Below are 53842 nucleotides of genomic sequence, written 5' to 3'. Positions count from 1 at the left end.
AGCCGCTGGAGGTGGCCCAGCTCGGCGTCGGTCAGCTCGATGTCGTCCTGACGGTCGTCGTGAAGGTCGTCAGCGGTGTCGTCCCAGTTCATCGGCTCAGGCCTTGCTCAGCGTGCGGAGCGCGGCGCGCAGCAGCGCGCCGACGTCGGGCTGGTCGCCGGCCTCGGACGCGACGGCCTCGACCGCCTTCTCCGACTCCTTGGCCGACCAGCCGAGGCCGACCAGTCCCTGTTGGACCTGGTCGCGCCAGGCCTCCGTGGCCGGGGCCACGGACGCCGGGTGGTGGACCCCGACGGGCGGGCCGATGCGGTCCTTGAGCTCGAGGATGATGCGCTGGGCGCCCTTCTGCCCGATGCCGGGCACCCGGGTCAGCGCCTTGACGTCCTCGGTGGTCACGGCACGGCGCACCTCGTCGGGGCTCATCACCGCGACGATGGCCTGGGCGACCTTGGGCCCGACGCCCGAGGCGGTCTGGACGATCTCGAAGACCTGCTTCTCGTCGTCGTCGAGGAACCCGAAGATCGTCAGGCTGTCCTCGCGGACGACCATGGACGTGGGCAGCGTCGCGGAACGCCCGACGCGCAGCGTCGCCAGCGTGCCGGGGGTGCACATCAGCTCGAGCCCCACGCCGCCGACCTCGAGGACGGCGCTGGACAGGGTGACGGCGGCGACCTCGCCGCGGACGAAGGCGATCATCGGGTCCTCACGTGGGTGGTGTCCGGGCGGGCGGGGCGCCGCGCGGCTCGCTGGGGCGCGCGCTGCGCCCTGGCCTGGGCCGCGGCGGCCTCGAGCCGGGTGGTGGCCGAGCCCCGCCAGACGTGGGTGATGGCCAGCGCGAGCGCGTCGGCGGCGTCGGCCGGCTTGGGCAGCTCGGTCAGGCGCAGGATGCGCACCACCATGGCGCCCACCTGCGCCTTGTCGGCGCGGCCGTTGCCGGACACGGCGGCCTTGACCTCGCTGGGGGTGTGCATCGCGATGGGCAGGCCGCGGCGGGCGGCGACGACGAGCGCGATGCCGCTGGCCTGCGCGGTGCCCATGATGGTGCTGGAGTCGGAGCGGGCGAAGACCCGCTCCACGGCGACGGCGTCGGGCCGGTGCTCCTCGATCCAGGCGTCCAGGCCCTTCTCGATGGTGACCAGCCGCTCGGCGATCGGCAGCGAGGAGCTGGTGCGCACCACCCCGACGTCGACCAGCGTCAGCGGCCGGCCGACGCTGCCGTCGACCACCCCGACGCCGCAGCGGGTCAGGCCGGGGTCGATGCCGAGCACGCGCACGCAGCTCCCCTTCCGGCCGTCGATCCGGCCACGTCGTCCGAACATGTGTTCGTGCGACCACGCTAACCCGCCGCGGCCGCGCGTCGTCGTACGACACGCGGCACGGCCCCTCCCTCGCCGGGCGCTGGCGTCGATGGCCGCTGTAACGCCGGGTTAGGAGGTGTACCCCCCATGATCTGTCCTAGTGGGTACAGCACCTAACCCGGCGTTACAGCAGGAGGTCACGGGCGCCGCCGGAGGACGCGGTAGGACGCGAGGTCGTCGGTGGCGGTGCCGAAGCGGGCGCAGGTGTCGGCGTACTCGCGCGCGGCTCGGGCGAGGGCCGCACGACGACCGGCGAAGAGGTCGACGGAGGTGAGCCGGCTCATGCCGAGCTTGAAGCCGGTCAGGAAGTCCTGGCGCGCCTTCTCCTTGACGAGCACAGCGCTCGGGACGATGCCGGACGGATTGTCGGGGTCGTACTTGAGGGCGCCGTCGGCCTCGAAGAGGTGGCGATGCACCGCGACGTCGGCGAAGGCGGTCGTGTGGCCGTCGCTGAGGCCGAGCTGCAGCTCGGGGCGGCCGATGCCGAGCTCGAGGACGAAGTCGCGCACGAGCGACTCGAGGTAGGACTCGGCCAGCGGGTCGGCGTGCTCGATGCACCAGCGCATGCACCTGCTGTGCGGCCAGTCCTTCATGCGGGCGAGCCCGGCGCGGAGCTGCGAACGGCCGACTCCCCGGCGCATCGCGGCGTCGCACGCCGCCAGTCCGTGGGCTCGGCCGTGCTCTCGCACCATGTCGAGCGCCGTGCGGGGCAGATCGAGCACACGCAGGCCGTCGACCTCGACGACGTCCTCGGGGAGGTACGGCGCGAGGTGGTGCTTGACGCCGGCGCGGACCGCATCGCCGTGCACCTTCGGCCGACTCACGTGCACCAGCGAGGTGCGCGGGTCGGGCGCGCCCATCCTCAGGGCGATCGCCGCCGAGTCGTGGCTGAACGCGTAGCCCGTCGCCGTCAGGCACAGCTGCGCGGCTCGCATGCGCAGGAGCGGTCGGGACCGGAACGGGTCGAGACCCTCCCACGCCTCGCGGTCGACGTACACGCCGTGGCGCAGCCGAACGAGGTGGCCGCGGCGCACCAGGCCGCGGACGTCGTTGGTGTCGAGCCCGGCCGCGTGCAGCTGGCGCCTGGCGATGAGGCCGTGCTGTGACTGCATGAGGGCGATGGTCGGGAGGTACATGGCGACCGAGCATCGGCAGCCCGTCCGACGGCGAGGCGCCGCGCGGGGCAATGCCTGTGGACAACGGGGCGCTCGGGCGGCATGGGGACGCCCGGTGGCGCGCCGGGGTCGGCTGTAACGCCGGGTTAGGTGCTGTACCCACCTGGATATATCCGGGTGGGTACAGCCGCTAACCCGGCGTTACAGCGGGTGGGGCGGGGCGGGCTCAGGCGTCGGCGCTGTCGAGCTCGGCCATCACGTCGGCGGGGATGTCGACGTTGGTGAAGACGTCCTGCACGTCGTCGAGGTCCTCCAGCGCGTCGACGAGGCGCAGCACCTTGGCCGCGCCCTCGGCGTCGACGGGGATCTCCAGGCTCGGGACGAACTCCACGTCGGCGGAGTCGTAGTCGATGCCGGCGTCCTGCAGCGCCGTGCGGACCGCGACGACGTCGGTGGCCTCGCTCTGCACCTGGAACGCCTCGTCGAGGTCGTTGACCTCCTCCGCGCCCGCGTCGAGGGTCGCCTCGAGCACGTCGTCCTCGCTCACCTCACGGTCGTCCTGCGACTTCGGCACCATCACGACGCCCTTGCGGGCGAACAGGCGCGATACCGAGCCGGGGTCAGCCATGGTGCCGCCGTTGCGGGTGACCGCGGTGCGGACCTCCATCGCGGCGCGGTTCTTGTTGTCGGTGAGGCACTCGACGAGGAACGCGACGCCCTGCGGGCCGTAGACCTCGTAGGAGATGCCCTGGTAGTCGACGCCACCGGACTCGGCGCCCGAGCCGCGCTTGACCGCGGAGTCGATGTTCTTGTTGGGGACCGAGCTCTTCTTCGCCTTCTGGATGGCGTCGTAGAGGGTCGGGTTGCCGGCGGGGTCGCCGCCGCCCTGCTTCGCCGCGACCTCGATGTTCTTGATCAGCTTGGCGAAGAGCTTGCCGCGCTTGGCGTCGATCGCGGCCTTCTTGTGCTTGGTCGTTGCCCACTTGGAGTGGCCTGACATGAGTCCCTCTATCCGTCGCTCGAGCCTGGACGGTCGTCAGGCCGAGCGCACCAGGTCCACGAACATGCCGTGGACCCGGCCGTCGCCGCCGACCTCTGGGTGGAACGAGGTCGCCATCAGGGGGCCTTGACGGACCGCGACGATCCTACCCGCGGCCGGCCCCTCCTCCACGCGCCCCAGCACCTCGACGTCCTCGTCGACCGCCTCGACCCACGGCGCGCGGATGAAGATCGCCCGCACCGGATCGGCCAGGCCGTCGAGGTGGAGGTCCTCCTCGAAGGAGTCGACCTGACGGCCGAAGGCGTTGCGGCGCACGGTGATGTGCAGCCCGCCGACGGTCTCCTGGCCCGTGGCCCCGTCCTCGATGCGGTCGGCGAGCATGATCATCCCGGCGCAGGTCCCGAAGGCGGGCAGCCCGCCGCGCACGGCGTCGCGCAGCGGCTCCAGCAGCTCGAAGATCCGCGCGAGCTTGACCATCGTCGTGGACTCCCCGCCCGGGATCACCAGGCCGTCGCAGGCGGCGAGCTCGGCCCGACGGCGTACGGCGACCGGGTCCGCGCCCGCGGCCCGCAGCACCTCGAGGTGCTCGCGCACATCGCCCTGCAGGGCCAGCACGCCGATGGTCGGGTCCACGACCGCGATCCTAGGGCGCCGCGCGACCGTAGGCTCGCGACATGAGGCTCCCCCGCCCGCACCGGTCCCGCGTCGTCCGGCTCCGCGCCGTCCTCGTGCCCGTCCTCGCGCCCGTCGTCGCGCTGGCACTCGTCGGCGCGCCGGCGACCACGACGACTGCGGCGGCGCGGGTCGACGTCCGCGAGCGACCCACGGTCCGGACCGTGGACGGGTGGCCGACGGCCTCGCCCTCGAGCCTCGACCTGCGCGGGCGGGCGATCAGGCGCGGCGCGGCCGAGGCCCGGCGGCTCGGCTCGACCTGCTTCGCGGTCGTGCGGGACGGCCGCGTCGCCGGGCAGTGGAGCTGGCGGCTGCCGCGCGACCAGCCCCGCGAGGTCTTCTCGATCACCAAGTCGGTCACGAGCACGCTCGTGGGGATCGCGGTCCGCGACGGCGACCTGCGCCTCGACGACCCGGTGTCGACCTACGTCCCCCAGTGGCGCGGCACCGCCTCGGAGTCGGTGACCGTGCGCAACCTGCTCTCCAACGACAGCGGGCGCTTCTGGTCGCTGCAGTCGGACTACGCCGACCTGGTCAGCGCGCCCGACCGCACCCGGTACGCCGTCTCGCTCCCCCAGCAGCACGCGCCCGGCACCGCCTGGGCCTACAACAACGCCGCGATCCAGGTGCTGGAGCGGGTGCTGCGCCGGGCGACCGGGATGTCGGTGGCGAGGTTCGCCCGCACCCGCCTCTTCGCGCCCCTCGGCATGACGCACTCGCACCTGACCACCGACCGCTCCGGCGCCACGGCCGTGTTCTACGGCATGCAGACCACCTGCCTCGACCTCGCCCGGCTCGGCCGCCTCCAGCTCGGCAAGGGCACGAGCGCCGGCGAGCGCATCCTCGACGCCGGCTACGTCAGGCGCGCCACCGGGCGCTCCTCCACCGTCCACAACGCCGCCTACGGCTACCTGTGGTGGCTCAACCGTGCCGGAGCGCTGCGCGGGGCCACCGACGTCGTCGACGCGCAGGGCCAGCCCGTCCACCCGGTGACCGGCCAGCTCGCGCCGTACGTCGGCGAGGACGTCTTCGCCGCCCTCGGCCTCGGCGGCCAGGTGCTGCTCGTCGACCCGGCGACGCGCACCATGGTCGTCCGGCTGGGGCCGCCGGCCCAGCCCGGCGAGCGGGCCTATGGCTTCGCCGACGCCGCGCGCGTGCTGGAGCGCGCCGTCCGCTGAGGCCGTGACGGCGTCGGCCCGGTGCGGCACACTCGCCCCATGGGCGGCGGGTGGGAGCAGCTTCCGGAGGCGCGGGTCCCCGCGCCCCTGCTGCCGCACGTCACGTCGATGTACGGCTACGCGGCGACCGGCCTCGCGCCGGGCGTGCACCGCGGGCTCCCCTCGGCCGGGCTCACGCTGGTGCTGAGCCTCGACGAGCCGCTGCGCACCGCGCCCTCGGCCGAGGACTGGGACGCCGGGGTGCGTGACGCGCAGTGGGTCAGCCTCGGCGGGCTGCACACCCGTCCGGCCATGGTCGAGCAGCCCGGCCGGTGGGCCGGGGTCCAGCTGACGCTCGACCCCGTGGGCGTGCGGCGGCTGCTGGGCGTCCCCGCGGCCGAGCTGCCCGTGGGCAGCTGGGACGCGCGCGACCTGTTCGGCGACGAGGTCGACCGGGTGGTCGAGGAGATGCACGGCGCTCCCGACTGGCACGGGAGGTATGCCGCGGTCGCCGGGTTCCTGCTGCGCCGGACCCGCCGCACGCAGCGCGGCGCCGAGGCGCGCGGCCCGTCCGCGGAGGTCCGCGAGGCGTGGCGGCTGCTCACCCGGCGGCGCCACCTCGCGGTGGCCGACGTGGCGGACGCCGTCGGCTACAGCCGCCGGCGGCTCAACCAGCTGATCACGGCCGAGACGGGCCACGGCCCCAAGACCGTGCAGCGGCTGGCCCGTTTCGACGCCGCCCGGCGCGCGGTGGTCGCGGCCGGGGCGTCGGGCTCCTCCCTCGCCCAGGTCGCTGCCAGCACCGGCTACTACGACCAGTCGCACCTCGTGCGCGACTTCCGCGAGTTCGCAGGGCTCGGCCCGTCGGCGTGGCTCGCCGCGGAGTTCCCAAATGTCCAAGGCGCACCACCCGGGGTCGCGGCAGCATCGTCGCCATGAGCCAACAGCACCCACCCACCGTGTGGCCCGCCCTGCAGGCCCACGACCCCGATGTCGTCATCCGCGCCCTCGTCGCCCTCGGGTTCGAGGAGACCGCGGCCTACCGCGACGAGGCGGGCGTCGTCCAGCACGCCCAGCTCGACTGGCCCGAGGGAGGCGGCGTGATGCTCGGCTGCCACAAGCCGGACGGCCCGTTCACGCAGCAGCCCGGCACCAGCGCGGCGTACGTCGTCGCGACGGACGTCGACGCCGTGCACCGGCGCGCCGTCGAGGCCGGCCTCGAGCCCAGCGAGGTCGTCGAGCAGGACTACGGCAGCCGCGAGTTCCGGGTCACCGACGCCGAGGGCAACCAGTGGTCGTTCGGCACCTACACCGGCGAGCCGCGGCGAGGCTGAGCCCGCCGCGGACCGGCGTCACCAGCCGCGCTCGGCCAGGCGGTGCGGCTGCGGGATCTCGTCGACGTTGATGCCGACCATCGCCTCGCCGAGCCCGCGGGAGACCTTGGCGACGACGTCGGGGTCGTCGTGGAAGGTCGTGGCCTTGACGATCGCCTCGGCACGCTGGGCCGGGTTGCCGGACTTGAAGATGCCCGAGCCCACGAACACGCCCTCGGCACCGAGCTGCATCATCATCGCCGCGTCGGCCGGGGTGGCGATGCCGCCGGCGGTGAAGAGCACGACCGGCAGCTTGCCCGCGGCGGCGACCTCCTTGACCAGGTCGTAGGGCGCCTGCAGCTCCTTGGCCGCGACGTAGAGCTCGTCCTCGCTCATGCCGTGCAGCCGGCGCAGCTCCCCGCCGATCGTGCGCATGTGCATGACCGCGTTGGACACGTCGCCGGTGCCCGCCTCGCCCTTGGAGCGGATCATCGCCGCGCCCTCGGTGATCCGGCGCAGCGCCTCGCCCAGGTTGGTCGCCCCGCACACGAACGGGACGGTGAACTGCCACTTGTCGATGTGGTTGGCGTAGTCGGCCGGGGTCAGCACCTCGGACTCGTCGATGTAGTCGACACCGAGCGACTGCAGCACCTGCGCCTCGGCGAAGTGGCCGATGCGGGCTTTGGCCATCACCGGGATCGAGACGGTCTCGATGATGGAGTCGATCATGTCGGGGTCGCTCATCCGCGACACGCCGCCCTGGGCGCGGATGTCGGCCGGCACGCGCTCGAGCGCCATCACGGCGACGGCGCCGGCGTCCTCGGCGATCCTCGCCTGCTCGGCGGTGACGACGTCCATGATGACGCCGCCCTTGAGCATCTCGGCCATGCCGCGCTTGACGCGACTCGTGCCGTGCTCGATGGGGGTCTCGGACGAGGCGCCGGGAGTCGCCGCAGAAGTGTGCTCAGCCATGCCTGGATCGTAGTGCCGTGCCACCCGGACGGGGGCATCGGCGTGCGACCCGGGTCACACCGCTCAGCTCTGGGAGGCCGCCCGCTCGAGGGCCTGGCGGCGCACCACCCAGATGCGCTGGGCGACCGTCACCGAGCTCAGCGCGCCGAGCAGCGCGAGGCCCCAGGCGAGCACCAGCGGCTGGTCGCTCAGCTGGGCCGCGATGGCGGCGATGCCCAGGACCACGAGCCGGTCGGCCCGCTCCATGATGCCCACCCGCGCGGTGAAGCCGAGCGACTCGGCCTTGGCCCGGGCGTAGGAGGTCGAGACCCCCGTGACGAGGCAGAAGAGAGCCATGGCGGCTCCGAACATGGAGTCACCGGGGCCGGCGAAGTAGAGGATCACCGCGCCGAAGACCACGGCGTCGGCGATCCGGTCGAGCGTCGAGTCGAGGAACGCGCCGAACACGCTCACGCGCTGGCTCATGCGGGCCATCGTGCCGTCGAGCAGGTCGAACAGCGCGAAGACCGTCACGCTCAGCGCGGCGACGACGAGCTCGCCGCGCGGCGCGAACCAGAGTGCGGCGGTGCAGGTCGCGATGGTGCCGACCAGCGTGACCGCGTCGGGGCTCACCCCCAGGCGCAGCAGGAGGCGGGCGACCGGCGAGATGATCGCGGTGACGAGGCCGCGGATGTGTTCGAGCATGGTGGGCCGCAGGCTACCGGGCGAGGAGGGCGGCGCGGACGTCCGCCACCGCGGCAGGCGCTCCCGTCACCGTCCAGTCGACCCCTGCGGCGCGTACGACGACCGCGTCCCCGCCCGCGCCGCGGATGATCGCCGCGCCGGGCAGCCGGTCCCACACCGCGACGGAGTGCTGGAAGAGCACGTCCCACTGGCCGGACGCGATGGCGACCATGTCCATCGTCCCGGAGCCGAACATCCGCAGGGTGCCGACCTGCCCGAGCGCCCGGGTGAACGCCTCCCCCACCTCGCTGCCGAAGTAGGGCGGGTGCAGGTAGCTCGCCGCGCACCGCGCCTCGGGCGGGGTGTCCGGGAGCGCGGCGAGGGGCGTGCCGTCGCAGGTGCTCGGCAGGGCCGGACCGCCGACCCAGGTGCGGAGCGTGGCGGCGTGGTGGACCGCGCCGAGCAGCACGTCGTCCTCGTCGTGCAGGGCGATCGCGGAGCACCACCAGTCGCTGCCGCGGGAGAAGTTGTAGGTGCCGTCGACGGGGTCGATGACCCAGGTCCGGCCCGACGTGCCCGCTCGCGAGGTGCCCTCCTCCCCCACGATCGCGTCGTCGGGACGCTCGGCGGCGAGCTGCTGCACGATCAGCCGCTCGGCTGCGGTGTCGGCCTGGGTCACGATGTCGGACCCGCTGGTCTTGCGCTCGACGTCGAGGCCCTCGGCGCGGATGCGGGCGGCGAGCAGCGCCGCCTCTCGGACCAGGTCGGCGGCGAGGGTGGCGTCGGCGCGCAGTCGGGAGGTCACCCGGCCGACCCTACCCAGCGGTGCGGGGTGCCCTCAGGCCCCCGGCCAGGCGTCCGCGAGCAGCGTCCGGGTGTCCTCGAGCAGCTGGGGCAGCATCTTGGTGCCGCCGACGACGGTGATGAAGTTGGCGTCGCCGGTCCACCGGGGCACCACGTGCTGGTGCAGGTGCTCCGACAGCGAGCCGCCCGCCGAGCGGCCCAGGTTGAGCCCGACGTTGAACGAGTCGGGCCGGCTCACCGCGCGCAGGGTGCGGAGCGCTTGCTGCGTCAGCGTCATCAGCTCGGTCGCCTCCTCCGTCGTGAGGTCGGTGAGGTCGGCGACGTGGCGGTAGGGCAGCACCATCAGGTGGCCGGGGTTGTAGGGGTGCAGGTTGAGCACGACGTACGTCGACTCGCCGCGCGCGACGACCAGCGACTCCTCGTCGGGGTGCGCCGGGATCGCGCAGAACGGGCAGCCGTCGTCGTCGACCGCCGTGCGGACGTAGGCCATCCGGTGGGGCGTCCAGATCCGCTCGAGCCCGTCGCCACTCGTCCCACCAGTCATGGCAGCGATCCTAGGGTGGACCCATGACGTCGATCCGACCGGCACGCGACGCCGACATGGGCGCCGTCGCGGACCTGTGGCACGAGGGGTGGCACGACGGACACGCGGGACACGTGCCGGGCGGGCTGACGGCCGCGCGCACGCTCGTGGCCTTCCACGAGCGCACCCCGCCCCGCGTGGCGGACACGAACGTCGCGATCGCCGACGACGGGTCCCTGCTGGGGTTCGCGATGGTCGTCGACGACGAGGTGGAGCAGCTCTTCGTCGCCCGGTCGGCGCGGGGGACCTCGGTGGCGGAGGACCTCCTGGCCGAGGCCGAGCGCCGGGTGGCCGCCGGCGGGCACGACACCGCCTGGCTGGCGGTGGTGGTCGGCAACGCGCGGGCACGCCGGTTCTACGAGCGCTGCGGCTGGGTCGACTCCGGCGACCTGCCCTACGAGGTGACCGCCGGCGACCAGACGTTCGTCTCGCCGTGCCGGAGGTACGAGAAGCGGGTGCGATGAACGCTCGGCGGTGCGGACCCGAACGGTGGGACACTGCCTCGCACTCATCGCTGACCGAACCGGGGGAACACCACCATGACCACGTCCTGGACCACCAGGCTGCTGACCGCGCCCGCCGCCTTCGTGCTCGCGATCGCACTGGGCACCGCCGCGCCGGCGTCCGCCTCGAGCACGACCAAGAAGGATCCCAGGAACGACGTCTTCCTCGGGAGCGGTGGCAACGGCCTCGACCTGGCGGCCGTGCAGCTCAAGACCCAGCACCGCAAGAAGAGCATCCGCGTCACCTTCAAGCTGCACTCGCCGGTGCCCTTCGCCGCATCCTGATGAAGCCGGGCGGCTTGGCGGTGGAGTTCATCAAGAACAAGCGGATCTGGCGGATCGTGCGGATCGCAACGACGGACGGGGTCCTGGGCAGCGACGTCTGCAGCTACTCCAGGAGCGGGGAGGTCAGCGAGCCCTACGACTGCAGCACGCTGCCGGTCACCCAGGTCGACGCCACGACCTATCGCACGGTCGTCGACCTCAGGAAGATCAAGAAGGGCGCCAAGGTGCTGCAGTGGACGGCAGGGACGATGGACCTCAGCGGTGGCGCGCCCGTGCTGGACTCGCTGACGGCGAAGGACCGCAGGCCGTTCCGCTGGCGGCTCTGACCGGGACCGACCGGTCGGGCACGGTGATGCCTAGGTGGCGACGCCGAGTGCGGCGAGGCGTCGCCGGGCGTCGGTGAGACCCAGCTCGTTGTCGGCGCGGTCGACTCCCCCGGTGAGGTCGTCGGATGCCAGCCGGCCGGCGAAGTAGACGCCCTGTACGACCTCTCGAAACCGGCTGAACGCGTCGAGGTGCCGCATCTCCTCGGCGGGGAGCGGGCCGCTCCCCAGGTAGGTGCGCAGGAAGGCCGATGCGTGCTCCCGCCCGCCGAGGTACATGACGGCGGACGCGACGTCGTAGAGGACGGGCCCCCGCCGGGCCCCCGCCCAGTCGACCAGGCCGGTGACGCCGGAGCGGTCGTCATGGATGAACGCCTCGGGTGCCGGGTCGGTGTGCAGGACCGCCCAGGTCACGGTGATGGCGTCGGTCTCGGCACGCACCGCATCGATGGCTGGCACGAGCCACGGGTGAACGGTGACGCCGGGCATGTCCGGGTCGAGCCAGTCCCGCGCGAAGGTGGCGGTGCTGGGCCCCGGGGCCGGGTCGGTGGCCGCGTGGACACCGGCGAGCGTGCCGGCGATCCACTCCTGCTCCGCGTCGGTCTCACCGTCCAGCTCCCGCCCGGGCACGTGCCGGAGCAGCGCGAGCGGCGGGTCGGTCAGGACCATCCGGCCGTCGCGGGTGGGGACCGGGTCTCCCGTGACGAAGCCGGACCGCGCGAGCGTCGTGGCGGCCTCCGCCCCTGCGGCCAAGTCCGCGGCAGCCGCTTGCGACACCGCCTTGGCGACGTAGGTCGAGCCCTCGTGCTCGACGAGCCAGGTCTCCGAGTTCATCCCGCCTGCCAGGGGCGTGATCGCCGCCCCACGCAGGCCCCAGAACGCCTCCAGCAGCTCGGCGGTGCTCGTCATGCGTGGGAGCCTGTCACGGTGCCACGGGTGACCAGTCGGCCCAGGCGGACCACCAGTGCTCGTCACGGTCCAGCGCGGCGTCGACGTGCGCGGCCTCGGCGAGGACGTCGAGGACCGTCTGCGACGAGATACGCCCCTCTGCTCGCTGGTGGTGCAGGTCCGGCACGTCCTTCCAGCGTCGCTGTCCCGAGGCGTCGACGACGAGGTCCAGCCCGTAGTCGTCGGTGTCGATGTGCCCAGGACCTCGCTCGAGGGGCGCCTCGAAGTTGATGTACCAGTGCCGGAACGACCCGTCGGGGTCGAAGAACTTCCAGACGCTGTAGAGGTCACCAGACCGGTACAGCTGGAGCACGATCGCGCCCCTCCACTCGGCGTGCATCGCCCACGGGTGCACGCCGAACGGGTGGGCCGGGAAGGTGAACGTCGACCCCGGGTCGAGTCGGACGGCCAGCCGGTCACCGTCGTCGTGCACCACGGTCACCGGCGAGGTGAGCCACGGTTGGCCGTGCAGCACCTCGCGTCGCTCGATGACCTGTCCGGGCTGGAAGAGAGGCATGGTCGGACCCTAGGAGATCGGACGTGCCGGTGGCCCCGCTACCGGGTGGGTGGCGGGGTGGGGGCGGGGTCGTCGATCCGGTGGTGTTGAGGTCGATGACCGGCTTGATGGTGACCGTGGTGCTGGAGTCGGCACACCAGGCGCGGACGTGGTCGAGCAGGACCAGCCGCCGCCCTTCCTCCACCCGAGCATCGCACTAGGACAGTCCCGTCCCCGCTGGGACACCCGGATCCGGGTGGTTGAGCGGAGACGTGACCGCTCAAGCACGCCTCGTGCACCGTGGCGTGGCGTGGCGTGGTGCGGGTCGACGAGCCGTGGCCTGCGCGTCCCCTACGTCCAGGCCTTCGCCAGCCGCTCGACGATCGCGGTGAGCCGGTCGGGCGAGGTGGCGAAGTTGAGGCGCACGTGGCCGGTGGTGCCGGGCGCGTAGGACTCCCCCGCGCTCACCTGCACGCGGCCGCGCTCGAGGGCCACGGCCGCGGCGTCGTCGTGGCCGTAGGCCGACGCGTCGAGCCAGGCGAGGTAGGTCGCCTCGACGGGGCGCATCCGCACCTCGGGCAGGTGGGTGGCGAGCAGCTCGCCGAGCAGGGCGCGCTGCTGGTCGAGGCGCTCGACGAGGGAGGCGAGCCACGGGTCGCCCAGGGCGTACGCCGCCCGCGCGGCGATCGCCCCGAGCGGCGAGTGCGAGTCGTTGCGCGCCATCGGCTGGTCCGCGAGGAGCGAGCGGTCGGCCGCGGACGGCACGACCAGCTGCGCGCACCGCAGCCCGGCCGTGTTGAACGCCTTCGACGCGGCCACCACCGCAACGGCGTGGTCGTGGGTGCCCTCGATCGCCAGGTAGGAGACGTGCTCGGCGCCGGGCAGCACGAGGGGTGCGTGGATCTCGTCGCTCACCACGCGCGCGCCGTGGCGCACGACCACGTCGCGGATGCCCTCGAGCTCGGCGCGGGTGAAGACGCGACCCCACGGGTTGTGCGGCTGGGTCAGCAGGAGCGTCTGCGCCCCGTCGGCGAAGAGGCGGTCGAGCCGGTCGAGGTCGATCTCGGCGCGCTCGGCCGACGGGGGCACGTCGAGGCGCACCTCCTCGCGACCGGTGATGCTCGCCAACCCGAACTGCGCGTTGTAGCCCGGCGTCGGGAACACCACTGCGCCCGGGCCGCTGAACACGTCGAGCGCGAGCCGCACCCCCGCCGTCACGTCGACCACCGGGAGCACCGCCTCGGGCTCCGGCGCCCAGCCGAAGTGCCGCGCCGACCAGCCGGCGTACGCCTCGGCGAGCGCCGCGTCGAAGCCGAGGAGCGGGTAGCCGGTGATGCCGTCGGCCAGCGCCTGCTGCACGGCCCCCAGCACCACGGGGTCGACGGCGTAGTCCATCTCGGCGACCCAGGCGGGGAGCACGTCGTCGGGCACGCCCCACTTCAGCGGCAGCGCGCGGCGCGCCTGCGCGTCGGTCAGGTCGACGACCGGACGGCGCTCCCCCGCGTCCGCCACGCCGGGCTCAGACCTGCTCGCGCGAGGCCACCGCGGCCGCCACCCGCTCGATCGCCTCGGCCAACGGCACCCCGTTGTCCTGGCGGCCGTCGCGGTAGCGGAACGACACGGCGCCCGCCTCGACGTCGTTGTCGCCGGCGATCATCATGAACGGCACCTTGGCCAGCTGGGCGTTGCGGATCTTCTTCTGCATCCGGTCGTCGGAGTCGTCGACCTCGACCCGCAGCCCCTGCGCCTTCATCTGCCGCGCGATGTCGAACAGGTAGTCGTTGTGCCGCTCGGCGATCGGGATGCCCTGCACCTGGACGGGAGCCAGCCAGGGCGGGAACGCGCCGGCATAGTGCTCGACGAGGACGCCGATGAACCGCTCGATCGAGCCGAACTTCGCCGAGTGGATCATCACCGGCTGCTGGCGGGTGCCGTCGGCGGCGACGTACTCGAGGTTGAAGCGGTCGACGGCCGGCTGGTTGAAGTCGTACTGGATCGTCGACATCTGCCAGGTGCGCCCGATGGCGTCCTTGGCCTGCACCGAGATCTTGGGGCCGTAGAAGGCGGCACCACCCGGGTCGGGCACGAGGTCGACGCCGAACTTGCGCGCGGCGGTCTCGAGCACCGACGTCGCGGTCTCCCACTGGTCGTCGGAGCCGATGAACTTGTCGGGCTTGGAGTCGTCGCGGGTGGACAGCTCGAAGTAGTAGTCGTCGAGCCCGAAGTCGCGCAGCAGGCCGGTGACGAAGGTCAGCAGGTGCTCGACCTCGGCGGGGGCCTGCTCGGGGGTGACGTAGGAGTGCGAGTCGTCCTGGGTCATCGCCCGCACGCGGGTCAGGCCGTGGACGACGCCGGACTTCTCGTAGCGGTAGACCGACCCGAACTCGAAGAACCGCAGCGGCAGCTCGCGGTAGGAGCGCTGCCGCGAGCGGTAGATGAGGTTGTGCATCGGGCAGTTCATCGCCTTGAGGCGGTACTCGGCGTGCTCCATCTCCATCGGCGGGAACATGGTGTCCGCGTAGTAGGGCAGGTGCCCGGAGGTGTGGAACAGCCCGTCCTTGCTGATGTGCGGGGTGCCGACGTAGTCGAAGCCCTCCTCGAGGTGCCGGCGGCGGACGTAGTCCTCCATCTCCCGCTTGATGACGCCGCCCTTGGGGTGGAAGACCGCCATGCCCGAGCCGATCTCGTCGGGGAACGAGTAGAGGTCGAGCTCGCGGCCGAGCTTGCGGTGGTCGCGGCGCTCGGCCTCCTCGAGGCGGTGCAGGTGCTCCTCGAGCGCCTCCTTGGTCTCCCAGGCGGTGCCGTAGATGCGCTGGAGCTGCTTGTTCTTCTCGTCGCCGCGCCAGTAGGCCGCCGCGGAGCGCATCAGCTTGAACGCCGGGATCCGCTTGGTGGTCGGCAGGTGCGGGCCGCGGCACAGGTCGGACCACGCGACGTCGCCGTTGCGCCGGACGTTGTCGTAGATGGTGAGCTCCCCGGCGCCGACCTCGACGCTGGCGCCCTCGCCGATCGACTCCGGGTCGGTGGCGCCCGCGCCGCCCTTGAGCCCGATCAGCTCGATCTTGTAGGGCTCGTCCTTGAGCTCGTCGAGCGCCTCGGCGTCGGTGGTCACCCGGCGCTCGAACCGCTGGCCCTCCTTGATGATCTTGCGCATCGCGGTCTCGATCTTGGCAAGGTCCTCGGGCACGAACGGGGTCTCGACGTCGAAGTCGTAGTAGAACCCGTTGGCGATCGGCGGGCCGATGCCGAGCCGGGCCTCGGGCCAGATCTGCTGCACCGCCTGCGCCATCACGTGCGCCGTGGAGTGGCGCAGGATGTCGCGGCCGTCGGCGCTGTCGATCGCCACGGCCTCGACCTCGTCGCCGTCGGCGAGCTCGTAGGCCAGGTCCTTGAGGGTGCCGTCGACGCGGGCGGCGATGACGTCGGCGTCGTCGCGGAACAGCTCCCACGCCCTGGTGCCCGTCGTGACCGTGGTCTCCGCACGCTGATCGGCGTGGACGCGGACGACCTTGATGTCGGGCACAAGAGCTCCTGGAAGAGGTGGGACGGGATGTCGATGCGAGCCTATCGGCCGGACCGCGGCCGGCTCACCCCGGTTTCCCGTCCCACCTCGCGATCAGACGCTGGTCGCGAAGCGCTCCCACGACCGGTGCCCGCCGAGCAGCGTCATCAGGTCGCCCTGGACGTCACCCGGCCCGTCGCCGGTCAGCACCCCGGCGCCGGCGAGGCCGAGCTCGTCCACCACCGCGCGTCCCTCCCCGAACGCCACGACGGCCTTGCAGTGGCGGAAGCACTCCTCCACGAGCAGCCCGACGCGCGGGTCGGTGGCGACGGTGGCGGCACCGCCGGCCTTGCTGTCGCGGCTGGTGAGCGCGTCGGCGGCCGGCGGGGCGGCGCCGGCGACCACGAGGGCGTCGAACTCGATCGACCGCGCGGTCGCGAAGGTGCGCTGGGCCACGAGGCCCTCGCCCAGCTCGCCGCCACGCGGCGCGATGAGGAGCGGCAGCACGCCTGCGGCCATCAGCTCCTCGCGCAGCGCCGCGACGCCCGACAGGTCGGCGTCCGGGTCGACGACGATCCCCACGAGGCGACCGTCGGCCGGCCACGTCTCGCCGACCTGCGACAGCGCGGGGCTGGGCACCGGCTCGTCGTACTGCACGGTGGGCTCGGGAGCGGGCAGGCCGAGGGCCTGCGCCACGCGGGCGCACAGCCCGGCATCGATGTTGGCCAGGGCCAGCAGCTGCCGCTCCTTGATCGCCTGCTCGTAGCACTTGCCCAGCTCGAAGGAGTAGGCGTTGACGATGTGCTCCTGCTCCACCGGGCTCATGCTCGACCAGAACAGCCGCACCTGGCTGTAGTGGTCGTCGTAGGACGCCGGGTTCTCGCGGACCTTCGAGCCCTCCGGGACCGTCACCGGCACGTCGACGAACGCGCCCTCGTCGGCGCCGGCGAAGAACGGGCAGCCCGCGTCGAGCGAGTTGGGCTTGTAGGGCGCGACCCCGCCGTGCACGGCCTGCTGGTGGAAGCCGTCGCGGTGGTTGTCGTTGACCGGCGCGTGCGGGCGGTTGATCGGGATCTGGTTGAAGTTCGGCCCGGCCAGCCGGGTGAGCTGGGTGTCGAGGTAGGAGAAGTTGCGCGCCATCAGCAGCGGGTCGTCGGTGCCGTCGATGCCCGGCACGAGGTGTCCGGTGTGGAAGGCGACCTGCTCGGTCTCGGCGAAGAAGTTCGTCGGGTTGCCGTTGAGGGTCAGGGTGCCGATGACCTGCACGGGCGCCAGCTCCTCGGGCACGATCTTGGTCGAGTCGAGCAGGTCGATCCCCTCGAACATCTGGTCCGGCGTGTCCGGGAAGGTCTGGATGCCGAGGTCCCAGGCGGGGAACGCCCCCGCCTCGATGGCGTCGTAGAGGTCGCGGCGGTGGAAGTCGGGGTCGACCCCGCCGGCGAGCTGGGCCTCCTCCCACGTGAGGGAGTGCACCCCGAGCCGGGGCTTCCAGTGGAACTTCACCAGCGTCGTGCCGCCCTGGGCGTCGACGAGGCGGAACGTGTGGACGCCGAAGCCCTCCATCATCCGGTAGCTGCGCGGGATGCCGCGGTCCGACATGTTCCACATCGTGTGGTGCTGGGCCTCGGTGTGCAGTGACACGAAGTCCCAGAACGTGTCGTGGGCGCTCTGCGCCTGCGGGATCTCCCGGTCGGGGTGGGGCTTGCCCGCGTGGATGACGTCGGGGAACTTGATCCCGTCCTGGATGAAGAAGACCGGGATGTTGTTGCCGACCAGGTCCCAGTTGCCCTCGCGGGTGTAGAACTTCGTCGCGAAGCCGCGGGTGTCGCGCACGGTGTCAGCCGACCCGCGGGACCCGAGGACGGTCGAGAAGCGGACGAAGACGGGGGTCTCCTCCCCCTTCTCGAAGACCGCCGCGCGCGAGATCTCCGACGCCGCACCGTTGGCGACGAAGACGCCGTGGGCGCCGGCGCCGCGGGCGTGCACGACGCGCTCCGGGATGCGCTCGTGGTCGAAGTGCATGATCTTCTCGCGGAGGTGGTGGTCCGAGAGGAGCGTCGGACCGCGCGGGCCGGCCTTGAGGGAGTGGTCGCTGTCGCCGATCCGCACGCCCGTCGCGGTCGTGAGGTAGGCACCCTGCTGCGCGCTGGCGGTGGCCGGGTCCGCGCTCGGGGCGCCCGTCGGCGAGAGGGGGGTGGGCTGCTGCTGGTCGGGCTTGGGCGGCGGGACCTCGCGCGGCTCGGTCGGCTCCTCGAGCGTCGGCGGCTCGCTGCCGGGCGCCCCGGGCACGGGCTTGTCGGCGAACGAGACGGCGTCGGCGACGGCGTCGGCGACCTCCCCTGCCGCCTTCTTCGCAGCGGCGACGGGCTTGCTGGGGTTCATGCACTCTCCTGTGATCGGTGTGGCAGTTGCCTCCCGTTCCCGAGGGTGCCGCGGTCCATGCGCCCGAGCGCGACCCGATCGCGATCAGACGCCCCTGACCCGTCTCCGGGCGAGCTCGACCGCGTTGGCGCCGATGGCGAGCAGCGCGTTGCCGTGGCCGCCGCGCAGGCGGTTGTGCTCCTCGCGCGAGCCCAGCACGTTGCCCGGCCCGGGTGGCACGTCGACCGTCTGGTCCTGGGCCGCGAGGGCGAACAGCGGGCCGACGAGCCGGTCGTAGGCCCACGGCAGGGCGGTGAAGCCGAACCGGATCAGCTGGTTGGTGAGCCCGACCTGCCCGCCGCGGCGGCCGTCGGCCACGCCGAGGGCGCGCGCGGCCACGCGCTCGGGGGTGGTGACCGGGAACGGCGGCCTGCCGCCCACGCCGCCGTACGTCGCCGCCTGGCCGTAGATCGGCGTGTCCACGCCGCCGGGGGCGACGTAGCCGATGCGCACCCCGGGGCGGTCGCGGTTGTCGACGCGGAGCTGGCGGACCAGGGCGCGCAGGCCCCACTTGCTGAGGACGTAGGACGCCATGTCGGGCACCGCGATGTGGCCGATGAGGGACCCGACGAACACCAGGTCGCCGGCCCCCTGCGCACGCAGCACCGGCAGCACGTGGCGCGCGAGGTTGACCGAGCCGAGCAGGTTGGTCGCCACCACCTGGTCGAAGACCTCGGCCGGCACCTCGTCCACCCGGCCGTAGGCGACCACGCCGGCGCTGCCGATCACGACGTCGACCCCGCGGTGGCGCGCCAGGGTGGCGGCGACGGCCGCCTCGACCTGCGCGTCGTCGCTGACGTCGGTGGGCTCGACCATCGTGGACGCCGCGCCCAGGGCCTCGCAGTCACCCGCCACCCGCTCGAGCGCCCCGCGGCCGCGGGCCAGCAGGACGAGGTGGTCGCCGCGGCGCGCGGCCTGGCGGGCGGCCGCCTCGCCGATGCCGCTGGAGGCACCGGTGACCATGACGACGCGAGGGGCGTGGGGGCGGGTGGGCATGCCAGCAGGTACCCCCGCGGGCGCCCGCCCAACGGCGCCGGAGCGGCACGACCCGACTTCCGGACGACATCGGCGGGACTCGACGGGACCTAGGTCCTCCCGGGTTGGGTGCCTTCGCCCCATGCGGGCGCACCTCGCTCGTCAATAACCTCGGACACGAGGCGGGAACGACCCAGTACCCGCCCTGACGGAAGGCACATCATGCGCGCGTTTCTCGACCGGCTCGTCTCCTGGACGGGCGTGGCTCTCGCCGCCGTTCTCCTTGTCGCTGGCGGTCTCCTGACGTGGGCCAGCTCGTTCATCGGCGACCAGGTCAACGACCAGCTCACGATGCAGGACATCGTGATGCCTGAGGGCGAGGCCCTGGGCGGCCTGTCCGACGAGGACGTGAGCGCCCTCGAGAAGTACGCCGGCAGCGTGATGGACACCGGCCCGGAGGCCCGCGCCTACGCCGACCACTACATCCTCGCGCACATGAACGCCTCCAGCGACGGTCGCACCTACCAGCAGGTGAGCGGCGAGTTCCTCGCGCTCGACGACGAGGCCAAGGCGAGCGCGGAGGGCCAGGCGCTGGGCGGGCTGCGCGAGTCGCTCTTCATGGGCAACACGCTCCGCGGCCTGCTCCTCTACGGCTACGCGTTCGCCACCATCGGCACCATCGCCGGCTACGCCGCGATCGCCGCCTTCGCCGGGGCCATCGCGCTCCTGGCCCTCGCCCTGCTCGGCCTGCGGCACGCCAAGCGCACCGCGGAGGAGCGCACCGCGACGGAGCGGCAGACGGTCACCGTCTGAGCACCACCACCCCGCGCAGGACCCGGTCGCCTCACCTGGCGACCGGGTCCTGCTGTCGTGTCCGGAGCAGCCGACGCCTCACCCTCACCGGGCGGCGTCGAGGTAGCCGACCATCCGGTCGAAGAGCAGCGCGGCCCGGCGCAGGTCCTCCGATGCGCCGCGCGGGTCGGGCTGGGGCGGCAGGTCGACCAGCTCGCGCCAGCCGGGACGCAGCTCGTCGACCAGCGACGCGGCGATGCGGCCGGCGTTGCGCACCACCTGCGGGTCGACCGACCAGAAGGCCTCGAACGTGCGCTCCAGCGGCGGGCGGTCGAGCTGGCCCGGACGCTGCACGGCCGCGAGGCAGGCCGGCAGGTCGACGGCGTCGCACACGACCAACCACTCCCGGTTGAGCGGCGAGCCGGGTGGGACGGCGACCTCGATGGGCTCGCCGGGGCGCGGCGGCGCCGGGTCGGCGAAGTCGGCGAACACGATCGTGCACTGGGCCGTGCGCGCCAGCTCGCGCCAGCGGTCGTAGGAGGCGCGCAGGAACTGCTCGCGCTGGAACGAGCCGAAGAGGACCGGGTCGGCGGCGCGGGCGCAGCACTCATCCTCGATGGCGTGGCTCATCGACACGAGCGTGCGCCGCGTGAGCACCTGCGGCGCGAGGGCCGGGTGCAGGCGGCGCAGCTCGGCGAAGACCGATCCGGAGCGGAGGGGCGGGACCTCCGCGCGCCGGATGGCGGCTGCGAGCGAGAGCCCTCCGCGCCGACGGGCCAGCACGTCGAGGACGGCGTCGACGTCGTCCTCGGTGTAGCGGCGGTGCCCTCCGGCCTGCCGACTCGGCCGGGGAAATCCGTAGCGCTTCTCCCAGCTGCGGAGTGTGGAAATGGGTACTCCACTCCTGTGGGCCAGGTCTCCGATGGTGAGGGAGACGCGGGGGCTGGCGTCCAAATCGTCCACTCCTCCACAGCGTGCCTAGAATTAGTTGGAAGTGTTGCATAGGTTTAGGCTCCTGAGTAACGATCGAACTGCGGGAGGCACGGATGATCGGCACGGGAACGGACGCGGCGCTGGCGCGGATCCTCGACGACGGCCGCCATCGCGCGAGCGCCATCGACGCCCACCACGCCCTGCTCTGGGAGGCGCTGTGCACCGCGGCCGAGGGTGGCAAGCGCTTCCGCCCCGCACTGGTCGTCGCCACGCACGACGCGCTGGGCGGTGAGTGCCACCAGCCCGCCGTCGAGGTGGGCGCCGCCGTCGAGCTGTTGCACACCGCCTTCGTCATCCACGACGACGTGATCGACGACGACCACGTGCGGCGCGGGCGGCCCAACGTCAGCGGCACCTTCCGCGCCCTCGCCGACGTCGACGGCGCCCCGCCCGAGGCGGCCGCCGGCTACGGCCTGACCGCCGCGATCCTCGCCGGCGACCTCGCCCTGGCCGCCGCCGTCCGCACCGTCGCGCTGAGCGGTGCGCCGGCCCCCGTGGTGGCGCGCCTGCTCGACCTCTTCGACGGCGCGCTGCACCGCACCGCGTCCGGCGAGCTCGCCGACGTCCGCCTCGCCCTCGGCCTGGCCCCCGCCACCCTCGCCCAGAGCCTGGAGATGGAGGCGCAGAAGACCAGCGCGTACTCCTTCTCCCTCCCCCTGCAGGCCGGCGCCGCGCTGGCCGGTGCCGACGCCGCGACCACCGCCCGGCTCGACGACGCCGGCCGGGCCCTCGGCATCGCCTTCCAGCTCGTCGACGACCTCATCGGCGTGTTCGGCGACCCGGCCCACTCGGGCAAGAGCTCGACGTGCGACCTGCGCACCCGCAAGCAGACTCCCCTCCTGGTCCACGCCCGCACCACGCCGCAGTGGGAGCAGGTCCGCGGGTTCGTCGGCCGCGACCTCACCGACGACGAGCTGGACGAGGCCCGCGCCCTGCTGGTCGAGTCGGGGTCGCGACGGTTCGTGGCCGACCTCGCCGAGCGGCACCTCGGCCAGGCCCGCACGGTGCTCGACGGGCTGGGCATCCCCGGCGACCTGCTCGACGGCGTCACCGTCATGCCGCCCGTGCTGGTGGACGGCAGCGAGGTCGCGGCATGACGATGTTCGTCGGCCGGGGCGCCCCGCGCAGCCTCTACGATGTGGTGTCCGAGGCCAGCGCCGCGGTCGTCATCCGCGAGTACTCCAGCTCGTTCGGGCTCGCCTCGCGCCTGCTGGCCGAGCCGGTGCGCACCCAGGTCCGCAACATCTACGCGCTCGTGCGGGTCGCCGACGAGATCGTCGACAACCCCGACCCCGCGCTCGGCCGCGACGCCCGCGCCACGATGCTCGACTGGCTCGAGGCCGACGTGTCCCACGCGCTGCGGGCCGGCTACAGCGGCAACCTGGTGGTGCACGCGTTCGCGCGCACGGCCGTCGCCGTGGGCATCCAGGCCGACATCGTCACCCCGTTCTTCTCCTCGATGCGCACCGACCTCGACACCACCTCCCACACCCCGGAGAGCTTCGAGCGCTACGTCTACGGCTCGGCGGAGGTCGTCGGGCTGATGTGCCTGCGCGCCTTCCTCGCCGCGCCCGACGCCCGCGCCGACCGCGACGCGCAGTACGACCGGCTCACCGCCGGCGCCCGCTGCCTCGGCGCCGCCTTCCAGAAGCTCAACTTCGTGCGCGACCTGTCCGACGACCACGAGCTGCTGCGCCGCGACTACTTCCCCGGGGTCCAGGCGCACACGTTCTGCGACGCCGACCGCGACCGGATCCTCGACGACGTCGACGGCGACCTGCGCGCCGCCGCGGCGGTCGTGCCCGACCTGCCGCCCAGCAGCCGTCGCGCGGTGTGGGCGGCCCACGCCACCTTCGCCGAGCTCGCGCAGCGGCTGCGCGCCGCCTCCGCGGACGAGATCCGCTCCACCCGGGTCCGGGTCCCGGCGCCCGTCAAGCTGCGGCTCGCCGTCGCCGCGCTGCGCGGGGGCCGCTCGTGACGCTGCGCCTGCCCGAACGCCTCAGCCGATTCGTCCCGACGCCCCGCCACGCCGGTGACGGCACGCCGCGGCGCGTGGTCGTCGTCGGTGGCGGCATCGCCGGTCTCGCCACCGCCGCCCTGCTCGCCTCGCGCGGCCACTCGGTCGACCTGCTGGAGAAGAACGACGACCTCGGCGGCCGGGTCGGCAGCCTGGAGCGCGACGGCTTCCGCTTCGACACCGGCGCCTCGTGGTACCTCATGCCCGAGGTCTTCGAGCACTTCTTCGCCCTGCTGGGCACCTCGGCCGACGCCGCGCTCGACCTCACCGTCCTCGACCCCAGCTACCGGGTCTTCTTCGAGGGACACCCGGAGCCGGTCGACCTGCGCCCCGACCGCGACCACAACCGCGCCCTGTTCGAGTCGCTGGAGCCGGGGGCCGGGGAGCGGTTCGACGCCTACCTCCGCTCGGCCGAGGACACCTACGACATGGCCCTGCGGCGCTTCCTCTACACCAGCTTCGACTCCCCCGGCGCGTTCGCGCACCCCGACGTCGTACGCCGCACGCCGGCGCTCGGCCGGCTCCTCACGCGGTCGCTGGAGAGTCACGTCGCGGGCTCGTTCACCGACAACAGGCTGCGCCAGGTGCTCGGCTACCCCGCGGTCTTCCTGGGCTCCTCGCCCGGCCGCGCGCCGAGCCTGTACCACCTGATGAGCCGGCTCGACCTGGGTGACCGGGTGCTCTACCCGCAGGGCGGCTTCACCGAGCTGGTCCGGGTCATCGCCGGCCTGGCGGAGAAGCACGGGGCGCGGCTGCACACCGGCGCGCCCGCCACCCGGATCCTCACCTCCCGCACCGGCACCGGACGACCCGCCGTCACCGGCGTCGAGCACGACTCGGCCGACGGCCTGCGCACGGTGGACGCCGACGTCGTCGTGGGCGCGGCCGACCTGCACCACCTCGAGACCGCGCTGCTCCCGCCCGCGCTGCAGACCCACCCCGAGTCGTCGTGGCGCGGCCGCTCCCCCGGCACCGGCGCGGTGCTGGCGATGCTGGGCGTGGAGGGCCGACTGCCGCAGCTGCCGCACCACTCGCTCTTCTTCACCCGCGACTGGGGGCAGAACTTCCGCGACATCTTCGGGGAGGATGCCAAGGTGCCCGAGCCCGCCTCGATCTACGTCTGCAAGCCGTCCGAGAGCGACCCCACGGTCGCGCCCGAGGGGTCGGAGAACCTGTTCGTGCTCGTCCCCGTGCCGGCCGACACCGCCATCGGCGGCGGCGGTGACGACGGCGCGGGCTCGGAGACGGTCGAGCGCACCGCCGACGCGGCGATCGAGCAGATCGCGTCGTGGGCCGGCGTGCCCGACCTGCGCGAGCGGATCCGGGTGCGGCACACCGTCGGTCCCGACGACTTCGCGGCGCGCTACCACGCCTGGCGCGGCGGCGCCCTCGGCCTCGAGCACACTCTGCGCCAGAGCGCGTTCCTGCGCCCGGGCAACGCCTCGGCCAAGGTCGACGGGCTGCTCTACGCCGGCGCCAGCACCGTGCCCGGCGTCGGCCTGCCGATGTGCCTGATCAGCGCCGAGCTCGTGCTCAAGCGGCTCAGCGGCGACCGTTCGAGCCAGCCGGTGCGCGCATGAGCCTGCCCCACTGGGCGTACGCCGCCATGCTCGCGTTCTGCCTCGCCGGCACGCTGCCCCTGGTGCCGGCGTTCCGGCTGACGGTGCTGCGGCAGCCGGCGCGGCTGCTGCTCACCATCGGCCTCGCCGGCACCCCGTTCCTGCTGTGGGACCTCTGGGCCACGCACAGCGGCCACTGGTGGTTCGACGAGGGCCAGACCCTGCCCTGGCGGATCGCAGGCCTGCCGCTGGAGGAGATCGCGTTCTTCGTGGTCATCCCGATCGTCTCGGTCCTGACCCTGGAGGGCGTGCGCGCCGCCCGGCGCGGCGTACGACCTGGTGCGGGGCGCCGTCGCGAGGAGGCCCGATGACCTACACCACCATCGCCGTCGCCTGCGTGGTGCTCGCCGTGGTGCTCGACCGCTGGGTCGTCCGCACCCGGGTCACCTCGACCCGCGACTGGTGGCTCGCCTACGCGATCATCGTGTTCTTCCAGCTGCTCACCAACGGGTGGCTCACCGGCCGCGGCATCGTGCGCTACTCCGGCGACGCGATCCTCGGCAGCGGCGAGGTCACCTTCCTCGGCGACGGGCGGCTGGTCTACGCACCGGTCGAGGACCTGATGTTCGGCTTCGGCCTGGTGCTGTGCAGCTGCGTGGCCTGGACCTGGCTGGGACGCCGGCGCGACGAGGCGAGCGCATGAGCGTCGCGGCCCGCCTGCAGGCGATGCAGCCCACCGACGTCGGCGTGCCCGGCCCCACGTCGCTCGACATGGCGCGGGTCTTCCGCTCCGTGCGCGCCGACCCGCTCACCTTCCTCGGCCAGGTGTCGCAGCGCTTCGGCGACACCGTGTCCTTCCCGGTGCCCGGCCCGCCCGCGCTGCTGCTCACCGACCCCGCCGACGTCAAGCACGTGCTGCAGACCTCGGCGCGCAGCTGGAGCAAGGACACCGTCCAGTACGCCGCCCTCGCGCGCGTCACCGGCCCGGGCCTGCTCGCCTCGGCCGAGCCCAACTGGATCGAGCACCGCCGCCTGGCCGCCCCGGCGTTCCACCACCAGCGCCTCGAGGCCGTCGGCGACGAGGTCCGCGCGGCCGCCCGCACCGCCATCTCCGCCCGGCTCGGGCGCGTGCAGGAGGACGGCGAGGTCGTCGACCTCGCGGCCCTCACGCACACGATCGGGCTCGACGCGGTCGGCCGCGCGCTCTTCAGCACCGACCTGTCCGGCCACGCCCACGACCTGCTGGCCGCGACGAGCGAGTCGGCCGACCTCGTGGTGCGCCTCGGCCGCTCGATCCTGCCGCGGGCCGAGTGGACCCCGACGCGCACCAACCTCCGGCTGCGGGCGGCCCGCCGGCGCCTCGACGACGCGACAGCGGCGATCATCGCCGAGCGGCGCGCCCGCAACGCCCACGCGCCGGCCGGGGCGCCCGTGGTGCACGGCGACGACCTCCTGGGCCTGCTGCTCGACAGCGGCATGCGCGACGAGGAGATCCGCGACGAGCTCGTCACCATGGTGATCGCCGGACACGAGACGGTGGCGGCCGCGCTCGCCTGGACCCTGATGCTGCTCGCCGAGCACACCGAGGCGCAGGACCGCGCGCGGGCCGAGCTCGCCGCCCACCCCGGCCCGGTCCCGCTGGTCGGGCACCGCGACCGGCTGCCCTGGACGCGAGCCGTCGTCGACGAGGCGCTGCGCCTCTTCCCGCCGGCCTGGGCGATCTCGCGCCGCTCGATCCGCGACGACGAGGTGGCCGGGCGCACCGTCCCCGCCGGCACGCTCGCGATCATCAGCCCGTGGCTGGTCCACCGGCGCCCCGACCTCTGGCCCGACCCCGAGGCGTTCCACCCCGAGCGCTTCCTCGACGGCACCGCCCGCACCGGCTACCTCCCGTTCGGCCTGGGCCCGCGGCTGTGCATCGGGCGCGAGTTCGCCCTGGGCGAGATGGTCGTCGTGCTCGCCGAGCTGCTGGCCGAGCACCGCATCGAGGTCCCCGGCGGACCCGGCGCGTGGACGCGCCCCGTCGCCGAGGCGAAGGTCGCCGTCCATCCCCGCGGCGGCATGCCGCTCGTCGTACGACGGGTGCGCGCGCCGTGAGCGCCCTGGGCCTCGGCCCGCTCGACCTCGTCCTCGCCGCGCTGCTCCTGCTGGCGGGGCTGTGGGCGCAGCGCCTCGTCGCCGACCTCCGCACGCTGCCCGCACCCGCCGCTCCCCCGGCGCACCGCCCGGCGGCGTCGGTCTCGGTGGTCGTGCCCGCGCGCGACGAGGAGCACACGCTGCCCGCGCTGCTGCGCTCGGTCCACGCGCAGGTCCCGCCCGTGGCCGAGGTCGTCGTCGTCGACGACGCCTCCCGCGACTCCACCGCCGAGGTCGCCCGCGCCGCCGGCGCGCGGATCGTGCCAGCCGGTGCCCCGCCCGCCGGGTGGACCGGCAAGGCATGGGCGTGCCACACCGGCGCCGCGACCGCCACGGGCGAGCTGATCCTCTTCCTCGACGCCGACACGGTCCTGGCCCCGGGGGCGCTCGCCGGCCTGCTGACGGCGCACGCGCAGCACGGCGGGCTGGTGTCGGTGCAGCCGCACCACGACGTCGTCCGCCCCTACGAGCAGCTCTCAGCCTACTTCAACGCAGTGGCGCTGATGGCCAGCGGCGCCTTCACCCGTCCCCGCGCGGGCCACGCGCGTCGGGCGCACCCGCCGATGGCCTTCGGTCCGTGCCTGCTGACCTCGCGAGCCGACCTCGCCGCCGCTGGCGGGCACGAGGCCGTCAGGTCGGAGATCCTCGACGACGCGTCACTGGCCGCCGCCTACGACCGGGCCGGGCTTCCCGTGTGGTGCGCGGTCGGTGGCGACGAGGTGCGGATGCGCAGCTATCCCGGCGGGATGCGCCAGCTCGTCGCCGGCTGGACCAAGAACATCGCCTCGGGCGCGACGGCCGCCGCGCCGTCGGCCGGCGCGGCGACGGTGGCGTGGATCAGCGCGCACCACGCGGTCGCCGTGGGGGCCGTGCTGTCCCTGGTGACCGTCACGACCGGGCAGGGCGCGTCCCTGCTGGCGGGCAGCCCCGTGCTGTGGGCGCTCGCCTACGTCGGCGCGGTGCTGCAGCTGCGTTGGGTGCTGCGCCGCGCGGGCTCGTTCCGCTGGTGGGCCTGGGCGCTGTTCCCCGCGACCCTGCTCGCCTTCGACCTCGTCTTCGCCCGCTCGCTCGCGCTCACCGTCGTCCGCCGCTCCGTGCCGTGGCGTGGCCGCGAGGTGTCCCTCACCGACGGTGGGTCGCGGCAGGGGGTCGCCTGATGCTGCGCCTCGTCATGCCGCAGAGCCTCACGATCGTCGTCGACGTGATCGCCTGGGGCGTCTTCCACGCCGCGACCGGCTACGCGGCCCACCGACTCGGCGACGACCGGCTCGCCCGCGACGGCGTGGTGCTGCGGGCGCGGCGGTTCGAGGACGGCGGGCGCTGGTATCGCCGCCGGCTGCGCATCCACCGCTGGAAGGACCGCCTGCCGGAGGCAGGAGCGCTCTTCGAGGGCGGCGTCAGCAAGCGCGAGCTGCCTGCGATCGACGCCGATGGCCTGGCGATCTTCGTGCGCGAGACCCGCCGAGCCGAGCTGGCGCACTGGTGGGCGCTGTGCTGCAGCCCGCTGTTCATGCTGTGGAACCCGCCCCTCGCGGCGGCCCTGCTGGGCGCCTACGGGGTGCTGGTCAACCTGCCCTTCATCGCGATCCAGCGCTACAACCGCTTCCGGACCCAGGCGCTCCTCGGGCGCCTGTCCCGCAGGACGAGCCCGACATGAGCGGTCCCGCGGCCTCGCGCTCGCGCCTCGGCACCCCGGTCGCCGAGCGCGGGGCACGCACGGTCGCGCCGGCCCGGGAGTCGCGCCACGGCCCGATCGCCCAGCTGCTGATCGCCTGGTCGCCCCTCAGCACGGTCCTGCTGGCCTACTGGGTGGCGCAGTGGATCACCACGCCGCTCGGGGTGGGCGACGGCGACGACACCAACCGGCTCGGTGCGAGCCTGCACGTGCTGGGACCGGCGCGCGCCGACGAGGCGCTGCTGGGCACGATGCCCACCGTCTGGCTGCAGGCCCGGCTCGTCGACGGCACCGCCCACTGGTACGACGCCCTCGCCGCGCTCGTCTACGTCACGCACTTCCTCACCATCCCGCTCATCACCGCGGTCGCCTGGTTCCGCCTGCGCGACCGGTTCGGCGAGTGGCTCACCGCCCTGCTGTCCATGTCGCTGCTCGGCATCGTGGGCTACCTCGCCTACCCCGCCGCCCCGCCGTGGCTGGCCGCCGAGCGCGGCGACATCGGTGCCGTCGACCGGATCTCGCACGTGGGCTGGCAGGTGCTGGGGCTCGACCCGGTGGGCCGGCTGGTGGAGATCGGCCAGTCGGGCAGCAACCCGGTGGCCGCGATGCCGTCGCTGCACGCCGCCGCCGCGCTCCTGGCGGCGCTGTTCCTGTGGCCGTCGGTCTCCCGGGTGTTCCGGGTGCTGCTCCTCGCCTACGCCCTCGCCATGGCCCTCACGCTCGTCTACACCGGCGAGCACTACGTCGTCGACGTGCTCGCCGGCTGGCTCGTCGCGGTGCTCGGGGTGGGCGCGTCCCGCCTGGCCCGCCGGTGGCCGGGCGTCGCCGAGTCGCCGGGAGACACCCGATGAGCACCCGTCCGGCACACCTCACCCGCCGCAGCGGCACCACGGTCGGCTCGCCGGGGCGCGTGCTGCTGCGCTCCGCCCACGCGGGGCCCACGCTGACGGTCACCGTCCTCATGGGGCTGCTCGCGCTCGCGCAGGGGCTCAGGCCCGGGACGACGGCGCTGCTCGTGGCCGCGGTGCTGACCGGCCAGCTGAGCGTGGGCTGGAGCAACGACCTGCTCGACCGCACGCGCGACCGCGCGGCCGGACGCGCCGACAAGCCGCTGGCCGCCGCCGACGACGGCGCGGTCGCGCTCGTACGTGCCGCGTGCGCCGCGGCGGTCGTGGTCTGCGTCGTGCTGTCGCTGGCCCTCGGCCCGGCCGCCGGGCTGGTCCACCTCGGCTGCGTGGCGTCGGCGTGGTGCTACAACCTCGGCCTGAAGGCGACCGTGTGGTCGTGGCTGCCCTACGCCCTGTCGTTCGGCGGCCTCACGGCCGTGGTCACGCTGGCCGACGGCGAGGCGCCGCCGTGGTGGTGGCCCGTGGGCGCGGCGCTCCTCGGCGTCGGGGCGCACCTGCTCAACGTGCTGCCCGACCTGGCCGACGACGCCGCGACGGGCGTACGCGGGCTGCCCCACCGGCTCGGGCCGCGGCTCATCGCGCCCGTCGCCGCCGCGGTCCTGGTGGTCGCGACCGGCGTCGTGCTCGCCGGGTCCGCTCCCCCGGTCCCCGCCTCGCTCACCGTCGCGGTCGTCGTGCTGGGCCTCGCCGCGGTCGTCGTGTCGCGCGCCGGCCGGGCGCCCTTTGCCGCAGCGATCGCCATCGCGCTGGTCGACGCCCTCCTCCTGGTGGTGGCCCGATGAGCCGCACACCCGCCACCGAGCACTGGGACCTCGTCGTGGTCGGCGCCGGACCGGCCGGCGCGGCCACCGCCCTCGGCGCGCTCGCCGAGCAGCCCGGGCTGCGGGTCCTCCTCCTCGACCGCAGCGAGTTCCCCCGCGACAAGTCGTGCGGCGACGGCATCGCGCCGCACGTCCTCGACGCGCTGGCGCCCGTCGGCGCCGCCGACGTCGTGGACGACTGGACCCCGCTGCGCCACCTCGAGCTCGCCCACGGCGACGTGTCGGTCTCCGGGCCGATGCGCCGGGAGGTCCACGTCGTGCCGCGCCGGGTCCTCGACGCCCGGCTCGTCGAGCGCGCCGTCGCGGCCGGGGCCGTGCTGCGCACCCACCGCGTCACCTCCCTCACCTCCACCGGCACCCCCGTGGTGTCGGACACCGTCTCCGGCGACGTCGTGGTCGGGGCCGACGGGGCGCACTCGCTCGTGCGCACGGCGCTGCTGGGCAAGCGGCGCGAGCCGCGTGCCATCGCGATCCGCGGCTACGCGCCCACCACGCCCGAGATGGCCGGGCGCCAGGTCATCCGCTACGGCAGCCGCCGCCAGCCGTCGTACGCCTGGGCCTTCGACCGGGGTGACGGGCTGGCCAACGTCGGCTACGGCGAGCTCCTCCCCGGCGAGCGCAGCGGCGACCGCGCGCCGAGCCGCCGGCTGCTGCTCGAGCAGCTCGAGGAGCTCGTGCCGGGCGCCGCCAGCACGGGCGACGACTGGCGCGGCCACCACCTGCCGCTGAGCAGCTGGCGCTGGGACCAGCCCGACGGCCCGGTGCTGCTCGCCGGCGACGCCGCGGGGCTGGTCAACCCGATGACCGGCGAGGGGATCTACTACGCCGTCGCCACCGGTGTCGCGGCGGGGCGCACCGCGGCCCAGGCGGTGCGCGCCGGGCGGCCCCACGCGTCCGGCGCCCGGCACCGGCGGGTGGTCCGCGACCTGCTCGGCACGCACCTGCGGCACACCTGGGCGGCCTCCCGGCTCGCGCAGTCGCCGCGCATCGTCGACGCCGGGATCCGCGCCGCGGGTCGCGAGCGCCACGCCTTCGACACCCTCGTCGAGCTCGGTCTCGGCGACGGCCGCATCGACACCCGCCTGGCGGGAGGGCTGCTCCGCGCCCTTCTCCGCCCGCCCGACCCGTCCCCCGAACCCCCCAACACAGACCCGAGGTGGCTGACATGAGGATCCTCTCCGTCCGAGGCGCGCTGCCGCCCCACTCATATCCGCAGGCTGACATCACCGAGGCCTTCGGCGAGTTCATCTCCGAGCGCAGCCTCGACCGCTCGCTGATGCGGCGCTTCCACGCCAACGCCGGCGTCGAGCGACGCCACACCGTGCTGCCCCTCGAGGACTACGCCGGGATCGGCGACTTCGGGCACGCCAACGACCTCTTCATCGAGCACGCCGTCGAGCTGGGCTCGCGGGCGCTGGTCGACGCGCTCAAGGCCGCCGACCTGACGCCGTCCGACGTCGACCTGGTGGTCACCGCGACCGTCACCGGCCTCGCCGTCCCCTCCCTCGACGCCCGGATCGCCGCCCAGGTCGGCCTGCGCGAGGACGTACGCAGGATGCCGCTGGTGGGGCTGGGCTGCGTGGCCGGCGCCGCCGGGATCGGCCGCGTGCACGACTACCTGCTCGGCCACCCCGACCACACGGCCGTCCTGGTGGCGGTGGAGCTGTGCTCGCTCACCGTGCAGCGCGACGACGCGTCGGTGCCCAACCTGGTGGCGAGCGGGCTCTTCGGCGACGGCGCGGCGGCGGTGGTCGCGACGGGACGCTCCGGGCGCCCGGGGCCGGTCGAGGTGCTCGACTCGCGCAGCCGCCTCTATCCCGACAGCGAGCGCACCATGGGCTTCGACGTCACCGGCAACGGCCTGCGGATCGTGCTCGACGCCGAGGTCCCGGCGCTGGTGGGTCGCTTCGTGCGCGCAGACGTCGACGCCTTCCTCGCCGACCACGGGCTCACCCGGGCCGACATCGGCTGGTGGGTGTGCCACCCCGGCGGGCCGAAGGTGATCGAGGCGCTGGAGGAGGCCCTCGAGGTGCCCCGTGACGCCGTCCGGCTCACCTGGGAGTCGCTGGCCCGGGTCGGCAACCTCTCGTCCGTCTCGGTGCTGCACGTCCTGGAGGACACGCTGCGCGAGCGGCCGCCCGAGCCGGGCTCGCCCGGGGTGCTGATGGCGATGGGTCCGGGCTTCTGCTCCGAGCTCGTGCTGCTGCGGGCCGCCTCGTGACCGGGCTCGTCGCGTTCACCGTGCTGGTGGCGCTCGTCGGCCTCGAGCGGATCGCCGAGCTCGTCGTGTCCACGCGCAACGCGCGCTGGAGCCGCGAGCGCGGCGGCGTCGAGCACGGGCTCGGCCACTTCCCGTTCATGGTCGTGCTGCACACCGCCCTGCTGGTCGGCGCGCTGGCCGAGGCGTGGATCCGCCAGCCCCAGGTGCCGTCGCTGCTGGCGTGGTCGATGCTCGGCCTCGTCATCGCCTCCCAGGCGCTGCGCTGGTGGTGCATCGCCACCCTCGGGCCGCGCTGGAACACCCGCGTGATCGTGGTGCCCGGCATGCCGCCCGTGGCGTCGGGGCCCTACCGGTTCCTGCGCCACCCCAACTATGTCGCGGTGGTGGTCGAGGGGATCGCGCTGCCCCTGGTGCACGCCGCCTGGATCACCGCGCTCGTCTTCACCGTCCTCAACGCCGCGCTGCTCGTCGTCCGCATCCGGGTCGAGGACGCCGCGCTCGCCACCCTCCCGGCCGCCCCCGGCGACTCCCCTGCGGCTTCCGCGGAGGCCGCAGGTGCGTGACGTCGTCGTGGCCGGGGGCGGGCCGGTGGGCCTCGCCGCCGCCCTGCACGCGCACCGCGCCGGCCTGTCCGTCCTGGTGCGCGAGCCGCGCACCGGCCCCATCGACAAGGCGTGTGGCGAGGGACTGATGCCCGGTGCCGTCGCCGAGCTCGCCGCGCTCGGCGTGCACCCGCACGGGCGCGAGCTCACCGGGATCCGCTACCTCGACGGCTGCGCCGACGGTCCCGTCGCGACCGCGCGGTTCGCCCGCGGTCCCGGCAGGGGCGTACGCCGCACCGTGCTGCACGAGGCCCTGGCCGAGCGGGTCGCCGCGGCGGGCATCCCGATCGAGCCGACCGCGGTGACGACCGTCACCGACGCCGGCGACCACCTGCTCGTCGACGGCGAACCGGCTCGCCACCTCGTCGCGGCCGACGGCCTGCACTCCCCCGTGCGCCGCCTGGTCGGCCTCGACGCCCCGGTAGCCGGGCGACGTCGCTTCGGGCTGCGGTGCCACGTGCGACAGGCGCCGTGGTCGTCGTACGTCGAGGTGCACTGGTCGCCGCGCGCCGAGGCCTACGTGACGCCCGTCGACGACGACCTCGTCGGGGTCGCCGTGCTGGGCGACGCCGGCTCGCGCTTCGAGGACCTCATCGACGACTTCCCCCTCCTCCAGCAGCGTCTGGTGGGCCCGCGCACGCGGGTGATGGGCGCGGGGCCGCTGCGCCAGCGGGCTCGGGCGCGGTCGGCGGGCCGCGTGCTGCTCGTCGGCGACGCCGGCGGCTACGTCGACGCCCTCACCGGCGAGGGCCTCGCCCTCGGGCTCGCGCAGGCGCGCGTGGCCGTCGCGTGCCTGGCCGAGGGCCGCCCTGGTCGCTACGACGGCCTGGCCCGCCGGCTGGGCGCGCGCCACGAGCTCCTCACCCACGCGCTGCTGCGCGCCACCGCCCACTCCGCCGTCCGCAGGCGCCTCGTGCCGGCCGCGTCGCGGCTGCCGTGGCTCTTCGACACCGCCGTCAACCAGCTCGCCCGACCCGTGGGGAGGCCCGCATGACCGACAGCCCGACGATCGACAACGCACCCGACAGCGCACCCGGCACCGCCGAGCTGGTGGTGCTGCTCGACGAGGACGGACAGGCCGTGGGCACCGCCGACAAGGCCGGGGTCCACCACGCCGAGACGCCGCTGCACCTCGCGTTCTCGTGCTACCTCTTCGACGGGGACGGCAACGTGCTGATCACCCAGCGGGCGCTGCACAAGCGCACCTTCCCGGGCGTGTGGACCAACAGCTGCTGCGGCCACCCCGCACCCGGCGAGCCGATCGAGGAGGCCGTGCGCCGGCGGGTCGAGCAGGAGCTCGGTGCCCCCATCACCGGCCTGCGCCTGGTGCTGCCGCGCTTCCGCTACCGCGCCGAGCAGGAGGGCGTGGTGGAGAACGAGATGTGCCCGGTGTTCGTGGGGTCCCTCGACGGTCCCGTCCGGCCCGACCCCGAGGAGGTCGCGGAGGCGCGGTGGGAGCCGTGGCAGCCGTTCCGCCAATCGGTGCTCGACGGCACCCGGGCGGTGTCGGTGTGGTGTCGCGAGCAGGTCGTCCAGCTGCCGGCCGATCCGGTCTCCGCGCCGGCTGCTGCCGGCCACGAGCTGCCGCCCGCGGCACGCGACGGCGGCCGGCCCTGACGTTTCGTCGTTCGGCGCCGTGCCACCCGGGCGTGTGGCACGCTGTGCAGGAGCCTCGAGCAGCGTGGGCCACCAGCTGGCGTGAGAAGGGCCTGTGATCGACGACCACTTCCCGGCGCCCCCGACCCGGACCCCCCTCGACGCCGAGAGCGACCGCCTCGCGTGGCGGCTCGCCGTGGACGCCGCCGGCGTCGGCGTCTTCGTGTGGGACCTGGTCACCGGTGAGCTGCAGTGGGACGAGCGGATGCTCGAGCTCTTCGGCCTCGACGAGGACAGCTTCGGCGGCACCATCGAGGCGTTCAACCACCGCCTGCACCCCGACGACGTCGGCCGCGTCTCCGACGCCCTCCAGCGCGCCATCGCCACCTGCGGCGACTACGCCGCGGAGTACCGCGTGGTGCTCCCTAACGGCAGCCTCCGGTGGATCGAGGCGCGCGGCCATGCCTTCGCCGACGAACCCGACGGGCTGCCGGTGCGGCTGGTCGGGGCGTCGTACGACACGACCGATGCGCGCGAGGGTGACGCGCGGGTGGGGCGCGTGCTGGAGTCGATGCCCTCGGCGTTCTTCCAGCTCGACCGCGACTGGCGCTTCGTCTACGTCAACTCCGAGGCCGAGCGGCTGCTGGGCGCGAGCCGCCTGCACCTGATCGGCACCACGATCTGGGAGGCGTTCCCCTCCTCGGTCGGCAGCAGCTTCGAGACGCACTACCGCGGCGCGGTCGAGTCGGGCGAGCCGGCGACCTTCGAGGCCTACCACCCCGCACCGCTGCGCGCCTGGTACGAGGTCCGGGCGTGGCCCTCGCCCGAAGGCCTCGCCGTCTACTTCGTCGACATCACCGCGCGTCGCGAGGCACGCGACGAGCTCGACCGCTCCGCCCACCGGCTCGCGCTGCTGGCCTCGGTCTCCGAGGCGCTCACGGCCACGCTCGACCCCACCGAGGGAGTCAGCAGGCTCGCCACCCAGCTGGTGCCCGAGCTGGCCGACTGGTGCCTGGTCACCCTGGTCGAGGACCCCCACGCCACCGACTGGCGACGCGGGCTGCGCGACGTCGGCTGGTCGCACCGCGACCCCGGGATGGAGCAGACGCTGCGCGACTACGCCGGGAGGCGGCTGCGGGCGATGACCGACGCGTCCTACCTCGCCACGGCGATCCGCGAGATGACGCCCGTGCTGATGGCGTCCTCGGCCACCGAGGCCGTCTCCGCGGTCCTCGAGCCCGGCGTGGCCCGCGACCTGCTGCGCGAGCTCGCGCCGTTCTCAGCGGTCGTGGTGCCGCTGCGGGCCCGCGGGCGCACGGTCGGCGTGGTGAGCGCGTTCCGCGGCATCCACCGCACGGCCTTCGCCGCGCAGGACGTGCCCCTCCTCGCGGACATCGGCGCCCGCGCGGCGCTGGCACTGGACAACGCCCGCCTCTACGAGTCGCAGCGTCACGTCGCCGAGGCGCTGCAGCGCAGCATCCTGACCGCGCCGCCCCGGCGCGAGGGACTGCAGGTGGTCACCCGCTACACGCCCGCCGGCGACGTGGCTCGCATCGGTGGCGACTGGTACGACGCGTTCCTCCAGGGCGACGCGAGCGACGGGGCACAGGACGTGGTCGTCGTGGTCGGCGACGTGGTGGGCCACGACGTCGAGGCAGCCGCCGCGATGGGGCAGGTCCGCGGGCTGCTGCGCGGCATCGCCGTGCACAGCGGCGACGCGCCCGCCGCGATCCTGTCCGGGCTGGACACCGTGATGGAGTCCCTGCAGCTCGAGACGACGGCCACCGCCGTGGTGGCCCGCTTCGAGCAGGCGCCGGCCACCCGCGGCCGGGCCGGACGCGCGCTGCTGCGCTGGTCGCACGCCGGGCACCCGCCGGGCCTGCTGGTCGACCCCGACGGGACGGTGACCCGGCTGGTGGACGCAGACGCCAACGACCTGCTGCTCGGCTTCGACCCCGCGGCCGACCGGCACGAGGGGACCGTGGCCCTGCAGCCCGGGGCGACGCTGGTCCTCTACACCGACGGCCTCGTCGAGCGACGTGACCGCGACATCGACGACGGCATCGAGGCGCTCATGCGGCTGCTGGCCGAGATGTCCCCCACCACGTCCGACCTCGACGAGCTGTGCGATCGGCTGCTGGGCGCCATGGCGAGCGACGAGCAGGAGGACGACGTCGCCCTGCTGGTCGTCCGGTGGGCACCCGAAGGCTGAGGTCGCGTCCGCGTCGGGTCAGGAGTTGTAACGCACCAGGGTGATCACGACGAAGATCGCCGCGATCAGCGCGATCACGCCGATCACGGCCAGGATCGGTGTCACCTTGGGTCGTGGGCCGGGTGCATTGAGGGGCTGGTTGGTCGTCGGGCGCTCGCGATCGTCCATGGTCCAGCCGTACCCACTCCTCCACCAGCCATGCCGCGACCGTGCGTGACGCGCGGCCGTCGCCGGTCGGCGTACGGTGCGAGGATGGCCAACTTCACCGTGATCTTCTCCGACGACCAGTCCGTCGACTACACCGAAGGGACGTGGACGGTGGGCGAGCACAGCGGCGTCCTCACCGTGCACCAGCACGACGGCACGACCGCCGTGCACTCCCCGTCCGCGTGGCGCACCGTGAAGCACGAGACCCCCCGCGCCTGACCGTCTCGGTGCGGCAGTCGGGACGAGTCAGTCGTCGCGCAGCGCTCGGTGCTGGTCGACGTTCCGCCCCGCGTCGGGGTCCGGGACCGGATCCGTGTCGACGCTGGCGACCGTCTCGTCGAGCCGCACGCCAGGTGAGAGGGTCCGGTAGTCGGGCACGACCTTCTCGTCGCCGGGACCATCGTGGCGTCGTTCCATGTGCCGACCCTAGTCGAGCGACGCGTGATCCGCTGCCCGACGGAGCGATGTCCTCCGGCACGAGAATCGCCGTGCGCGGGCCTGTCGGCCCCCGCCGCTAGCGTCCCGCCCATGACCGCCCCTATCGCGATCTCGCTGGCTGCACTCGTGCGCGACGGCTACGTGCTCCTGGTGCATCGCCACCCCTCACGTCGGCGGTATCCGGACTGCTGGGACCTCGCCGGCGGGCACGTCGAGCCGGGCGAGCAGCCTCACGAGGCCGTCACGCGGGAGTGTCTCGAAGAGCTCGGGGTCCACGTCCACGACCCCCGCCCCATCCCGATGACCGTCAGCGACCCCGCCCTCGACGTGCACGCGTTCCTCGTCACGCGCTGGCGCACCCGTCAACGCCGCCCCCCTGGAGCACGACGACCTTCGCTGGTTCCGGCCGAGCGAGCTCGCCGACCTGACGCTCGCCCACCCAGGCAGCCTGTCGAGCATCCTGCACGCCATCGACGTCGCGGCCGAGCAGCTGTGAGCGCGGACGCTTCGCAGCGGGGAGGCGTGAGTCCTCGGGCCGCTGGGCGTGCGGTGCCCCCCACCGCGTGGGACGACCCGCTCGCGGAGCCGGTCGGGCACCTCGTAGGCATGGGAAGCCGGGCGGTGAGGTCGACGACCGGCCTGATCGTGACCCTGGTGCCGGGAGTCGGCGCACCAGCCCTTGACCTGACCGAGCAGCACCAGCCGCTGCCCCTCCTCCGCCCGAGCAGCGCCACTAGGACAGTCTCGTCCCCGCTGGGACACCCGGATCCGACTGGTTGAGCGGGGACGTGACCGCTCGAGGACGCCCGGACGGCCCGAACCCTGCGCCGCGACCGGGGCGGCGACACGCGGGTCGCACGGGGCCACACAGCAACAGCCCCCGACCCCGCAAGTTCCGCGGGTCAGGGGCTGCCGTGTACTCGGTGGGCGATACTGGGTTCGAACCAGTGACCTCTTCGGTGTGAACGAAGCGCGCTACCACTGCGCCAATCGCCCGAGCTCGCCAGAACGTTATCCCATCCGGTGCGCGGACCCGGAATCGGGTCAGGAACCGGCACCGACGCCGGCGCGGTCGTCGTCCGGCTTGCGGCGCGCTCGGACCTCGCGGCGCAGCTCGTCGGCCTTCTCCGGGTGCCCGTGGAAGCGCCGGTAGCTGTAGACGATCAGCCCGATCGCGATGAAGGCGGAGGCCACCTGGGTCACGCCGGTCCAGATGCCGCCGGGCAGCCACCACGTCTCCGAGACCGGCCACCACTCGGGTGCGGGCGGCTTGACGATCCACAGCACGCCGCACGCCGCGAGCAGCAGGGCTCCGCAGCAGGACGCGATGATGCGCGGCCAGGTCTCGACGCTCTCAGCGGCGCCGATCATCGCCCGCAGCCGGACCGGCTCGAGGTGCCGCTCGGCCCACGCGTACTGCTGGGACAGCAACGCCAGCCCGGCGAAGATCCCGAGCAGTCCCGGGCCGGGCAGGAAGATGGCTGCCACGCCGAGGACCAGCAGCGTCCACCCGAGCGTCTCGAGTGCGACGCGCTTGGCTGCCCGTGTCATGAGGAGAAATCTACCGGGCCGACCCAGCGGTCCTGCGGGAGGTGAAACCACTGGTTACCGTCAAGTTCGCCACGAGCCATCATCAAGATCCGGTCTGGACCGGTTTGGGTCATATTTTCCCGTTTTGCATCACGAGCCCCTTGCGATGACGTCTCATGGGCACGCAACCCGGGGAAACCCTCGCCCCGGAGACCACAAGGAGTCTCGATGAACATCTCCGGAAGCGGACACAGCGGACACACCCTGTCCGACGTCGCGTTGGACATCACCGTCGAGTGCATCGACGATCGCGGTATCCGCCACGAGATCGACACCGTGCTCAGCTACGCCGGCTCCGACCCCTTCGCCGTCGCGATGACCTTCGTCACCTCCGACGGCAACCTCGTGTGGACCTTCGGCCGTGACCTGCTGATCCGCGGCACCGAGTCGCCCGCCGGGGACGGCGACGTCCACGTCTCCCCCGCCGTCGGCCTCAGCGGCCGCGCCATGGTGTCCATCGAGCTCAGCTCCCCCGACGGCCACCTCGTGCTGCTGGCCCGCGCCTCGGACGTGCTGGACTTCCTCGCCCGCACGGTCGCCGTCGTCGCGCCCGGCGCCGAGTCGGACTCCTTCGACGCCGACCTGCTCATCAGCCAGCTGCTCGCGTCCTGACGGACCGCCCCGGGCTACACCCGGGCGTGCTGGGCGATCCAGCTCGCGTGCAGGCCCGCGTAGACGCTGCCTGCCTGGGTGACCAGCTCACGGTGCGGCCCGCGCTGCACCACACGGCCCTTGTCGACCACGATCACCTCGTCGGCGCTCTCCGCGGTGGAGAGCCGGTGGGCGATCGTCACCGAGGTGCGTGACTGCATCAGCCGCTCCAGGGCGCGCCCGATCTGCATCTCGAGGGCCGGGTCGACCGCGCTCGTCGCCTCGTCGAGCACCAGCAGGTCGGGGTCGGCGAGGTGGGCGCGCAGCAGCGCGACGAGCTGGCGCTCGCCGGCCGACAGCGACTCGCCGCGCTGGCCGACCTGGGTGTGCAGGCCGCGCGGGAGGCCGGCCAGCCAGTCGTCGATGCCGAGCTCGACCGCCGAGGCACGGATCTCGTCCTCGGTGGCGTCGAGCTTGCCGTAGCGCACGTTGGCGGTGATGGTGTCGTCGAAGAGGAAGCCCTCCTGCGGCACGAGCACCACGCTGCGCCGCAGCGAGCGGGAATCGATGCGGCGTACGTCGATGCCGTCGAGCAGCACGGCTCCGTCGACCGGGTCCATCAGGCGGGTGAGCAGCTTGGCGAAGGTGGACTTGCCCGAGCCGGTCTCGCCCACGATCGCCACCCGCGTGCCGGCGGCGATGGCGAGGTCGACGTCGCGGAGCACCGGAGGACCGCCGGGGTAGGCGAAGCTCACGTCGGCGAACCGCACGTCGATCGGGCCGCGCGGCAGCACCTCGCCCTCGTCGCCCGGGTCGACCAGGTCGGCCGGGGTCTCCAGGATGCCCAGCACCCGGCGCCAGCTGGCGATGGCGTTCTGGGCGTCGGTGAGGATCTGGGTGCCCATCTGCACCGGGCCGACGAACAGCGTCACCAGGAACGCGAACGCGAGCACCTTGCCGGGCGTGATGTCGCCGGCGAAGCCGAGGAGCACGCCGATCACGATCACGCCGGCGTTGGCCAGGCCGGCCGACAGCCCGCCCAGCGAGAACGACGTGACGGTGTAGGTCTGGGCGTGCGTGTAGGCGTCCTGCCAGTCCTTGATGGCGGTGTCGATGCGCGCCTGGGTGCGGTCCTCGACGCCGTAGGAGCGGACCACCGCGGCCCCGACGACCGGCTCGGAGATGGCACCGAGCAGCACGCCCACCTGGTGGCGCACGACGGTGTAGGCGGCGGACAGCTTCTTCTGGAACCAGCGGATCGACAAGAAGAGGGGCGCGAACGCCAGCCAGACGACCAGCGCGAGCTGCCAGCTGTAGACCACCATCAGCACGGTCGCCACCAGCATCTGTCCGATGCTGACCACGAAGATGAGCCCGCCGAAGACCAGGAACTGGCTCACCTGGTCGACGTCGCTGGTCACTCTCGAGACGAGGGCGCCGCGGCGCTCGGTGTTCTGCGTCAGGAGCGGGAGGTCGTGGACGTGGCGGAACGCCTTGGTGCGCAGCGTCGCCAGACCCCTCTCGGAGGTGGTGAAGAGACGGCTCGTCATCTTGTAGGACGCCCAGCTCGTCGCGAGGATCGCGATGGCGGCCAGCACGCCCATCCACACGACGAAACCGAGGCGCGGCCCGCCGGGGCCGTTGAGACCACGGTCGAGGGTCTGCTGCACGGCGATCGGCACGACGATCTGCCCGCACGAGGCGACGACGGCGTAGACCAGGGTGCGGCCCAGCCCCTCGCGCAGCTCGGGCGAGTACTTCATGCCCAGGCGGATGGTGGCGAGGGCGCCGATGTCGGCACCGCTGTCCATCTGGGTGCCGGCCGTGGCCGGAGCGGTCGTGGTGCTCATCGCGTGGTCCCCTCGACGTGGTCGGGACCGGCCGCGGCGCCGGGCGCCGCCCCCGGTGCGGTCTCGGGTGCGGTCTCGGGTGCGGTCTCGTAGGCGTTGACGAGGTGGGCGTAGGCAGGGCTGGTGGCGAGCAGCTCGGCGTGGGTGCCGCGCCCGACGATCCGTCCGTCGTCCAGGTGCACGACCTCGTCCGCCAGCGAGATCGTGGCCTTGCGGTAGGCCACCACGACCAGGGAGGCAGCCGCTGCGTCAGCCGATCCATCGTCGTCGCCGGCGGAACGGTCGTCGCGCAGCGAGGCGAGGATGCGTGCCTCGACCTCGGGGTCGACCGCGGAGGTGGCGTCGTCGAGGATCAGCAGCCGCGGGCGGCGTACGAGGGCGCGGGCGAGGGAGAGTCGCTGCCGCTGGCCGCCGGACAGCGAGGTGCCGCGCTCGCCGAGCCGGGTGTCGAGCCCTTCGGGCAGGGCGGCGACGAAGCCGTCGGCCTGCGCGGTGCGCAGCGCCGCCCACACCTCGGCGTCCGGCACGTCGGCGCCGAGCGTGACGTTGCCGCGGACCGTGTCGTCGAACATGAACGCCGTCTGCGGGACGAGCGCGACGTCGCGCGGCAGCTCACCCTTGCGCAGGCCGCGCAGGTCGTGCCCGTCGAGGCGGATCCGCCCGGCGTCGGGGTCGACCAGGCGGGTCATCAGGCTGGTCAGGGTGCTCTTGCCGGACGCGGTGGCGCCGACGACGGCGACGATGCGTCCGGGCCGGACGTCGAAGTCGACGCCGCGCAGCAGCGGCGCGTCGGCGTCGTAGGAGTAGTGGAGGTCCTCGACCTCGAGCAGCGCCCCGCCGGTGGCGTCCCTGGGCAGCTCGTCGGAGCCGAACGCCATGCTGCCGGTCGCGTCGAGCACCGTCCTGGCGCGGCGGTAGCCCACGACCGAGCGGGGGAACTCGCCGAGCAGCCAGCCGATCGCGCGGATCGGGAAGGACACGATGGTCAGCAGGTAGGCGACGGTGACCACGTCGCCGGGGTCGGTGGCCCCGCTGGAGACCCGGGAGACGCCGACGGCCAGCACGACGAGCACGCCGAGGCTGGGCAGGCTGGCCAGGGTCGGGTCGAAGAGGGCCCGGATGCGCCCGGCCCGGATGTTGGTGTCGCGCAGCTCCTCGGCCTTGGCGCGGAAGCGGTCGGTCTCCTCGACCTCGCGGCCGAGCGTCTTGACGACCATCGCGCCGTCGAAGGACTCGTGCGCGATCTCGCTGACCTCGGCCCGCAGGCCCTGGGCGCGGGTCATCAGCGGCGAGGAGTAGTGCTGGTAGAGCAGGTTGGCCACGACCACGGCCGGGAAGACCAGCAGGCCGACCAGCGCCATGACGACGTCGGCGACGAACATCTGCACCACGGCGATGACCATCATCACGATCGTGCCCAGCGCCATCGGCAGGGGCATGATCGGCGCCCACGCCGCCTCGACGTCGGAGTAGGCGTTGGAGAGCAGCTGCCCGGTGGGGTGTCGCTGGTGCCACTCCATCGGCAGCGAGAGGTACTGGCGGGTGACGCCGCGGCGGGTGTGCGACTGCATCCGGTAGTACATGATGCCGCCGCCGAGGCGGCGCGCGACGATGCCGACCGCGCGCAGGATCGCGACCGCCATGAACAGCGCGACCACCCACAGCAGCATGTCGGTGCCGATCTCGCCGGTGTCGAAGGCGGGGATCAGGACGTGCTCGGTGGCCCAGCCGAGCACCCAGGCGTCGGCGACGGTGAGCACGCCGAACAGCACCGCTCCCAGCGTCGCGACCGTGAACACCTTGGGCTCGCGCTTGACGCCGACCCACAGGACCCGGAAGCCGTCGAGAGTGGTGGTGCCCCGCAGCTTCGCGTCCTCGCCCACAGGTGTCGCCCGCCTCCTCGTCGTGATCCGCGTCTCGCGGGTCGGTTGCTGGACGCAACCGACCAACCTGGCAAGGCTATTCCTCGCCACCGACAGCGAACGAATCAGGACGCCGCCGCGGGCCCGGGCTCAGGAGGCCCGGATGCGCGACAGGAAGGCGCGGGTGCGCTCCTGCTGCGGGTCGCCGAGCACGTGCTCGGGGATCCCTCGCTCGTGGATGTGCCCGTCGTGCAGGAAGCACACCTGGTCGGCGACGTCGCGGGCGAAGCCCATCTCGTGGGTGTTGAGCAGCATCGTCACGCCCTCGGCCTTGAGCTCGGTGAGCAGGTCCAGGACCTCGCCGACCAGCTCGGGGTCGAGCGCGCTGGTCACCTCGTCGAGGAGCATCAGGCGGGGATTGGCCACGAGGGCGCGGGCGATGGCCACGCGCTGTTGCTGGCCCCCCGACAGGTCGTCGGGGCGGGCCGTCGCCTTCTCGGCCAGACCGACGCGCTCGAGCATCGCCAGACCGCGCGACCTGGCCTCCTCGGCGCCCACCCCGTGCACCAGCCGCAGCGCCAGGGTGACGTTGCCGACGACGTCGAGGTGCGGGAAGAGGTTGTAGGCCTGGAAGACCATCCCCATCCGCGAGCGGACCTTGTCGCCGTCGACCCGCGGGTCGGTGATGTCGCGGCCGTCGAAGGTGATCACGCCGTCGTCGACGACCTCGAGGAGGTTGACGCAGCGCAGCAGGGTGGACTTGCCGGAGCCGGACGCGCCGATCAGCACGACGCACTCGCCGGGCTCGACGGTCAGGTCGACGTCGCGGAGCACCACGTGGTCGCCGAAGGACTTGCGGACGCCGGCGAGGCGCAGGAGCTCGGTGTGCATGTGGTCGCTCTCTGTGGTCACGGGGTCCCCGCGGCGTTGTTCGGAGGAGCGAAGCGGAGGAGAAGAACGTCGTGGGGTGTTCTCACAGATGTCCTCCTGCTCCGTGGTAGCCCTTCTTGCGGGCGTAGCGGTCGGTGAGCCGTGCCATCGGGATGGTCAGGCAGCAGAACAGGACGCCCGCCACGACGTACGGCGTGTAGTTGAAGTCGAGCGCGGTCTCGATCTGCGCCCGGCGGATCGCGTCGGTCACGCCGAGCACCGCGATCAGGCCGGAGTCCTTCTGCAGCGAGACGAGGTCGTTCATCAGCGGCGGGATCACCCGGCGCCACGCCTGCGGCAGCACGACGTGGCGCAGGGTCTGGCCGTAGGTCAGCCCCATCGACCGGCCCGCCAGCCGCTGGCTGGGATGCACCGACTCGATGCCGGCGCGGAAGACCTCGGCGACGTAGGCGGAGTAGGACAGCACCAGCGCGGTGCCGCCCCAGAACAGCGGCGAGGTGGGCAGCCCCTGCAGGCTCAGGGCCGGGCCCCCGAAGCCGAGCAGGAAGATCACCAGCAGCAGCGGCAGTCCGCGGAACACGTCGACGTACGCCGTGCCGAGCAGCCGCAGCGGGAACGCGACCGGCCCGCGCAGGGTGCGCACGATCGCGACCGTCAGGCTGACGACCAGGATCAGGATCCAGCACACGACCATGACCCGGATGTTGAGCCAGAGCCCGTCGAGCACCGCGGGGAAGGACGAGACCGCCTTGTCCCAGTCGAAGTAGGTCTCGCGGACCCGCTGCCAGCCGGGCGAGCCGACGACCGCGCCGCCGATCGCGCCGAGCAGCAGCAGCGTGCTGCCCGCCGCGATCACGGCGCTGCGCAGGGTGCGGCGCCTCCGCCAGTCGTCACGCTCGCGCTGGACCGCGGAGGGAAGCCACTCCCCAGGCGCCTGGTCGGCGACCCGATCCGTCATCAGGACAGCTCGGGAGCGCCCTGCTGGGCCAGCCACTCCTGGCCGATCTGGTCGAGGACGCCGTCCTCGCGCAGGGTGTCGACGGCCGTCGAGATGCACTCGGTGAGCGGGCTGTCCTTGGCCAGGACGGCGCCGAACTGCTCCGGCTCACCCTCGGCGAGCGGCAGCTGGCCGACGATGGTGCCGTCGTCGAGCTGGACGGCCGTCATGTAGTAGGCCGTGGGCAGGTCGACGACGATGCCGTCGATCTGGCCGTTCTTGAGGGCCTGCACGGCCTGGTCGTTGGTGTCGAAGACCGCGGGGTCCTGCGACGGCTGGATCTGGTCGGTGATCGCGGTGTAGCTGGTGGTGCCGACCTGCGCGCCGAGCTTGGCGTCGGCCAGGTCGGCCAGGCTGGTGGCGCCCTCGATGGCGCTGCCCTCGTTGGTGATCACGGTCTGCACGACGTCGTAGTAGCCGGAGGAGAAGTCGACGGCCTTGCGGCGGGCCTCGGTGATCGAGACCTGGTTGATGTCGAAGTCGAACTCCTTGGGCCCGGGCTGGACCACCTTGTTGAACGGCACGGCCACCCAGGTGACCTGGTCCTCGGTGTAGCCCAGCTGCTCGGCGACGGCGTACGCCACGGCGGACTCGTAGCCCTCGCCGTTGGTCGGGTCGTTGTCGACGAACCACGGCTCGTAGGCCGGGTCGTCGGTCGCGATCGTCAGGGTGCCGTCGGTGACGGTCTCGAGGGTGTCGGGGGTGCACGCGTCGGCGGCGGTCGCGGAGTCCGCGGAGTCCTCCGACTCGGAGGAGTCCGAGGTCGCGTCGGTGGCGGTGTCGCCCTCGTCGGTCGGGGCACAGGCGGTGAGCGCGATCGTGGCGGTCGCGAGGGTGGCGATGGCGAGGTGGCGCTTCGCCACGCGCCGGGACGTCTTCAGCATGGCGGAATCCTACGACTCCGGGTGGGCCGTCCTGACCGGGTGACCCGCCATGGACAGACCGTCCTTGACGTCGCCGATGCTCAGCGTGCCGAAGTGGAAGACCGTCGCAGCGAGCACGGCGTCGGCTCCTGCCTCGACGGCCGGCGGGAAGTGCTCGACGGCCCCCGCTCCCCCGCTGGCGATGACCGGGATGCTCACCTCGCGGCGTACGGCCCTGATCAGCTCGAGGTCGAAGCCGTCGGTGGTCCCGTCGGCGTCCATCGCGTTGAGCAGGATCTCGCCCGCGCCCAGCTCGGCGGCGCGCACGGCCCACTCGATGGCGTCCAGCCCCGAGCTCTGACGACCGCCGTGGGTGGTCACCTCGAAGCCGCTGGAGGTCCGGACGGCGTCGCCGGTCGTGCGGCGTGCGTCGACGCTCAGGACGAGCACCTGGTTGCCGAAGCGGTCGGCGATCTCGGCGACCAGCTCCGGGCGACGGATGGCAGCGGTGTTGACCGCGACCTTGTCGGCGCCCGCCCGCAGGAGGCGGTCGACGTCGGCGACGCTGCCGACGCCGCCCCCGACGGTGAGCGGGATGAAGACCTCCTCGGCACACCGGCTGACCACCTCCATGGTGGTGGCCCGGCCCTCGTGCGAGGCGGAGATGTCGAGGAAGGTCAGCTCGTCGGCGCCCTCGGCGTCGTAGAGGCGCGCCAGCTCGACGGGGTCGCCGGCGTCGCGCAGCTCGGTGAAGTTGACGCCCTTCACCACCCGACCGCCGTCGACGTCGAGGCACGGGATGACACGGATCGCGAGGCTCATGGTCGCGCCTCCCCCGCCGTGCGGGCCGCGTGGGCAGCCAGGGCGACGTCCACGATGTCGGCGCGGGGCTGTCCCTCGAGGTCGGACAGCGGCACCCACGCGGCGTGGTCGGTCGAGCCGCCCACCTCGGTGGTGCCGAGCACCCCTCCGGTGATCGTGGCGTCGAAGACGAAGCGCTGCGCGCGGAACCAGCCGTCGAAGGTCCGGCCGCGACCGGTGAAGAAGTGCTCCACCAGGAGCGGGCCGGGCTCGACGTGGTGCCCGGTCTCCTCGTAGACCTCGCGCACGAGGCCGTCGAGGACCGCCTCGTCGAACTCGATGCCGCCACCCGGCAGCGACCACTGCGGGTCGCTGTGGCCCTCGCCGTTCCACCACGTCAGCAGCACCCGTTGCTGCCCGTCGACCTCGCCGCTCTCGTCGATGAGGAGCGCGTAGGCCGCCAGGCGGGTGTGGTAGTCGGTGAACTCCATCAGCTGCCCTTCGTCAGGACGAGCGCGTCCTCGAGGGTGAAGCGGCCCTCGTAGAGGGCGGTGCCGGCGATGGCACCCTCCACGCCCTCGTCGACGAGACCCATCAGGGCGCGGATGTCGTCGAGCGTGGTGACGCCGCCGCTCGCCACGACCGGCCGGTCGGTGGCGGCGCAGACGTCGCGCAGCAGCTGGAGGTTGGGGCCCTGGAGCATGCCGTCCTTGTTGACGTCGGTGACGACGTAGCGCGCGCACCCCTCGGCGTCGAGGCGGGCCAGCGTCTCGTAGAGGTCGCCGCCCTCGCGCGTCCAGCCGCGGGCGGCGAGCGTCGTGCCGCGTACGTCGAGGCCGACGGCGACCCGGTCGCCGTAGGTCGCGATCGCCCGGGCGCACCACTCGGGCTGCTCGAGCGCCGCCGTGCCGATGTTGACGCGTCGGCAGCCGGCGGCCATCGCGGCCTCGAGCGACTCGTCGTCGCGGATGCCGCCGCTCATCTCGACGTTGATGTCGAGGGTGCCGACGATGCGCGCCTGCAGCTCGCGGTTGTGGCCGTGCCCGAAGGCCGCGTCGAGGTCGACGAGGTGGATCCACTCCGCGCCGGCCTCCTGCCAGCGCAACGCCGCCTCGATCGGGTCGCCGAAGCGCTTCTCCGACCCGTCCACGCCCTGCACCAGCTGGACGGCCTGACCGCCCTTGATGTCGACGGCGGGCAGGAGCTCGAGGTAGGGCTGCTCGGGGGTGCTGGGCATGGGTCGATCCTAGGAGCGCCGTCCTCCCCCGCGCGCCGGTGGTGCGGTCGCGAGACGGCGGGCTCGTGGTCGGGCCCGTCCCGTGCGGCCGTCGGCGGGGCGGCGCGGCGACGACGACCGCCCGCGCCGCCGGCAGCAGCCATCCGCCCCACGTGACGATGCCGGACGAGAGCACCAGACCGACCACGCTTCCCGGCGCGGGCAGGCGGCGTCCCGCCGGAAGAATCGGCCCGGGAACGGCGCGACCTGCGGCTGTGGTTCGGTCGCGGCCACCGTCGGACCCCACGGCTAGAATCGAACACATGATCGAAGCGTTGGCGGGGCGGGGAACAGGTGGGGACGAGGACCTCACCGCCTCCGATCTGCTCGCTCTCGCGCGTGAGCAGAAGACAGCAGAAGAGCGGGCCGCGGCCGCGTTGCTCGTCACGGCGGCCCAGTGGGCCGACCTGCACCCGCCGGAGTCGATCCACTCCGCCGCGACGTTCACGGTGGCGGGGTGTGAGCACGAGGAGCCCATCGCGGGCGAGGGCACGCCGCTGGTGGCGGAGTTCTGCGTCGCCGAGCTCGGCTCGGTGCTCGGCATCTCGACGGTCTCGGCGAAGAAGCTCATCGGCCACGCACTCGAGCTGCGCCACCGCCTCCCCCGGCTGTGGGCTCAGGTCCACTCCGGGCGGGTGCCGGCATGGCGGGCCCGTGCGGTCGCCGAAGCGACGATCCACACCACCCCGTCGTTGACGCGTGAGGCGGCGGCGTACGTGGACGCGCAGGTGGCCGCCGTCGCCGGGCGGATCGGTCCGGCGCAGCTCGACCGGCTCGTCGCCGAGACCATCAAGCGCTACGACCTCGCCGCGCCCGACCCGGCCTCCGATCCGGAGGACGGCTACCTCTACGTCGACCCCCGCCACGCCACCCTCCACGACCAGGAGGTCCACTTCGCGGGCACGATGTGGTTCGAGGCAGAGCTCGACATGGCCGACGCCCTCGACCTCGACCGCGCGCTCGCCCACGGCGCCGCCACCCTCGCAGCGCTCGGCTCCGTGGAGTCGTTGGACGCGCGCCGTTCCGTGGCGCTCGGTGACCTCGCGCGGACGCAGACGGCGCTCGACCTCCACCACCAAGGCGCCACCGCGACCACGCGCACCGAGGACGGGCTGCCGGTCGCCCGCGAGGTCGTGCTGCACGCCCACGTCGACGCCACGTTCTCCGGTGACGCCACCGTCTTCGGTCCCACCGGCCAGCTGGAGGAGGGCCAGCGGCTGGTGCTGCTCGACCAGATCAAGGACTGGTGTGCCGACTCGCGCACCAAGATCACCATCAAGCCGGTCATCGACCTCAACACCCACCTGCACACCCCTGCCTACGCGATCCCCGACCGGCTCCGCGACCAGGTCGTCCTTCGAGACCGCCGCCTGCGTCTTCCCGTGGTGCACCCGCCCCGCCCGCGGCTGCGACATCGACCACGTCATCGCCTACGACCACGACGCCGCCGCCGAGGGCAGACCACAGCCCGGGCCGACCCAGACATCCAACCTCGCCGCGTTGTGCCGGTCCCACCATCGCCTCAAGACCCACACCGCCTGGCACTATCGGCCGACCGGTCCCGGTGCGTACGAGTGGACCTCACCGCACGGCCACCACTACCGCCGTGACCAGACCGGCACGCGCTCACTCGACCCACCCGCGTCGGGTCCGCCGGGCAACCCCCGACCTCGGCAACCATGACCCCGCCCCACACCCCGCCCCCGATGTGTCGCCGCGCCCACGACCGGATCGGCCCCCGCGCAGAGCTCGCGGAAGCGCAACGAACGGAACCGAACCAGCGCCCAGCCGCCCCTGACCGTCGCGCCGGAGATGCGGCGCAAGCGCGACCCGGGCCGACCTCGCCGGTCACCGTTCGCATACAGCGACACGTGCCGTCCACCTGCGAGGCCTCGATGTCCGGATCAGCGACGAGCTCCTGGATCAGCGAAGGCGTGCCGCCGACGATCGTGCTGTCGTAGTCGATGGCGGTGGAAGATCCGAGCGTAGGCAGGGAACGTGCTCGTGACGAGGTCGACGACCCGGCCGTGGAAGTGGTCCGCAACGGCCGGGCCGAGCGGCGTGCACCGATCCGGACTAGCGTGGAGCCCGTGATCGGGGACCGGTGGGGCGTCAGCGACGAGGAGGTGCGCCGCGGCTACGGGTGCGACGCCTTCGTGCCCGAGCCGACGCTCGAGGCGTGGCGTGGGGTCACGGTGGACGCGGAGCCGGCGACCGTGTGGGCGCGGCTGAGGCAGGTGCGCCTCGCGCCCTACTCCTACGACCTGCTCGACAACCTCGGGCGGCGATCGCCGCGCGAGCGCCTCGACGTGCCCGAGCCCCGGGTCGGCGAGCCGTTCACCCGCGCGCTGGGCGGCGACCAGGGGCGGGTGCTGGCGGTCGAGCCCGGCCGCGAGCTGACCGCGACGGTCATGGGAGCCCACCTGACGTACGCCGTCGCGCCGGGGTCGGACGGCACCCGCCTGCTGCTCAAGGTGATCGCCTCGACGCCGCGCTGGGTGGCGCCGCTGCTGTCGGTGGGCGACCTGGTGATGGCACGCAGGCAGCTGCTCACGCTCAAGCGGCTCGCCGAGGACGATCAGCGCCAGACGGGCGCGACCTCGCGGCGGTAGCGGCGGGCGACCAGCCGGGTCAGCGCGGTCACCACCGGGCCCGGGATCTCCGCACGCAGCGACGACAGCTCGCGCTCGCCCGCACCGTCCTGCATCCACGCCAGGGCGTTGGCGGCGTCGACCGTGCTGGCCGGTCGCAGCTTCTTGGTCAGCGCCTTGAACTCGGGGTCGTCGTGGAGCTCGGCCACCACGCCCTCGACGTCGCGCTCCTCGTGGTCGAGGTGGCCGTTGATCACCTCGCGCGCGCGGGCCACCTCGTCGGCCGCCGCGGTGGCGTTGACCGCGCTGGGCGCCGCGACGACGGCGTCGAGGCTGGTGGACACCGCCGTCAGTGCGTTCTTCATCGCGACGTGCTCGGCCTCCATCTCCCCCAGCAGGGCGAGGTCGACGCCGCGCGCCTCGAGGAACGGCCAGATGTGCTCGTCCTCGGCCTCGTGGTGGTGCGTCAGCTCGCGCACCAGGTTGCGCCAGGCGGTGCGGATCTGCGCGGCACGGGCCGCGTCGCCCTCCCGGAGGGCGCGCAGCGCCTGCTCGGTGCGGGAGACGTCGCGGCGCACGGCGGCATGGATGATCTGGTTCATGCTCAGCTGCTCGGTCACGCCGCGAACCTAACCCCGCGGCCAGCGCCCCCGCGACCCTGTTTTTGGGGGTCGTCAGCGCGGCGCGCGGCGGCGCAGCAGGTGGCGCACCAGCACCGCCGTCGCCGCCACGGCGGCCAGCACGCCCAGCAGGGTCCACGGCCGGGCGCTGCCCCAGAACGTCTCCACCACCGCGATGCCGACTGTGAGGTAGACCCCCGCCCAGAGCAGGGCGCCGAGGAACAGGGCGGGTAGGTAGCGGCGCAGCGGCATCCGCAGCGTGCCGGCCGCGAGGTTGACGGCCGTCTGCACGCCCACGGTGAGGAAGCACAGGGTGACGGCCGGCGCTCCGAAGCGGCGCACGACCTCCTCGCCACGCGCCAGCCAGGCGTTGTCGAGCGACCACCGGCGACCCGCGGCGCCGCGTGCACCGCGCCCGATCAGGTAGGTCCCTCCGGCCCGGCAGAAGGCCACGACCACCAGGAAGGCGTAGAGGGGGACGACGGGCCAGTCGGGCACGCGGTCATCCTGACAGCCGCGCCGACCTAGCCCGTGGGGAGGGAGGCCGGAAGGGACGCCACCCAGTTGCGCAGCAGCGCGGCACCGGCGTCGCCGGACTTCTCGGGGTGGAACTGCGTGGCGGAGAGCGGGCCGTTCTCCACCGCGGCCACGAACCGGTCGCCCCCGTGCTCGGCCCAGGTGACCAGCGGCGCCGTGGTGCGGTCGTTGGTGACCAGCTCCCACTCGCGCACGCCGTAGGAGTGCACGAAGTAGAACCGCTCGTGCTCGATGCCGTCGAAGAGGCGCGACCCCTCGGGCACCTCGACGGTGTTCCAGCCCATGTGCGGCACGACGTCGGCCTGCAGCCGGTCGACGGTGCCCGGCCACTCGTCGCAGCCGGCGGTCTCGACCCCGTGCTCGACCCCACGCGCGAAGAGGACCTGCATGCCCACGCAGATGCCCAGCACCGGGCGTCCGCCTGCGAGGCGACGGCCGATGATCCGCTCGCCCTTGATCTCGCGCAGGCCGGCCATGCACGCGGCGTACGCCCCGACGCCCGGCACCACGAGCCCGTCCGCGGCGAGCGCGGTGTCGAAGTCGCTCGTCAGCGTGACCGTCGCGCCGGCGCGCTCGACCGCGCGCACGGCCGAGCGGAGGTTGCCCGAGCCGTAGTCGAGGACGACGACGTCGGGAGCGGTCACAGGCTGCCCTTCGTGGACGGCACGCCGGTCTCGCGCGGGTCGATCGCGACCGCGTCGCGGAAGGCGCGGGCGAAGGCCTTGAACTGGGCCTCCACGACGTGGTGCGGGTCGCGGCCGCCGAGCACCCGCACGTGGAGCGCGAGGTGGGCGTGGAAGGAGATCGTCTCGAAGACGTGGCGCGTCAGCGAACCGAGGTAGGTCGCCCCGGTGCCGCCGATGGCGACGTACTGCTGGCCCTCGGGCTCGCCGGTGTGCACGCAGTAGGGCCGGCCCGAGACGTCGACGACGGCCTGGACCAGCGCCTCGTCGAGCGGCACGGTCGCGTCGCCGAAGCGGCGGATCCCGGCCTTGGCGCCCAACGCCTGCCGCAGCGCCTGGCCCAGCACGATCGCGGTGTCCTCGACGGAGTGGTGGGCGTCGATGTGGGTGTCGCCGCTGGTCGTCACCACGAGGTCGACCAGGGAGTGGCGGGCGAACGCGTCGAGCATGTGGTCGTAGAAGCCCACGCCCGTCGACACCTCGGAGCGGCCGCTGCCGTCGAGGTCGACCTCGACGAGCACGCTGGACTCCTTGGTGGTGCGCTCGATCTTCGCGGTGCGGCTCATGCCGGCTCCTCCGTCTTGTCGTACGTCGTGTGGTGGGTCGTGTCGTCGAGGTCTCGGACCGTGTCGAGCAGGGCCCCCTTGAACGCTGCCATCTCCTCGGCCGTGCCGATCGAGACCCGCAGCCACCCGTCGGGCCCGGTCTCGCGGATCAGCACGCCGCGCTCGACCAGACCCTGCCAGACGGCGTGCCGGTCGGCGAACCTGCCGAACAGGGCGAAGTTGGCGTCGGAGTCGGCGACCTCGAAGCCCTGCTCCCGCAGCCACGCCACGGTCGCGTCGCGCTCGGCACGCAGGTCGTCGACCCGGCCGAGCAGCTCGGGCGCGTGGCGCAGGGCCGCCAGCGCGGTCGCCTGGGTGACCGCCGAGAGGTGGTAGGGCAGCCGGACCACCCGGAGCGCGTCGCAGATCGCCGGGTCGGCGGCGAGGTAGCCCAGCCGCGCACCGGCCAGCGCGAACGCCTTGCTCATCGTGCGGGTCACCACGAGGTTGCGGTGGGCGGGCAGCAGCTCCAGCGCGCTGGGGGTGCCGGCACGACGGAACTCCCCGTAGGCCTCGTCGACCACCACCAGCCCGCCGGGCTCGTAGGACGCCGCCGCCTCGCAGAGCATCGCGACGGCCTCCGGCGGCAGCGCCGTGCCCGTGGGGTTGTTGGGGCTCGGCAGCAGCACGATCGTGGGCCGGCGCTCCTCCACGAGCCGACGGGCGGCGTCGAGGTCGATCGAGAAGTCGTCGGCGCGGCGGCCGGCGACCCACTCGGTCATCGCGTCTCGGGCGTACTCCGGGTACATCGAGTAGGTCGGTGCGAACGACAGCGCGACCCGCCCCGGACCGCCGAACGCCTGCAGCAGCTGCAGCAT

Annotated in this window: 61 protein-coding genes and 1 tRNA gene (2 of these 62 running past the window's edge); 28 read left to right on the top strand and 34 right to left on the bottom strand. The window is 73.4% G+C overall.

Features of this window, described 5'->3' with window-relative positions; translation table 11 throughout:
- The 6 genes from ruvB to pdxT all read right to left on the bottom strand — a co-directional run.
- Positions 1–92, bottom strand: the beginning of a protein-coding gene (gene ruvB / locus AC4H2S_RS09580) for a Holliday junction branch migration DNA helicase RuvB (protein ID WP_491496729.1). Its footprint begins 1021 nt before the window's first position; the window shows 92 of its 1113 coding nt (coding positions 1–92); the start codon lies at positions 90–92; its stop codon lies beyond the left edge, outside the window.
- A 4-nt stretch (positions 93–96) separates the two neighbouring features.
- Positions 97–696 carry a Holliday junction branch migration protein RuvA gene (ruvA, locus tag AC4H2S_RS09575; RefSeq protein WP_491496728.1) on the bottom strand — a complete coding sequence of 200 codons (600 nt, stop codon included), beginning with the start codon at positions 694–696 and terminating at the stop codon, positions 97–99.
- Positions 693–1319, bottom strand: a complete 627-nt coding sequence (ruvC, locus tag AC4H2S_RS09570; protein WP_491496727.1) for a crossover junction endodeoxyribonuclease RuvC — start codon at positions 1317–1319, stop codon at positions 693–695. Before ruvC ends, ruvA begins: the two co-directional genes overlap by 4 nt.
- A gap of 176 nt (positions 1320–1495) precedes the next feature.
- Positions 1496–2470: a type IV toxin-antitoxin system AbiEi family antitoxin domain-containing protein gene (locus AC4H2S_RS09565; protein WP_491496726.1), complete on the bottom strand. Its 975-nt coding sequence runs from the start codon at positions 2468–2470 to the stop codon at positions 1496–1498.
- A gap of 229 nt (positions 2471–2699) precedes the next feature.
- Positions 2700–3473: a YebC/PmpR family DNA-binding transcriptional regulator gene (locus AC4H2S_RS09560; RefSeq protein WP_491496725.1), complete on the bottom strand. Its 774-nt coding sequence runs from the start codon at positions 3471–3473 to the stop codon at positions 2700–2702.
- Between the two features lie 36 nt (positions 3474–3509).
- Entirely contained in the window at positions 3510–4106 is a 597-nt protein-coding gene (gene pdxT, locus AC4H2S_RS09555) for a pyridoxal 5'-phosphate synthase glutaminase subunit PdxT (RefSeq protein WP_491496724.1), read from the bottom strand.
- A 41-nt stretch (positions 4107–4147) separates the two neighbouring features.
- Between pdxT and AC4H2S_RS09550 the strand changes: the two genes are divergently transcribed.
- From AC4H2S_RS09550 to AC4H2S_RS09540, 3 genes are read left to right on the top strand one after another with little or no spacing between them, the layout of a single operon-like run.
- Complete coding sequence (locus tag AC4H2S_RS09550) at positions 4148–5323, top strand: serine hydrolase domain-containing protein (RefSeq protein WP_491496723.1); 1176 nt, start codon at positions 4148–4150, stop codon at positions 5321–5323.
- 39 nt (positions 5324–5362) lie between these two features.
- The gene (locus tag AC4H2S_RS09545; RefSeq protein ID WP_491496722.1) at positions 5363–6241 is read left to right on the top strand and encodes a helix-turn-helix domain-containing protein; all 879 of its coding nucleotides are present in this window, start codon (positions 5363–5365) and stop codon (positions 6239–6241) included.
- Positions 6238–6636: a VOC family protein gene (locus AC4H2S_RS09540; RefSeq protein WP_491496721.1), complete on the top strand. Its 399-nt coding sequence runs from the start codon at positions 6238–6240 to the stop codon at positions 6634–6636. The genes AC4H2S_RS09545 and AC4H2S_RS09540 overlap by 4 nt, the downstream gene beginning before the upstream one ends.
- An 18-nt stretch (positions 6637–6654) precedes the next feature.
- Here AC4H2S_RS09540 and pdxS read toward each other — a convergent pair whose 3' ends face one another.
- The 4 genes from pdxS to AC4H2S_RS09520 form a co-directional block, all read right to left on the bottom strand.
- A complete protein-coding gene (pdxS, locus tag AC4H2S_RS09535; protein WP_491496720.1) occupies positions 6655–7587 on the bottom strand; it encodes a pyridoxal 5'-phosphate synthase lyase subunit PdxS in 933 nt (310 codons plus the stop codon).
- A gap of 63 nt (positions 7588–7650) precedes the next feature.
- Positions 7651–8271, bottom strand: a complete 621-nt coding sequence (gene pgsA, locus AC4H2S_RS09530) for a phosphatidylinositol phosphate synthase (protein ID WP_491496719.1) — start codon at positions 8269–8271, stop codon at positions 7651–7653.
- A 13-nt stretch (positions 8272–8284) separates the two neighbouring features.
- A complete protein-coding gene (locus AC4H2S_RS09525) occupies positions 8285–9055 on the bottom strand; it encodes an inositol monophosphatase family protein (protein ID WP_491496718.1) in 771 nt (256 codons plus the stop codon).
- A 33-nt stretch (positions 9056–9088) separates the two neighbouring features.
- The gene (locus AC4H2S_RS09520) at positions 9089–9598 is read right to left on the bottom strand and encodes an HIT family protein (protein ID WP_491496717.1); all 510 of its coding nucleotides are present in this window, start codon (positions 9596–9598) and stop codon (positions 9089–9091) included.
- Positions 9599–9621: 23 nt separating this feature from the next.
- Here AC4H2S_RS09520 and AC4H2S_RS09515 point away from each other — a divergent pair, with 23 nt between their 5' ends.
- The 3 genes from AC4H2S_RS09515 (at position 9622) to AC4H2S_RS09505 (ending at position 10751) form a co-directional block, all read left to right on the top strand.
- Positions 9622–10101, top strand: a complete 480-nt coding sequence (locus AC4H2S_RS09515; RefSeq protein ID WP_491496716.1) for a GNAT family N-acetyltransferase — start codon at positions 9622–9624, stop codon at positions 10099–10101.
- Positions 10102–10176: 75 nt separating this feature from the next.
- The gene (locus AC4H2S_RS09510; protein ID WP_491496715.1) at positions 10177–10425 is read left to right on the top strand and encodes a hypothetical protein; all 249 of its coding nucleotides are present in this window, start codon (positions 10177–10179) and stop codon (positions 10423–10425) included.
- 20 nt (positions 10426–10445) lie between these two features.
- Positions 10446–10751, top strand: coding sequence for a hypothetical protein (locus AC4H2S_RS09505; protein WP_491496714.1), 306 nt, complete (start codon positions 10446–10448; stop codon positions 10749–10751).
- A 30-nt stretch (positions 10752–10781) separates the two neighbouring features.
- Here AC4H2S_RS09505 and AC4H2S_RS09500 read toward each other — a convergent pair whose 3' ends face one another.
- From AC4H2S_RS09500 to AC4H2S_RS09475, 6 genes are all read right to left on the bottom strand, one after another.
- On the bottom strand, positions 10782–11657 hold the full coding sequence (locus AC4H2S_RS09500; protein ID WP_491496713.1) for a phosphotransferase enzyme family protein: 876 nt from the start codon (positions 11655–11657) through the stop codon (positions 10782–10784).
- Between the two features lie 13 nt (positions 11658–11670).
- Positions 11671–12213 carry a ribonuclease FAU-1 family protein gene (locus AC4H2S_RS09495; RefSeq protein ID WP_491496712.1) on the bottom strand — a complete coding sequence of 181 codons (543 nt, stop codon included), beginning with the start codon at positions 12211–12213 and terminating at the stop codon, positions 11671–11673.
- Between the two features lie 330 nt (positions 12214–12543).
- On the bottom strand, positions 12544–13704 hold the full coding sequence (locus AC4H2S_RS09490; protein ID WP_491496711.1) for a MalY/PatB family protein: 1161 nt from the start codon (positions 13702–13704) through the stop codon (positions 12544–12546).
- 7 nt (positions 13705–13711) lie between these two features.
- The gene (gene thrS, locus AC4H2S_RS09485) at positions 13712–15715 is read right to left on the bottom strand and encodes a threonine--tRNA ligase (protein WP_491496710.1); all 2004 of its coding nucleotides are present in this window, start codon (positions 15713–15715) and stop codon (positions 13712–13714) included.
- 93 nt (positions 15716–15808) lie between these two features.
- Positions 15809–18076 (bottom strand): catalase, encoded by a 2268-nt coding sequence (locus AC4H2S_RS09480; RefSeq protein WP_491496709.1) that lies wholly within the window; start codon positions 18074–18076, stop codon positions 15809–15811.
- 84 nt (positions 18077–18160) lie between these two features.
- Positions 18161–19111, bottom strand: coding sequence for an SDR family NAD(P)-dependent oxidoreductase (locus AC4H2S_RS09475; protein WP_491496708.1), 951 nt, complete (start codon positions 19109–19111; stop codon positions 18161–18163).
- A 201-nt stretch (positions 19112–19312) separates the two neighbouring features.
- Between AC4H2S_RS09475 and AC4H2S_RS09470 the strand changes: the two genes are divergently transcribed.
- On the top strand, positions 19313–19903 hold the full coding sequence (locus AC4H2S_RS09470) for a hypothetical protein (RefSeq protein ID WP_491496707.1): 591 nt from the start codon (positions 19313–19315) through the stop codon (positions 19901–19903).
- A gap of 84 nt (positions 19904–19987) precedes the next feature.
- Here the strand turns inward: AC4H2S_RS09470 and AC4H2S_RS09465 are convergent, their stop codons facing one another.
- Positions 19988–20845: a DICT sensory domain-containing protein gene (locus AC4H2S_RS09465; RefSeq protein ID WP_491496706.1), complete on the bottom strand. Its 858-nt coding sequence runs from the start codon at positions 20843–20845 to the stop codon at positions 19988–19990.
- Positions 20846–20928: 83 nt separating this feature from the next.
- On the opposite strand from AC4H2S_RS09465, the gene AC4H2S_RS09460 reads away from it, so the two are divergent.
- The 16 genes from AC4H2S_RS09460 to AC4H2S_RS09385 all read left to right on the top strand — a co-directional run bounded on the left by AC4H2S_RS09460 (position 20929) and on the right by AC4H2S_RS09385 (position 36622).
- Entirely contained in the window at positions 20929–21972 is a 1044-nt protein-coding gene (locus AC4H2S_RS09460) for a polyprenyl synthetase family protein (protein ID WP_491496705.1), read from the top strand.
- The gene (locus AC4H2S_RS09455; protein ID WP_491496704.1) at positions 21969–22853 is read left to right on the top strand and encodes a phytoene/squalene synthase family protein; all 885 of its coding nucleotides are present in this window, start codon (positions 21969–21971) and stop codon (positions 22851–22853) included. Before AC4H2S_RS09460 ends, AC4H2S_RS09455 begins: the two co-directional genes overlap by 4 nt.
- Positions 22850–24472 carry a phytoene desaturase family protein gene (gene crtI, locus AC4H2S_RS09450; protein ID WP_491496703.1) on the top strand — a complete coding sequence of 541 codons (1623 nt, stop codon included), beginning with the start codon at positions 22850–22852 and terminating at the stop codon, positions 24470–24472. Before AC4H2S_RS09455 ends, crtI begins: the two co-directional genes overlap by 4 nt.
- Positions 24469–24822, top strand: a complete 354-nt coding sequence (locus tag AC4H2S_RS09445) for a lycopene cyclase domain-containing protein (protein ID WP_491496702.1) — start codon at positions 24469–24471, stop codon at positions 24820–24822. The genes crtI and AC4H2S_RS09445 overlap by 4 nt, the downstream gene beginning before the upstream one ends.
- Positions 24819–25154: a lycopene cyclase domain-containing protein gene (locus tag AC4H2S_RS09440; protein ID WP_491496701.1), complete on the top strand. Its 336-nt coding sequence runs from the start codon at positions 24819–24821 to the stop codon at positions 25152–25154. Before AC4H2S_RS09445 ends, AC4H2S_RS09440 begins: the two co-directional genes overlap by 4 nt.
- Complete coding sequence (locus tag AC4H2S_RS09435; protein WP_491496700.1) at positions 25151–26548, top strand: cytochrome P450; 1398 nt, start codon at positions 25151–25153, stop codon at positions 26546–26548. Before AC4H2S_RS09440 ends, AC4H2S_RS09435 begins: the two co-directional genes overlap by 4 nt.
- Positions 26545–27744 carry a glycosyltransferase gene (locus tag AC4H2S_RS09430; RefSeq protein WP_491496699.1) on the top strand — a complete coding sequence of 400 codons (1200 nt, stop codon included), beginning with the start codon at positions 26545–26547 and terminating at the stop codon, positions 27742–27744. Before AC4H2S_RS09435 ends, AC4H2S_RS09430 begins: the two co-directional genes overlap by 4 nt.
- On the top strand, positions 27744–28244 hold the full coding sequence (locus AC4H2S_RS09425; RefSeq protein WP_491496698.1) for a glycosyl-4,4'-diaponeurosporenoate acyltransferase CrtO family protein: 501 nt from the start codon (positions 27744–27746) through the stop codon (positions 28242–28244). The genes AC4H2S_RS09430 and AC4H2S_RS09425 overlap by 1 nt, the downstream gene beginning before the upstream one ends.
- Entirely contained in the window at positions 28241–29113 is an 873-nt protein-coding gene (locus AC4H2S_RS09420) for a phosphatase PAP2 family protein (RefSeq protein ID WP_491496697.1), read from the top strand. Before AC4H2S_RS09425 ends, AC4H2S_RS09420 begins: the two co-directional genes overlap by 4 nt.
- A complete protein-coding gene (locus tag AC4H2S_RS09415) occupies positions 29110–29952 on the top strand; it encodes a UbiA family prenyltransferase (protein WP_491496696.1) in 843 nt (280 codons plus the stop codon). The genes AC4H2S_RS09420 and AC4H2S_RS09415 overlap by 4 nt, the downstream gene beginning before the upstream one ends.
- Positions 29949–31160, top strand: coding sequence for an NAD(P)/FAD-dependent oxidoreductase (locus AC4H2S_RS09410; RefSeq protein WP_491496695.1), 1212 nt, complete (start codon positions 29949–29951; stop codon positions 31158–31160). The genes AC4H2S_RS09415 and AC4H2S_RS09410 overlap by 4 nt, the downstream gene beginning before the upstream one ends.
- Positions 31157–32212: a type III polyketide synthase gene (locus AC4H2S_RS09405; RefSeq protein WP_491496694.1), complete on the top strand. Its 1056-nt coding sequence runs from the start codon at positions 31157–31159 to the stop codon at positions 32210–32212. Before AC4H2S_RS09410 ends, AC4H2S_RS09405 begins: the two co-directional genes overlap by 4 nt.
- A complete protein-coding gene (locus AC4H2S_RS09400; protein ID WP_491496693.1) occupies positions 32209–32775 on the top strand; it encodes an isoprenylcysteine carboxyl methyltransferase family protein in 567 nt (188 codons plus the stop codon). The genes AC4H2S_RS09405 and AC4H2S_RS09400 overlap by 4 nt, the downstream gene beginning before the upstream one ends.
- On the top strand, positions 32768–33808 hold the full coding sequence (locus AC4H2S_RS09395; RefSeq protein ID WP_491496692.1) for an NAD(P)/FAD-dependent oxidoreductase: 1041 nt from the start codon (positions 32768–32770) through the stop codon (positions 33806–33808). The genes AC4H2S_RS09400 and AC4H2S_RS09395 overlap by 8 nt, the downstream gene beginning before the upstream one ends.
- Complete coding sequence (gene idi / locus AC4H2S_RS09390; protein ID WP_491496691.1) at positions 33805–34431, top strand: isopentenyl-diphosphate Delta-isomerase; 627 nt, start codon at positions 33805–33807, stop codon at positions 34429–34431. Before AC4H2S_RS09395 ends, idi begins: the two co-directional genes overlap by 4 nt.
- A gap of 94 nt (positions 34432–34525) precedes the next feature.
- Entirely contained in the window at positions 34526–36622 is a 2097-nt protein-coding gene (locus tag AC4H2S_RS09385; protein WP_491496690.1) for a SpoIIE family protein phosphatase, read from the top strand.
- Positions 36623–36640: 18 nt separating this feature from the next.
- Here AC4H2S_RS09385 and AC4H2S_RS09380 read toward each other — a convergent pair whose 3' ends face one another.
- Positions 36641–36790: a hypothetical protein gene (locus tag AC4H2S_RS09380; protein WP_491496689.1), complete on the bottom strand. Its 150-nt coding sequence runs from the start codon at positions 36788–36790 to the stop codon at positions 36641–36643.
- 84 nt (positions 36791–36874) lie between these two features.
- Here AC4H2S_RS09380 and AC4H2S_RS09375 point away from each other — a divergent pair, with 84 nt between their 5' ends.
- On the top strand, positions 36875–37048 hold the full coding sequence (locus AC4H2S_RS09375; RefSeq protein WP_491496688.1) for a hypothetical protein: 174 nt from the start codon (positions 36875–36877) through the stop codon (positions 37046–37048).
- Between the two features lie 27 nt (positions 37049–37075).
- Here the strand turns inward: AC4H2S_RS09375 and AC4H2S_RS09370 are convergent, their stop codons facing one another.
- Positions 37076–37246, bottom strand: coding sequence for a hypothetical protein (locus tag AC4H2S_RS09370; protein ID WP_491496687.1), 171 nt, complete (start codon positions 37244–37246; stop codon positions 37076–37078).
- Between the two features lie 111 nt (positions 37247–37357).
- Between AC4H2S_RS09370 and AC4H2S_RS09365 the strand changes: the two genes are divergently transcribed.
- Positions 37358–38047 carry an NUDIX hydrolase gene (locus tag AC4H2S_RS09365; protein ID WP_491496686.1) on the top strand — a complete coding sequence of 230 codons (690 nt, stop codon included), beginning with the start codon at positions 37358–37360 and terminating at the stop codon, positions 38045–38047.
- A gap of 144 nt (positions 38048–38191) precedes the next feature.
- On the opposite strand, the gene AC4H2S_RS09360 is transcribed toward AC4H2S_RS09365, so the two are convergent.
- Both AC4H2S_RS09360 and AC4H2S_RS09355 read right to left on the bottom strand, forming a co-directional pair.
- Positions 38192–38263 (bottom strand) — tRNA-Val (locus AC4H2S_RS09360).
- Positions 38264–38311: 48 nt separating this feature from the next.
- Positions 38312–38818, bottom strand: a complete 507-nt coding sequence (locus tag AC4H2S_RS09355) for a PGPGW domain-containing protein (protein WP_491496685.1) — start codon at positions 38816–38818, stop codon at positions 38312–38314.
- Between the two features lie 207 nt (positions 38819–39025).
- On the opposite strand from AC4H2S_RS09355, the gene AC4H2S_RS09350 reads away from it, so the two are divergent.
- The gene (locus AC4H2S_RS09350; RefSeq protein ID WP_491496684.1) at positions 39026–39469 is read left to right on the top strand and encodes an SsgA family sporulation/cell division regulator; all 444 of its coding nucleotides are present in this window, start codon (positions 39026–39028) and stop codon (positions 39467–39469) included.
- Between the two features lie 14 nt (positions 39470–39483).
- Here AC4H2S_RS09350 and AC4H2S_RS09345 read toward each other — a convergent pair whose 3' ends face one another.
- The 8 genes from AC4H2S_RS09345 to priA all read right to left on the bottom strand — a co-directional run bounded on the left by AC4H2S_RS09345 (position 39484) and on the right by priA (position 47949).
- Complete coding sequence (locus AC4H2S_RS09345) at positions 39484–41298, bottom strand: ABC transporter ATP-binding protein (RefSeq protein WP_491496683.1); 1815 nt, start codon at positions 41296–41298, stop codon at positions 39484–39486.
- On the bottom strand, positions 41295–43181 hold the full coding sequence (locus AC4H2S_RS09340) for an ABC transporter ATP-binding protein (protein ID WP_491496682.1): 1887 nt from the start codon (positions 43179–43181) through the stop codon (positions 41295–41297). The genes AC4H2S_RS09345 and AC4H2S_RS09340 overlap by 4 nt, the downstream gene beginning before the upstream one ends.
- Before the next feature lie 129 nt (positions 43182–43310).
- Positions 43311–44051: an amino acid ABC transporter ATP-binding protein gene (locus AC4H2S_RS09335; RefSeq protein ID WP_491496681.1), complete on the bottom strand. Its 741-nt coding sequence runs from the start codon at positions 44049–44051 to the stop codon at positions 43311–43313.
- 82 nt (positions 44052–44133) lie between these two features.
- Positions 44134–45009, bottom strand: a complete 876-nt coding sequence (locus AC4H2S_RS09330; RefSeq protein WP_491496680.1) for an amino acid ABC transporter permease — start codon at positions 45007–45009, stop codon at positions 44134–44136.
- A complete protein-coding gene (locus AC4H2S_RS09325) occupies positions 45009–45932 on the bottom strand; it encodes an ABC transporter substrate-binding protein (RefSeq protein WP_491496679.1) in 924 nt (307 codons plus the stop codon). Before AC4H2S_RS09325 ends, AC4H2S_RS09330 begins: the two co-directional genes overlap by 1 nt.
- A 9-nt stretch (positions 45933–45941) precedes the next feature.
- Positions 45942–46733 carry an imidazole glycerol phosphate synthase subunit HisF gene (gene hisF, locus AC4H2S_RS09320; RefSeq protein WP_491496678.1) on the bottom strand — a complete coding sequence of 264 codons (792 nt, stop codon included), beginning with the start codon at positions 46731–46733 and terminating at the stop codon, positions 45942–45944.
- On the bottom strand, positions 46730–47203 hold the full coding sequence (locus AC4H2S_RS09315) for an NUDIX hydrolase (protein WP_491496677.1): 474 nt from the start codon (positions 47201–47203) through the stop codon (positions 46730–46732). Before AC4H2S_RS09315 ends, hisF begins: the two co-directional genes overlap by 4 nt.
- A complete protein-coding gene (gene priA / locus AC4H2S_RS09310; RefSeq protein ID WP_491496676.1) occupies positions 47203–47949 on the bottom strand; it encodes a bifunctional 1-(5-phosphoribosyl)-5-((5-phosphoribosylamino)methylideneamino)imidazole-4-carboxamide isomerase/phosphoribosylanthranilate isomerase PriA in 747 nt (248 codons plus the stop codon). Before priA ends, AC4H2S_RS09315 begins: the two co-directional genes overlap by 1 nt.
- Positions 47950–48251: 302 nt before the next feature.
- On the opposite strand from priA, the gene AC4H2S_RS09305 reads away from it, so the two are divergent.
- Both AC4H2S_RS09305 and AC4H2S_RS09300 read left to right on the top strand, forming a co-directional pair.
- On the top strand, positions 48252–49598 hold the full coding sequence (locus AC4H2S_RS09305; protein ID WP_491496675.1) for a DUF222 domain-containing protein: 1347 nt from the start codon (positions 48252–48254) through the stop codon (positions 49596–49598).
- 480 nt (positions 49599–50078) lie between these two features.
- A complete protein-coding gene (locus AC4H2S_RS09300) occupies positions 50079–50600 on the top strand; it encodes a hypothetical protein (RefSeq protein WP_491496674.1) in 522 nt (173 codons plus the stop codon).
- Here AC4H2S_RS09300 and AC4H2S_RS09295 read toward each other — a convergent pair.
- The 5 genes in view from AC4H2S_RS09295 to AC4H2S_RS09275 are tightly spaced (at most 54 nt apart) and all read right to left on the bottom strand, a layout consistent with a single transcriptional unit that may run on beyond the window.
- Positions 50567–51199 carry a hemerythrin domain-containing protein gene (locus AC4H2S_RS09295; protein ID WP_491496673.1) on the bottom strand — a complete coding sequence of 211 codons (633 nt, stop codon included), beginning with the start codon at positions 51197–51199 and terminating at the stop codon, positions 50567–50569. The genes AC4H2S_RS09300 and AC4H2S_RS09295 overlap by 34 nt on opposite strands.
- Positions 51200–51253: 54 nt before the next feature.
- Positions 51254–51697: a DedA family protein gene (locus AC4H2S_RS09290; protein ID WP_491496672.1), complete on the bottom strand. Its 444-nt coding sequence runs from the start codon at positions 51695–51697 to the stop codon at positions 51254–51256.
- A 26-nt stretch (positions 51698–51723) separates the two neighbouring features.
- A complete protein-coding gene (gene hisH / locus AC4H2S_RS09285) occupies positions 51724–52380 on the bottom strand; it encodes an imidazole glycerol phosphate synthase subunit HisH (protein WP_491496671.1) in 657 nt (218 codons plus the stop codon).
- Positions 52377–52985, bottom strand: coding sequence for an imidazoleglycerol-phosphate dehydratase HisB (gene hisB / locus AC4H2S_RS09280; RefSeq protein WP_491496670.1), 609 nt, complete (start codon positions 52983–52985; stop codon positions 52377–52379). The genes hisH and hisB overlap by 4 nt, the downstream gene beginning before the upstream one ends.
- Positions 52982–53842, bottom strand: partial view of a histidinol-phosphate transaminase gene (locus tag AC4H2S_RS09275; RefSeq protein WP_491496669.1) — the 3' portion only. Its footprint extends 303 nt past the window's final position; 861 of the gene's 1164 nt are visible here — the last part of the coding sequence; its start codon lies off the right edge, out of view — the gene reads right to left on this strand; its stop codon occupies positions 52982–52984. The genes hisB and AC4H2S_RS09275 overlap by 4 nt, the downstream gene beginning before the upstream one ends.

The sequence above is a fragment of the Nocardioides sp. Z13_37 genome, assembly GCF_058355585.1.
The sequence above is the reverse complement of the archived record's forward strand: the minus strand, read 5'-3'. Positions and strand labels throughout refer to the sequence as shown.

Bases quoted from the DNA above. Each gene is read 5' to 3' on its own strand.
- AC4H2S_RS09540 (WP_491496721.1), top strand. From the start codon at position 6,238: ATGAGCCAACAGCACCCACCCACCGTGTGGCCCGCCCTGCAGGCCCAC.
- AC4H2S_RS09365 (WP_491496686.1), top strand. From the start codon at position 37,358: ATGACCGCCCCTATCGCGATCTCGCTGGCTGCACTCGTGCGCGACGGC.
- AC4H2S_RS09425 (WP_491496698.1), top strand. From the start codon at position 27,744: ATGCTGCGCCTCGTCATGCCGCAGAGCCTCACGATCGTCGTCGACGTG.
- AC4H2S_RS09315 (WP_491496677.1), bottom strand. From the start codon at position 47,203: ATGGAGTTCACCGACTACCACACCCGCCTGGCGGCCTACGCGCTCCTC.
- AC4H2S_RS09350 (WP_491496684.1), top strand. From the start codon at position 39,026: ATGAACATCTCCGGAAGCGGACACAGCGGACACACCCTGTCCGACGTC.
- AC4H2S_RS09445 (WP_491496702.1), top strand. From the start codon at position 24,469: ATGAGCCTGCCCCACTGGGCGTACGCCGCCATGCTCGCGTTCTGCCTC.
- AC4H2S_RS09515 (WP_491496716.1), top strand. From the start codon at position 9,622: ATGACGTCGATCCGACCGGCACGCGACGCCGACATGGGCGCCGTCGCG.
- AC4H2S_RS09455 (WP_491496704.1), top strand. From the start codon at position 21,969: ATGACGATGTTCGTCGGCCGGGGCGCCCCGCGCAGCCTCTACGATGTG.
- AC4H2S_RS09550 (WP_491496723.1), top strand. From the start codon at position 4,148: ATGAGGCTCCCCCGCCCGCACCGGTCCCGCGTCGTCCGGCTCCGCGCC.
- AC4H2S_RS09370 (WP_491496687.1), bottom strand. From the start codon at position 37,246: ATGGAACGACGCCACGATGGTCCCGGCGACGAGAAGGTCGTGCCCGAC.
- AC4H2S_RS09345 (WP_491496683.1), bottom strand. From the start codon at position 41,298: ATGAGCACCACGACCGCTCCGGCCACGGCCGGCACCCAGATGGACAGC.
- AC4H2S_RS09380 (WP_491496689.1), bottom strand. From the start codon at position 36,790: ATGGACGATCGCGAGCGCCCGACGACCAACCAGCCCCTCAATGCACCC.
- pdxS (WP_491496720.1), bottom strand. From the start codon at position 7,587: ATGGCTGAGCACACTTCTGCGGCGACTCCCGGCGCCTCGTCCGAGACC.
- AC4H2S_RS09440 (WP_491496701.1), top strand. From the start codon at position 24,819: ATGACCTACACCACCATCGCCGTCGCCTGCGTGGTGCTCGCCGTGGTG.
- AC4H2S_RS09510 (WP_491496715.1), top strand. From the start codon at position 10,177: ATGACCACGTCCTGGACCACCAGGCTGCTGACCGCGCCCGCCGCCTTC.
- AC4H2S_RS09520 (WP_491496717.1), bottom strand. From the start codon at position 9,598: ATGACTGGTGGGACGAGTGGCGACGGGCTCGAGCGGATCTGGACGCCC.
- AC4H2S_RS09305 (WP_491496675.1), top strand. From the start codon at position 48,252: ATGATCGAAGCGTTGGCGGGGCGGGGAACAGGTGGGGACGAGGACCTC.
- priA (WP_491496676.1), bottom strand. From the start codon at position 47,949: ATGCCCAGCACCCCCGAGCAGCCCTACCTCGAGCTCCTGCCCGCCGTC.
- AC4H2S_RS09500 (WP_491496713.1), bottom strand. From the start codon at position 11,657: ATGACGAGCACCGCCGAGCTGCTGGAGGCGTTCTGGGGCCTGCGTGGG.
- AC4H2S_RS09470 (WP_491496707.1), top strand. From the start codon at position 19,313: ATGCGCGCGTTTCTCGACCGGCTCGTCTCCTGGACGGGCGTGGCTCTC.
- AC4H2S_RS09560 (WP_491496725.1), bottom strand. From the start codon at position 3,473: ATGTCAGGCCACTCCAAGTGGGCAACGACCAAGCACAAGAAGGCCGCG.
- AC4H2S_RS09565 (WP_491496726.1), bottom strand. From the start codon at position 2,470: ATGCAGTCACAGCACGGCCTCATCGCCAGGCGCCAGCTGCACGCGGCC.
- AC4H2S_RS09415 (WP_491496696.1), top strand. From the start codon at position 29,110: ATGAGCACCCGTCCGGCACACCTCACCCGCCGCAGCGGCACCACGGTC.
- pgsA (WP_491496719.1), bottom strand. From the start codon at position 8,271: ATGCTCGAACACATCCGCGGCCTCGTCACCGCGATCATCTCGCCGGTC.
- AC4H2S_RS09325 (WP_491496679.1), bottom strand. From the start codon at position 45,932: ATGCTGAAGACGTCCCGGCGCGTGGCGAAGCGCCACCTCGCCATCGCC.
- hisF (WP_491496678.1), bottom strand. From the start codon at position 46,733: ATGAGCCTCGCGATCCGTGTCATCCCGTGCCTCGACGTCGACGGCGGT.
- AC4H2S_RS09475 (WP_491496708.1), bottom strand. From the start codon at position 19,111: ATGCCCACCCGCCCCCACGCCCCTCGCGTCGTCATGGTCACCGGTGCC.
- AC4H2S_RS09375 (WP_491496688.1), top strand. From the start codon at position 36,875: ATGGCCAACTTCACCGTGATCTTCTCCGACGACCAGTCCGTCGACTAC.
- AC4H2S_RS09435 (WP_491496700.1), top strand. From the start codon at position 25,151: ATGAGCGTCGCGGCCCGCCTGCAGGCGATGCAGCCCACCGACGTCGGC.
- AC4H2S_RS09460 (WP_491496705.1), top strand. From the start codon at position 20,929: ATGATCGGCACGGGAACGGACGCGGCGCTGGCGCGGATCCTCGACGAC.
- hisB (WP_491496670.1), bottom strand. From the start codon at position 52,985: ATGAGCCGCACCGCGAAGATCGAGCGCACCACCAAGGAGTCCAGCGTG.
- AC4H2S_RS09480 (WP_491496709.1), bottom strand. From the start codon at position 18,076: ATGAACCCCAGCAAGCCCGTCGCCGCTGCGAAGAAGGCGGCAGGGGAG.
- AC4H2S_RS09545 (WP_491496722.1), top strand. From the start codon at position 5,363: ATGGGCGGCGGGTGGGAGCAGCTTCCGGAGGCGCGGGTCCCCGCGCCC.
- AC4H2S_RS09330 (WP_491496680.1), bottom strand. From the start codon at position 45,009: ATGACGGATCGGGTCGCCGACCAGGCGCCTGGGGAGTGGCTTCCCTCC.
- AC4H2S_RS09410 (WP_491496695.1), top strand. From the start codon at position 29,949: ATGAGCCGCACACCCGCCACCGAGCACTGGGACCTCGTCGTGGTCGGC.
- AC4H2S_RS09420 (WP_491496697.1), top strand. From the start codon at position 28,241: ATGAGCGGTCCCGCGGCCTCGCGCTCGCGCCTCGGCACCCCGGTCGCC.
- AC4H2S_RS09355 (WP_491496685.1), bottom strand. From the start codon at position 38,818: ATGACACGGGCAGCCAAGCGCGTCGCACTCGAGACGCTCGGGTGGACG.
- ruvA (WP_491496728.1), bottom strand. From the start codon at position 696: ATGATCGCCTTCGTCCGCGGCGAGGTCGCCGCCGTCACCCTGTCCAGC.
- AC4H2S_RS09335 (WP_491496681.1), bottom strand. From the start codon at position 44,051: ATGCACACCGAGCTCCTGCGCCTCGCCGGCGTCCGCAAGTCCTTCGGC.
- AC4H2S_RS09405 (WP_491496694.1), top strand. From the start codon at position 31,157: ATGAGGATCCTCTCCGTCCGAGGCGCGCTGCCGCCCCACTCATATCCG.
- AC4H2S_RS09495 (WP_491496712.1), bottom strand. From the start codon at position 12,213: ATGCCTCTCTTCCAGCCCGGACAGGTCATCGAGCGACGCGAGGTGCTG.
- ruvC (WP_491496727.1), bottom strand. From the start codon at position 1,319: ATGTTCGGACGACGTGGCCGGATCGACGGCCGGAAGGGGAGCTGCGTG.
- idi (WP_491496691.1), top strand. From the start codon at position 33,805: ATGACCGACAGCCCGACGATCGACAACGCACCCGACAGCGCACCCGGC.